Here is a 57671-nt window from a genome sequence, read left to right on the forward strand (position 1 = left end):
CCCGTCCGCCGCTCGTCAGCAAAGAAAGCAAGCTTTCTTTCTGTTACCGCTCGACTTGCATGTGTTAGGCCTGCCGCCAGCGTTCAATCTGAGCCATGATCAAACTCTTCAATTAAAGTTTTGTTGTCTCTTTCGAGACGGCTCAATGAATACTGACTTCAAAACTACCTTAGTAATTTTAAAGCTATTACCATTCCAACAGAATGGTAATGAATTGACTGTGCCAAATAACCGTAGTTATTTGTATTGGTCACTCAGTTCATTGATAAATCTTTCGACTTAACTATTCAACGAGTGCCCACACAGATTGCATGGTCAAATTGTTAAAGAACAATCTTCTTCGAATTATCAAACATTTGACCGTTTAATCGTTTCGTTGAAGTGGATGGCCATTCTAGCGAAATAACATAAAGTGTCAACCACTTTTTTATTTCTTTTATCAGGTCTATCATCCAATCGATTATTGCATAACATCTTCTTTTATAAAGCTGCTCGCGTTCCGATAGAGCAGCAGTATAGAGACAACGACGTTCATCGCAAGTACTTTATGCTTTTTATCAATAAAAACGAACCGTTAGATCAAAAAGCAAACAAAGCGATCAATAATACGATTATAACGTCTTAAATTGGTGACTAAAATGTGCCACCTTTTGCCAGTCGGTATATTCCACTTCTTTTGTTGTATCAGTTTCGCCCCCTGTAAGCTTCATTATTAACTTAATCATTGTGCGATCAAAAAAGTTATAACGTGGATAGCGCAATGCTCCAGCAAATACGGCCATCATTTTAGGATGCCATGGTGACTTCAATAAGAACTTCTTAACATAAGCACTTGTTGCTGGCGTATCTTTACCTTCTTTACGAGCGGTGAGATTAACGCAGAAGAAAGCGACCTTTGCTTGTTCAAGGCTAGCTATATTTTGCTCTATAAATTGATATAGCTTTTTATTTAAATGGCCATAGCGTACGGAAGCACCAACAAGAATGCGATCATAACCATTGAAATCAATTTTTGGCTCTGAATGTATATCAATATAGTCACATTGATACGGTTCGCCTAAGTCCTGCTCTATATGGTTAAGGATTTTAATCGTTTGTCCTTCACAACTAGAATGCAGTAATAATACCTTTTCCATGATAGCTCCTTTAATTACGCCAAAATGTCGGCGTAAATAAAACTAATAATGTAAACACTTCTAAACGGCCAAATAGCATAGCAATAATGAGGATCCATTTCGCTGAATCATTTATTTGACCAAAATGAACCGCAACTTCGCCTAAACCTGGACCTAAATTATTAAGTGTCGCGGCCACCGCTGAAAATGCTGTTAATTCATCGATACCTGTCGCAATAAGAGCCAACATACATACCACAAAAACCAATGCATAAGCCGAGAAAAACCCCCACACAGCATCAACAACTCGTTGTGGTAACGCTTTATGCCCAAGTTTAATGGTGTACACCGCGCGAGGATGTACTAAACGTTTTAACTCTCGAACGCCTTGTAATGACAATAACAACATTCGAATTACTTTCATGCCGCCCCCAGTCGAGCCAGCACAACCACCTATAAAAGAGGAAAACAGCAATAACACAGGTAGAAATAACGGCCAATCAGAAAAACCAGTGGTAGTAAAACCTGCCGTTGTAGAAATAGAGACCGTTTGAAACAGCGCTTGATCAAAAGCATCAAAAGAGTTGTTGTAAGAATGATGTTTTAATAACACCCCAAAACAAATCGTAAATAAAATACCTTGTACGACCAAAAAGGCTCGAAACTCGGGATCTCGCCAATATGTTTTAAGGTTAATATTACCATTACCAAATACAGCAAAGTGAAGGGAAAAGTTACAGGCTGAAATTAAAAGAAAAACAACGGTGATCATATTAATAGTAGGACAATTAAAATAACCAATACTGGCATCGTGAGTTGAGAACCCACCGATTGCGACAGTTGAAAAGCTATGTGATATCGCATCAAAGCCACTCATACCAGCAAGCCAAAACGCGAATGCACATGCAATCGTTAATACTAAGTAAATATACCATAAGGTTTTTGCTGTTTCGGCAATACGAGGGGTCATTTTACTGTCTTTTACTGGCCCCGGCGTTTCAGCACGATATAACTGCATTCCACCAATACCTAACACCGGTAATATTGCGACCGCTAACACGATAATTCCCATACCGCCAAACCATTGCAGTAACTGACGATAGAATAAAATCGCTTTAGGTAAATGGTCGAGGCCAACAATGACCGTTGCGCCCGTTGTTGTCAGTGCAGAAAATGATTCAAAAAAGGAGTCAGCAACCGACAAATCGGGATTTTTAGACAACAGAAAAGGCACCGCACCAGCACTGCCAATAACAGCCCAAAACAGTACCACGATTAAGAAGCCATCACGGGCTTTTAATTCGTGTCGATGATGGCGATTAGGAAGCCATAACGCAGATCCGCCTGCGAAGAGTAAAAAGAAAGTAACAACAAAAGGAAATCCGGCTCCGTCACGGTAAATCAACGCGACCAGAGCAGGAATAAGCATGGTGACGCTAAATAAGGCGAGCAACAGCCCGACGATACGTATAATTGAACGAAACTGCATGGCCCTAACCGGCCCTCATATGAAAATATAGAATAAAATAAATAATGGTTAACTCTCAGGAATTGATGTTGCAACAATCCGTCCACCACTACGATTAATTAGCTTGGTACTAAATTCAGTCACGATACGGCTATCAAGCGCTAGATGCATACTGACTTGTTGACCATAATCAGCCTTTAATTGTGTGCCGTTATATTCGCTTAATAACGCTTCAACTAATGATATTTGATTATAATCACAACATAGAAACAACTCACTGATGATGATCTTTTGTTGTGTGCTCAGTAGCGTTAATCCACGTTGCACGCCTCCACCATAGGCCTTAACTAACCCACCCGTTCCTAAATGAATACCGCCAAAATAACGTACAACAACTGCGGTTAGTTCACCGACACCCGATCCAGTTAATTGCGCTAATATCGGTTTTCCAGCGGTTCCTGATGGCTCGCCGTCATCACTAAAGCCCCACAACATTGAATCTGTCGGTCTGCCAGCAACAAAGCCCCAACAATGGTGATTGGCATTTGGATGAGCTAATTTTATTTCATTAATAAACTGCTTAGCCGCTTCAATCGACGCCGTATGAGCTAAATACGTTATAAAATGGCTCTTTTTGATTTCTTCTTCAAAAGTCACGGCTTGCAGTGGAATCAAGTAAGGTTCGCTGGTTGACATAAAACATACCTCGTCATCAAAAAACCACCGCAGGATATCATATTCCTATTATGACCCAAGCAATGCTCATTATTGCTTACAATGGCGTCATTCTACGAATTATTACCGTTAAGATAATGTACCAATCGACAATGTTAAATAAATGTTTAAATTAATTGTTGAATTTGTGGCCATTGCAGTTCAGACTAAATATTAACCACTACAGGTCAAACCAGTTAAATCACACCTGATCCGTCATAGAATGGAATATATGGAGATAGAACATGATTTACCACGGTGAAACACTCTCTGTACGCTACCTCGAAGAAGGGATCGCTGAACTCATTTTTGATGCACCAGCTTCCATCAATAAATTTGATCTCGCCACTCTTGAAAGTTTTAGTCTTGCTCTTGATGCACTCTACCAACAACCCAACCTCAAAGGCTTAATCCTACGTTCAACCAAAGCGGCATTTATCGTTGGCGCCGATATTACCGAGTTTCTAGGATTATTTGCTCTGCCAGCAGATCAACTTTCAAAGTGGCTTCATCATGCCAATACTATTTTTAATAAGTTAGAAGATTTACCAGTTCCTACTCTATCAGCCATTAATGGTTATGCCCTTGGTGGTGGTTGCGAATGCGTACTCGCCACCGATTTTAGAATTGCAGATCATCAAGCACGTATTGGATTACCTGAAACTAAACTCGGTATCATGCCCGGCTTTGGAGGAACAGTTCGCCTACCACGATTAATTGGCGCAGACAGTGCAATGGAAATAATTACCTCAGGTAAAGATAAAGCAGCAGATGCAGCCTTAAAACTAGGTATTATTGATGCGGTAGTTGCCACAGATATATTACCAACAGCAGCATTACGTATTATTAAACAAGCTATTGCGGGTGATTTAGATTGGCAACGACGCCGATCTCAAAAAAAAATGCCATTAAAGCTAACAACTACTGAAGCATTAATGAGTTTTACCACGGCTAAAGCTATGGTCGCTAAGATCGCAGGTAAACATTACCCTGCACCAATGGCGGCAGTAACCGCAATCGAAACCGCTGCAACCTGTGAGCGCACACAAGCTCTGGTTATTGAAAACTCTCACTTTGTCACCCTTGCTAAAACTGATATTGCTCAAGCTTTAGTAGGTATTTTTATAAATGACCAATATTTAAAAAGCAAAGCTAAACAAGCCATTAAAACAGCCCACCCAACACAACAAGCAATGGTATTAGGTGCTGGCATTATGGGTGGTGGCATTGCTTATCAATCAGTAACAAACCATATCCCTGTTGTCATGAAAGATATCACCAGTGAGGCCTTAACTCTTGGCATGCAACAAGCCGCAAAATTACTCAATAAAAAACTCACTCGAGGACGGATCGACGGCTTACAAATGGCAGCAACATTAGCCACCATCACGCCAACCCTGAATTATTCCGATTCCAACCACGTTGATATTGTTATAGAAGCAGTAATTGAGAACCCCACTATAAAAGCAGCGGTGCTCGCAGACGTCGAGCAACAGGTTGCCGATACTACGGTGATCACCTCAAATACCTCAACAATCCCAATTAATTTACTCGCAGCATCATTACAACGACCTCAAAATTTTTGTGGAATGCACTTTTTTAATCCGGTCCATAAAATGCCATTGGTTGAGATCATTCGCGGCCAACACACTTCAAATGAAACTATCGCTCAAGTGGTGGCTTATGCGGCTAAAATGCGCAAAAAACCTATTGTAGTAAATGATTGTCCGGGATTTTTTGTTAATCGGGTTTTATTTCCTTATCTAGCGGCATTTAGTTTGCTGCTGCGTGATGGCGGTGATTATCGTCAGATTGATAATGTTATGGAGCAGGATTTCGGATGGCCAATGGGGCCGGCTTATCTGCTCGATGTGGTGGGTATTGATACCGCTCATCACGCTCAAAAAGTGATGGCAGAGGGATACCCACAACGCATGGCTAAACATGATACCGATGCCATTGATGTCTTATACGAACAACAACGCTTTGGCCAAAAAACAGGAGCGGGATTTTTTAACTACCATCTTGATAAGAAAGGTAAGCCTAAAAAAACAGTGGATCCTCAAACTGCTGATTTACTTGCGCCCATCACAGCAACATCGACCTCATTTGCAAACACCACCATTATCGATCGTATGATGATTCCAATGATTAATGAAGTCGTACGCTGCTTAGAAGAAAATATTATTGCGACGCCTGCAGAAGCAGATATGGCATTGGTTTACGGCTTAGGTTTTCCGCCATTTAAAGGTGGCGTATTCCGTTATTTAGATAACCTAGGCTTAGCCAATTACGTCGCATTAGCCGATAGTTATCAATCACTCGGTCCTTTATATCAAGTACCTGACGGTCTGCGCGCCAAAGCAGCGGCGGATGAGTATTATTACCCCACTGTTGCTGCTGCATCACTAAGGAGTTAATTATGAATAACGTGGTGATTGTTGACTGTATTCGTACCCCAATGGGACGCTCAAAAGGCGGTGCATTCCGCCATGTACGTGCTGAAGATTTATCAGCGCATTTAATGACAGGATTGTTAACCCGTAACCCTCAATTAGATGCGAATAATATAGAAGATATTTATTGGGGATGTGTGCAACAAACCTTAGAACAAGGATTTAATATTGGTCGTAATGCAGCACTACTTGCAGGGATCCCAACCTCTGTCGGTGCAACAACCGTTAACCGTTTATGTGGTTCATCCATGCAAGCACTGCATGACGCCACTCGCGCTATTATGGTGGGCGATGCACAAAGCTGTTTAATTGGCGGGGTTGAGCATATGGGTCACGTACCAATGACTCATGGGGTTGATTTCCACCCAGGCCTATCGAAAACCGTCGCTAAAGCCGCAGGGATGATGGGATTAACCGCAGAAATGTTAGCCCGAAAATATGATATTAGTCGGGAGCTACAAGATCAATTTGGTGCCCGTTCACACCAGCGCGCCCATGCCGCGACGGTTGAAGGTCGATTTACCCATGAAATTTTCGCAACAGAAGGCCATGATAGCAATGGCATTTTAACTAAATATGCTACCGATGAAGTCATTCGTCCCGAAACAACCGTGGCAGCATTAAGTCAATTACGCCCTATTTTCGATCCCATCCATGGTACAGTAACAGCCGGTACATCATCAGCGCTATCGGATGGTGCGGCAGCAATATTACTCATGGATGAACACCAAGCGCGCACATTAGGTTTACCTATTCGAGCCCGAATCAAAGCCATGGCAATTGCTGGGTGTGAACCATCACTCATGGGATTTGGACCTGTTCCTGCCACTCAAAAGGCATTACAACGCGCAGGCTTAAGTTTAGATGATATTGATATCATTGAGCTCAATGAAGCCTTTGCGGCACAAACATTACCGTGCATTAAAGCACTCGGGTTAATGGATCATCTTGATGAAAAAATTAACCTTAACGGTGGTGCGATTGCCCTTGGTCACCCATTAGGGTGTTCAGGTGCTCGTATCTCAACCACTCTCATCAATATTATGGAACAAAAGCAAGCTCACTTTGGTTTAGCCACCATGTGTATCGGCTTAGGACAAGGTATTGCGACTATCTTTGAACGAATAGAATAACCTCCAAAAATATCGCAAGTGTTGATCTTCAACCATATAATGGTACAGACGACATGCAACTTACACATAGATACCATGAGTAAGTTTCATTTTCTTCATCAAGATAAGCCGTCTACACTCAATCCTATATTGATTGCTAACCATGATTTTTCCGGAGTATTGCAATGTTTAAAGCACTAGTACTAGAACAAGAAGATAAAAAAACACTCGCAACTATTCGTCAAATGGCAACATCTGAATTACCTGCTGGTGATGTGTTAATTGATGTTGATTACTCTTCATTAAACTATAAAGATGGCTTAGCAATTACCGGTAAAGGTCGTATCGTACGTCAATTCCCAATGGTACCAGGTGTCGATTTAGCGGGCACAGTGGCTGAGTCAAGTGATGATCGCTACCACGTCGGTGACAAAGTAGTACTGACGGGCTGGGGTGTGGGTGAAGGTCACTGGGGTGGCATGGCTGAAAAAGCCCGCCTAAATGCAGATTGGTTAGTACCATTACCCGCAAACCTTGATGGCAAACAAGCGATGATGGTCGGTACTGCAGGCTTAACGGCAATGCTGTGTGTACAAGCTATTGTTGATGCAAATGTAAAACCTGAAGATGGCGAGATTTTAGTCACGGGTGCCAGCGGTGGTGTTGGCTCAGTTGCGATTACTTTACTGGCACAACTCGGCTATAAAGTTGCCGCAGTAACGGGGCGTGCTGAAGCTAATGGCCCATTACTAAAACAACTTGGCGCAACGACAATTATTGATCGTAGTGTGTTTGAAGAACCTGCTCGCCCATTAGATAAGCAATTGTGGGCTGGCGCAATTGATACTGTTGGTAGCAAAGTACTGGCTAAAGTATTAAGCCAAATTAACTACAACGGTGCAGTTGCTATTTGTGGCCTTGCTGGCGGCTTTGATTTACCGACAACAGTTATGCCTTTTATTCTACGTAATGTACGTTTACAAGGTATCGATTCAGTAATGTGCCCATTTGAAAAACGTCAACAAGCATGGCAACGTCTAACTGAGTTACTACCCGCTAGCTACTTTGAACAAGCCTGCCGTGAAGTCGCACTTGAACAAGTAACAGAATGTGCAGAAGCGATCACCAACGGTCAAATCACCGGCCGCGTAGTCATTAAACTGTAATGATCAAATAATGCAGTATTAATGCCACTGAATGATGGTCGTTAATCAATGAGGTCAGCCATGTGCTGGCCTTTTTATTGATCTCAATATTTCACTACAACAACCCGATATCATGAATACGGGAGTTGATCAGTCGCCCACACTCTTCTTTAATAATAGTACGCAGCCATATTTGCGATGCCGAATGCTCACAACGCGCATGCCATAATAATGAATAATCAAATGGCTTAAACTCAAATGGCAATGGCTTGACGATTAACTGATAACGTTCTGCGACTAAATACGCCAAATCTGCAGGCACCGTCATGATCAATGGTATTTGATCGATGATCGCTAAAGCCGCTTCTAAATGATAAGCCCGTAATACCATTTTAGGTTGAGGATGACCACGCAACTGTTCATCAATTAACGCTTTAACGCCATCGCTTACCGCTATCATTGCATGGGGATAGGTTAAGTAATCTTGCAAGGTAAGTGGCTTATTTGCTAATGGATGATTCTGGCTCACAAGACAAAACACACTCACTAAGCCTAATAACTGCTGACACAGTGGCCCCATATCAGCACTAGGACGACAAATTGCCATATCACAGCCCCCCGTAGTCAACTGTGACAATACGTTATTATGCTGTAACGGGCTAAATTCTAATGACAGATGGGGTGCTTCTTGATAAATACGCGGCAATGCAAATGGCAGAATGGTTTGCATTGCATAATCCGTCGTCGCAATTTTAAAAGTTTGATCACAAATAGCGGGATCAAAATCATTCGGCGTCAGTAATAATCGTAATGATTCTAACGGTTCATTTAATTGTTCATTTAATTCCAATGCCCGTTGTGTCGGTAGTAATGACTGCCCTTGACGGGTAAACAACGGATCACCGACTAAGTCGCGTAATCGGCCAAGCACTCGGCTCATTGCTGATTGGCTCAAGTTAAGTCTAATAGCTGCACGACTAACACTGCCTTCATCCAATAACACCTTTAACGCAACCAGTAAATTTAAGTCACGCCGATAAACTTCTTCGAGCTCCATAGTTTTACTTCTCTAACGCTATGAATTAATCAAATATGGCAACAGTATGGCGGGATAGATAAAAAAAATCCCGCCTTTTTAAGACGGGAATATTCACGAGCAAGCATCATTCAACGCCGTTAGCGTTATTTTTTTTGTTGTTCTAGCTTATTTTTACTGGCGAACTCAACCCATAATCCAAGGATTGTGGCCAGCAAACCACCAACAGCAAAGAGCCCGGTAGCATGGTGACTAATAAGCATTATAGTGCTAAATGAAATAATGCACAGTACCGCATAAATCATGACACGATCGATTGAAGTTAACATAATATCCCCCTAATCCATTAGAAGAAAAGTTAATGTGATGTTAATAAGGTTACACATTTTATCTAGATTTACCAAGCCTTATTGATTAATTCTTATCCCGCAGTATGATCATAATGTCTACAATAATACGTGTAAATTATGACTGCTAATTTTGAAAATCCGACCCATAGCCTTGATGCTCTCGGCTTACGTTGTCCTGAACCCGTAATGATGGTGCGCAAAACAGTCCGAAAAATGGCAACTGATGAAACCTTGTTAGTTATTGCCGATGACCCATCAACGACGCGCGACATTCCCAGCTTTTGTCGCTTCATGGATCACACGCTTATCGCCGCAGAAACAGAAACGCTACCCTATCGTTTTCTGATCAAAAAAGGCGCTGGCAATTAAATCAAATTAAAAAGGCAGCGTTAATAAACGCTGCCTTTTTAGTTGTTATTGATTGTGTTGTTGCTGACGTAAGTTTTCGAGTTCATGTTGCACCTGACGTAACTCTTTTTTAAGTGGTAATACATAGCGTAATCGAACCCACGCATCGACAGACAAATAGGTTGTAACAACCGTTCCGACGACCATAGGAAACCACATATCAGTTAACATCATTCCCGCTACATTCAGTGCTAATGCAATATGAAATAACCAACATTGACTTTGCGGTGAGATCGCTGAGAAGCGCGCCATAGAAACCCCCTACATCACCCAACAGAATTTAAGTTAACGATTAATTAACATTAACTCTAGCATGGTAAATCACGATAATCTTTTGCAGCTATCACAGTTACACACTTAAATTAATTCACATTTAATGACGATTTAACCCGCTTAACTTCACATCCAAGTTTCACATGAAACTAACTACACTCAATATAAAATAAAACAAAAAAAACCATGAGCCTGAGCCCATGGTTTCAATATGATGTTAGTTACACACCACTATAATCAATCAATATCAATTAAGCCAATGGAGATAGAATGATCTCAACACGACGGTTTTGAGCACGACCTTGTGATGTTCCATTGGTCGCAATCGGGCTATTCTCGCCACGGCCTTGAGAAACAACACGATCAACATTTACGCCTTGACGGATAAGGTAGTTACCGACTTCACCGGCACGTACTTGTGATAAACGCTGATTATAAGCCGCAGCGCCAGAGCTATCCGTAAAGCCTAAAACGTTTAACTGGGTCTTAGGGTATTCTTTAGCAACTATCGCTACATTATGTAACGCTTCCATCGCACGGCTATTTAATGCAGATTGGTCAACACCAAAGGTAATTTCATTTGGCATATTTAAAATGATGTTATTGCCATTACGGGTAACACTGATGCCTGAAGATGCTAATTGCTGACGCAGTTTAGCTTCTTGTACATCCATGTAATAACCAATACCGCCACCCAAAGCTGCGCCAGATGCTGCACCAATCAATGCACCTTTACCGCGATCATGTTTGCTTGAAGACGCGATACCGATTGCAGCACCCGCTAATGCACCAATGATAGAACCGCCAGTACCTTTTGCAGTTTGGCTCTCACCAGTATAAGGGTTAACTGTTGAACAACCCGCAAGCGTAACAGCAGCAGCAACAGAAATTACCGCAGCACGCACCCAAGTTTTTGATGCCATCACTTGATTTTTTGCCATTTAATTTAAAGACCCATGTTCTTGATACGCACATCGCATACCGAATAAAACTACGTTAATAATCAGACCAACGAGCTATTTGTTAGCGCTATTGTAATCAACCGATACATTTACGCCATCAAAATAATGTCAAATATTCATGAAAACCCAGTGTCCACAAGGGACAATCTGAGGAATTATCTCAAAACAAGCGCCAGATGGATAAAAAACACTCACGGCCCCTACTCGCCTCTGGGTTGGCAATGTATACTTGATAATTAATTATTTCATCCACTAATCTCGCGAAGCTGACAATGCAGAAATACGATATTAAAACCTTTCAGGGCATGATCCTCGCGCTGCAGGATTACTGGGGCCAACAAGGCTGTACAATTGTGCAACCTCTTGACATGGAAGTGGGTGCAGGTACCTCTCACCCGATGACATGTCTACGAGCTCTAGGTCCAGAACCAATTGCAGCAGCGTATGTACAACCATCTCGCCGTCCAACCGACGGTCGTTACGGTGAAAACCCTAACCGTCTTCAGCACTACTATCAGTTCCAGGTAATGCTTAAGCCGTCTCCAGATAACATTCAGGAACTGTACTTAGGCTCACTAGAAGTCCTAGGTGTTGACACTAAAGTACATGACATCCGTTTTGTAGAAGACAACTGGGAAAACCCAACCTTGGGTGCTTGGGGTCTTGGCTGGGAAGTTTGGCTGAACGGCATGGAAGTAACACAGTTTACTTACTTCCAGCAAGTTGGCGGCCTTGAGTGTAAGCCTGTTACTGGCGAAATCACTTACGGTATTGAACGTCTAGCGATGTACATTCAAAACGTTGATTCAGTCTATGACTTAGTTTGGACAGATGGCCCATTAGGTAAAGTAACCTACGGTGATATCTTCCATCAAAACGAAGTTGAGCAATCAACTTACAACTTTGAACACGCTGATGTTGATTTCCTATTTACTTTCTTTGACCAGTGCGAGAAAGAATCACTGAAGCTGTTAGCACTTGAGCAGCCACTGCCATTGCCAGCTTACGAGCGTATTTTGAAAGCAGCACATGCTTTCAACCTTCTTGATGCTCGTAAAGCAATTTCAGTAACTGAACGTCAACGTTACATTCTACGTATTCGTAATGTAACCAAACAAGTCGCTGAAGCTTACTATGCATCACGTGAAGCACTTGGCTTCCCAATGTGTAAAAAAGATAAGTAAGGGATAGCCATGACAGATAAGAATTTCTTAATTGAGCTAGGTACTGAAGAGTTGCCACCCAAGGCACTTCGCACTCTAGCTGAAGCGTTTGCAACCAACTTTGAAGCAGAGCTAAAAGCCGCTAACTTACCTCACCAAGGTATTAAGTGGTATGCAGCACCGCGTCGCCTAGCACTTAAAGTAACAGCGCTTGCTGAAAATCAACCTGACAGAATTGTAGAAAAGCGCGGCCCAGCGATTGCGGCAGCATTTGATGCAGAAGGTAATGCGACTAAAGCGGCTCAAGGTTGGGCGCGTGGTAACGGCATTACGGTTGATCAAGCTGAACGCATGATTACCGATAAAGGCGAATGGCTACTGTTCAAGCAAGAAGTAAAAGGCCAACCAGCCCAAACATTATTGCCTGAACTTGTTGCAGCAGCATTAGCTAAACTACCTATCCCTCGCCCAATGCGTTGGGGTGATAAAGACACCCAATTTATTCGTCCAGTAAAAACACTGACGATGCTATTAGGTGAAGAGCTCATTGAAGGCACTATTTTAGGTGTTGCTTCTGCGCGTACTATTCGTGGCCACCGCTTTATGGGTGAAGCTGAATTTACTATCGATAATGCTGACCAATACCCTGCGATTCTAGAAGAACGTGGCAAGGTAATGGCAGACTACGATGCACGTAAAGCAATCATTCTAGCTGATGCGAAACTAGCCGCTGAAGCGGTTGGTGGTATTGCAGATCTTGATGATGAGCTAGTTGAAGAAGTTACCTCTCTTGTTGAATGGCCAGTCGTGCTGACCGCTTCATTTGAAGAAGAGTTTCTAAAGGTACCTTCTGAAGCGTTAGTTTACACCATGAAAGGTGACCAGAAGTACTTCCCTGTTTATGATGCGGAAGGCAAACTAGTCCCTAAGTTCATCTTCGTCTCTAACATCATCTCAAATGATCCAAGCCAAGTTATCTCAGGTAATGAGAAAGTAGTCCGTCCACGTTTAGCGGATGCTGAGTTCTTCTTTAATACTGACCTTAAGAGCAAGTTAGTTGATCGCCTACCTCAACTTGAGACAGCCATCTTCCAACAACAGCTTGGTACCATTAAAGATAAAACCGATCGTATCACTGAGCTTGCGGGCTACATTGCAGAGAAAATCGGCGCTGATGTCACTAACGCTAAGCGTGCTGGCCTACTGGCTAAGTGTGACTTAATGACCTCTATGGTATTTGAGTTCACTGAAACCCAGGGTGTTATGGGTATGCACTATGCACGTCATGATGGCGAAGTAGAAGATGTTGCACTAGCACTAAACGAGCAATACATGCCACGTTTTGCTGGCGACCAACTACCAAGCACTGGTGTTTCTTCTGCAGTGGCGATGGCTGACAAACTAGATACTATCGTAGGTATCTTTGGTATTGGCCAAGCACCAAAAGGTAGCGACCCATTTGCATTGCGTCGTGCTTCTTTAGGTGTACTACGTATTATCGTTGAAAACGGTTACGACTTAGATCTTGTTGATTTAGTCGCTAAAGCACACTCGTTATTTGGTGACAAACTAACGAATGCTAATGTTGATTCAGATGTAATTGAATTCATGCTCGGTCGTTTCCGCGCATGGTACCAAGATGCAGGCTTTAGCATTGATGTTATTCAAGCTGTACTTGCAATGCACCCTACTCAACCGTCTGATTTTGATAAGCGTGTTAAAGCAGTAAGTCATTTCCGTGACTTAGATGCAGCAGAATCACTTGCCGCAGCCAACAAGCGTGTAGGTAACATTCTCGCGAAATTTGATGGCGAGCTACCAGCGACCATTAACAACAGCTTGTTAGTAGAAACGGCAGAGAAAGAACTAGCACAAAAAGTAGAGACGGTTGTTGCAACACTTGCACCTGTCTTTGCTGCGGGTGATTACCAACAAGCACTAACAGAGCTTGCATCACTTCGTGAACCTGTTGATGCGTTCTTTGATAATGTAATGGTAATGGCTGATGACGAACAACTTAAAGTTAACCGTCTAGCACTGCTTAATCTATTACGTAACCAGTTCTTACAAGTAGCTGATATTTCATTACTACAAAAGTAAGTTTAATCATCACTGGTTCATAATATAAACCACGCTTTGGCGTGGTTTTTTTATATCTGCATTTGATAATTTCACATTGTTCCACGTGAAACACATCGACACAGCCGACCACTACCCTTAGAGCAAACAAAGGGTTTCGCTTCTGATTGCAATCAGGTATTTTGATCTATCGCCCATCATAAATAACGGGCATCGCAAGCACGTAACCCTGCACTGATATAGAGGTCAATAGCACCATGGAATTTTCTGGCTTTGGCGATAAGTTCGCTGGCGATTCAGGCATTACTCAATTAATGCACGATTTAAATGATGGCTTAACCAACCCTGATGCGATCATGCTCGGTGGTGGTAATCCAGCTCAGATTCCAACAATGGTTGATTATTTTAATCAGCTATTAATAGAAATGGCCACCTCTGGTGAGTTGACCGCATCGATCACCAACTACGATGGCCCTCAAGGAAAAGACCGTTTTATTAACGCCCTAGCGACGTTGCTTAAACACCATTATGGTTGGGACATCAGCAGTAAAAACATTACTCTCACCAACGGTAGTCAAAGTGCCTTCTTTAATTTATTTAACTTATTAGCAGGCAAATGCCGTAATGGTGCCAGTAAGAAAATTCTCTTACCGCTATCTCCTGAATATATTGGCTATGCTGATGCGGGTTTGGAACAAAATATGTTTGTCTCTTACCAACCCACGATTAGCTTATTGGATAATGGCTTATTTAAATACCATATTGATTTTAGTAAGTTGGTTATTGATGACAGCATTGGTGCAATTTGTGCTTCTCGCCCAACCAACCCGACAGGTAACGTGCTGACTGATGATGAAGTCAAGCAACTCGATGCGCTCGCTCAAGCACATAATATTCCACTGATTATCGACAATGCTTATGGCATGCCTTTCCCTGATATTATCTTTGCTGATGTCACCCCTTTTTGGAACAGCAATACCATTTTATGTATGAGCTTATCTAAACTGGGTTTACCCGGTATTCGCTGCGGAATAGTGATTGCCAATGAAGAGATTATTACTGCGCTCACTAATATCAACGGTATTATCAATTTAGCACCCGGCAGTTTAGGCCCGGCAATTGCTGATAAGCTAATCGCCCGAAATGATTTATTACGGCTAAGCCATGACGTTATTCGCCCTTTTTATCAGCGCAAAGCACAATATGCCGTGAGTCGATTACAGCACTATATTACTGATCCACGGTTTCGAATTCATAAGCCAGAAGGCGCGATATTTTTATGGTTATGGTGTGATGAATTACCAATCACCACTAAAGAACTCTATCAACGTCTGAAAGTTCGCGGAGTATTAATTGTTCCAGGTGAATATTTCTTTATTGGTTTACAACAACCATGGCAACACAGTCAGCAATGTATACGCATGAACTACGTTCAAAGTGACGAACAAATGGAGCGCGGAATTAAAATTATTGCAGAAGAAATTACACGAGCTTATACCATGGGTTAACCAACCCTATTCTGCCCTCCCCTTTAGTAACAACAATAAAATTACCCTATAAAAAAACGCCGCTATGATTAGCGGCGTTTTTATAACTATTAACCTAATGACAAACTACACGTCAAGGTTAGCTACTTTTAATGCGTTCTCTTCAATGAAGTTACGACGCGGTTCAACTTGATCACCCATCAAACAAGTAAACAGCTCATCGGCCGCAACAGCATCATTGATGGTAACTTGTAGCATACGGCGTACTTCAGGATCCATGGTTGTTTCCCACAACTGGTTCGGGTTCATTTCACCCAGACCTTTATAGCGTTGTAAAGATAAGCCACGACGTGATTCTTTGTTTAGCCACTCAAGCACTTCTTTAAAGCTTGAAACTGGTTGTTTACGCTCACCACGTTGAACAAAAGCAGTATCATCCAATAAGCCATCTAGTGCTTCAGAAAGATCCGCTAATTTAGCATATTCTTTTGAGTTCAATAGATCGAAGCTTAATGGGTACTCATGATCAACACCGTGAGTACGCACCACAACCTTAGGTACGAAGACGTTGTTCTCTTCATCACGTAAGATTTCAAACGTAAACTGACTTTCACCTGATTGCTTGGTATTTAGTGCTGCAACAAGGTGAGTTAACCATGCTTCAACTTGCGCGCTATCCGCTAGCATTTCAGTGCTTAAACGAGGTTGGTAAACCAATTCATTCAGCATTAACGCTGGGTAACGACGGCTCATGCGTTCGATCAGTTTCATCGCGCCATTATATTGAGTCACCAATGCTTCAAGTGCTGTACCTGTCATTGCAGGTGCACCATCATTTGCAAACAGAGATGCATTATCTAATGCTAATGCTGTTTGGTATTGGTTCATCTCTTCGTCATCTTTAATGTATTGCTCTTGCTTACCTTTCTTCACTTTGTAAAGTGGTGGCTGAGCAATATAGATGTGGCCACGCTCAATAAGCTCTGGCATTTGACGGTAGAAGAAGGTCAATAGCAACGTACGAATGTGCGAACCATCGACATCGGCATCGGTCATGATGATGATGTTGTGGTAACGCAGTTTATCTGGGTTGTATTCGTCGCGACCAATACCACAGCCCATTGCAGTGATCAGTGTTGCCACTTCTTGTGAAGATAGCATCTTATCGAAACGGGCTTTTTCAACGTTAAGGATTTTACCTTTTAGCGGTAGAATCGCTTGGTTTTTACGGTTACGTCCCTGCTTGGCTGAACCGCCAGCAGAGTCCCCTTCCACAATATATAGTTCAGAAAGAGCAGGATCTTTTTCCTGACAATCTGCAAGTTTACCTGGAAGGCCCGCTAAATCTAATGCACCTTTACGACGTGTCATTTCACGCGCTTTACGCGCTGCTTCACGCGCACGAGAGGCATCAATAATTTTAGTACAAATGATTTTAGCGTCAGCTGGGCTTTCTAATAAGAACTCAGCAAACTTCTCGTTCATTGCTGATTCAACCGCAGTTTTCACTTCACTTGAAACCAGTTTATCTTTAGTCTGGCTTGAGAACTTAGGATCAGGCACTTTAACAGAAACTACCGCGACTAAGCCTTCACGCGCATCATCACCTGACGTTGCTGCTTTGGCTTTCTTTGAGTAGCCTTCTTTATCCATAAATGAATTAAGAGTACGGGTCAAAGCACCACGGAAACCCGCTAAGTGGGTACCACCATCACGTTGTGGAATGTTGTTAGTAAAGCAGTAAACACCTTCTTGGAAACCATCGTTCCACTGCATTGCAACTTCAACGGTAATGCCATCTTCACGCTCACTATCAAAGTGAAAAACTTTCTGATGGATTGGCGTTTTATTACGGTTTAGGTGCTCGACAAACGCGCGAATACCACCTTCATACATAAAGTGATCTTGCTTACCGTCTTCACGCTCATCAATTAACTTGATAGACACGCCAGAGTTCAAGAATGATAATTCACGTAGACGTTTAGCTAAAATTTCGTAATGAAATTCAATATTGTTGGTAAAGGTTTCTTCGCTTGGCCAGAAACGTAAACGAGTACCGGTTTTGTCAGTATCACCCACTTCAGCCAATGGTGCATCAGGCACACCATGATGGTAAGTTTGCTGATGGATATGGCCTTTACGGTTAATGGTTAGCTCAACTTTTTCAGACAAGGCGTTTACAACAGAAACACCTACGCCATGGAGGCCGCCAGACACTTTGTAAGAATTATCATCGAACTTACCACCAGCGTGGAGTACAGTCATGATAACTTCAGCGGCTGACACCCCTTCTTCTTCGTGAAGTTCAGTCGGAATACCACGACCGTCATCGCTTACAGAAACCGAACCATCTTCGTGGATCGTAACAATGATATCTTCACAGTGACCAGCAAGAGCTTCATCGATAGAGTTATCGACTACCTCAAAAACCATGTGGTGCAAGCCAGTACCATCATCAGTATCACCGATGTACATTCCTGGGCGCTTACGTACCGCATCGAGGCCTTTAAGCACCTTAATGCTTGATGAATCGTAATTGTTGGACATTGAGTTACTCTCGCTTTAATTATCCTGTGTTATCTTGCCGTGTTCGACCATGAACAACTTACCGTTTTCATCAAGCATATCAACCACTTGCTCGCGACTAATAGCACTAATGAACACTTGGGCGTTAGTTTCCTTTAATCGTTGCGCTAACAACGCTCGCCTATGGCTATCCAATTCGGAAGCAAAATCATCAATTAGGTAAATACACTGTTTGCCGGTGGCCTCTGTCAGATGTAAACCTTGCGCTAAACGCAATGCACACACCATTAACTTTAGCTGACCGCGGGACAAAACGTCCTCAACCGGTGTTCCAGCAACTTTAATCCGTAAATCAGCCTTATGGGGCCCACTTACGGTATAGCCAAGCTGACAGTCACGTTCAAAATTACGTTGCAGCAGCTCAGCATACGGTGTCTCTTTTTCCCAGCCACGATAGAAACCGAGCTGGATTTCAAATTCAGGTAAGAACACCTGACATATTTCAGCCGCTTTGATTTTTACGGCAGTAATGTACTCTTGACGCCACACACTGATTTGTTCAGCAAGTAATGCTAGCTCTTGATCCCAATAACTGAGTTCACGGTAACTTCGTGCTTGCTTTAATAATGCATTACGTTGTTTCGTCAGTCGTTTTAAGCGGCTCCATGCATTATAGAACTTTGGTTCAACATGAAACACACCCCAGTCAATAAAAGACCGTCGAAACTTAGGTCCGCCGATCAATAAATCAAATCCTTCTGGGGTAATTAACTGTAATGGTAAAATTTGGGCTAACTGCGCCAACTTTTGATTACCTTCACCACCAATTTTAACTTCGGTAGTACCATCACGTTGCTTGCTGATCCCTAACGGTAAAGTGAGATCATTGTTATCAGTGACTCGACCATGAATAAACAATTGTTGTTGTTCATGGCGAATAACGCGACTGATTAAATGACTGCGGAATGAACGCCCATGTCCTAAATAATGAATCGCTTCAAGAACACTGGTTTTACCGCTGCCATTAGCGCCAACCAAAAAATTAAACCCGCTGGCTAACGTAATATCACACAGAGCAATATTACGAAAATCCTGCACTAATAACCGAGTAAGCGCCATAATTACAGTCTAATTGGCATTACTACATACATGGCTTCATCATTGGTTGCATCTTCAATTAATGACGGCGCATTCGCATCCGATAATGACAACCGCACTTGATCACACTTTAGGGTGTTTAATACATCAAGCACATAGCTAACATTAAAACCAATCTCTAAGCTATCGCCCTCATAATCAACATCAAGAAACTCTTCCGCTTCTTCTTGTTCAGGGTTATTAGCAGTAATACGCATTTCACCGTTAGATAAACCGACTCTTACGCCACGAAACTTTTCGTTGGATAAAATCGCCGCTCGTGCAAACGCTTTACGCATTTCATCACAACTTGCTTCAACAAATTTAGTGCTATTTTGTGGCATTACACGACGGTAATCAGGGAAGCGACCATCAACTAACTTAGAGGTAAACACAAAATTACCCACCGTCGCGCGTAAATTTGAATGACCAATTTGAATATTGACTAAGGCTTCAGGGTTATCAAACAACCGCACCAATTCAAGTACCCCTTTACGCGGTACAATAATTTGCTTGGTTGGTAAATCATGACCTGTATCAATCGCACACACAGCCATTCGGTGACCGTCGGTTGCGACTGAACGTAAATGTTGACCATCAGTTTCAAACAACATGCCGTTTAAGTAGTAACGCACATCTTGGTTAGCCATTGAAAATTGGGTGCTATCAATTAACTGACGCATACGACCTTGTTCAATCGTAAACTCAACTTCGCTTTGCCAATCTTCAATATTTGGAAAATCTGTAGCGGGTAATGTCGTTAGTGTATAGCGACTACGACCAGAGCGAATTAACACTCGATCACCTTCATAGATAACCGCGATGGTGGCACTATCAGGTAAACCACGACAAATATCTAAAAATTTACGTGACGGTACTGTCACAGCACCCGCTTCAAAATCGCCTTCTAACGCAATTTTAGCAATGAGCTCCACTTCAAGATCGGTACCCGTCATTGACAAGCATCCATTCTCAACTTGCAGCAAAATATTGCCTAAAATAGGTAATGATGGACGACCACCTAATGCACCAGTCACCTGTTGCAAAGGTTTTAATAAATGTTCACGTTCAACAGTAAATTTCATATTAAGACGACAACGTTCTAATTAGGTTTGAATAATCTTCTTTAATATCGTGGCTTTCTTCACGTAACTGCTCAATCTTACGACAAGCATGGAGCACGGTAGTATGATCGCGGCCACCAAAGGCATCGCCAATCTCAGGAAGACTGTGGTTTGTCAGTTCTTTTGCTAAAGCCATCGCCATTTGGCGAGGACGAGCAACACTACGAGAACGACGTTTAGACAGCATATCAGCCATCTTTATTTTATAATATTCTGCAACAGTCTTCTGAATATTATCAATCGTCACTAACTTTTCTTGTAGCGCTAATAAATCACGCAGTGCTTCACGAACAAAATCAATCGTGATCGCGCGACCAGTAAAGTTAGCATTGGCAATCACACGATTCAACGCACCCTCTAATTCACGCACATTGGAGCGTAACCGCTTTGCAATAAAGAACGCCACTTCGTCAGCCAGACGAATATTATGATCTTCGGCTTTCTTCATTAAAATAGCAACGCGGGTTTCCAGCTCTGGCGGTTCAATAGCAACAGTCAGTCCCCAACCAAAGCGTGATTTTAAACGGTCTTCAACCCCATTAATTTCACGAGGATAACGATCTGATGTCAAAATAATTTGTTGGTTACCTTCTAATAACGCATTGAAGGTATGAAAAAATTCTTCTTGAGAACGTTCTTTATTGGCAAAAAATTGAATGTCATCAATCAAGAGAGCGTCAACACTACGGTAATAACGCTTAAATTCTTCAATGGCATTGTTTTGTAGCGCTTTCACCATATCTTGCACAAAACGCTCAGAGTGCATATAAACCACTTTGGCATTAGGTTTACGATTAGCAATCGCATTACCCACCGCATGCAACAAGTGAGTTTTACCTAACCCCGTACCACCGTATAAAAATAACGGATTGTAAGCCGCACCTGGGTTATCAGACACTTGACGACAAGCAGCAAGGCCTAATTGGTTTGATTTACCTTCCACAAAATTATTGAAATTATGTTTAGGGTTTACATTTGAACGATAGCCACCAGGTGATTCCGTTTGTACAGGAGACGGTGCCGGTTCGTAATGCATTGGCTCAGGTTCAGTGCGAGGTCTTGATTGCGGCAAGGTAAAAACCGGCGGCGCAACAGGTTGAGGTGGCGCAACAACAGGTTTGCTACCAACCTCAAAACGCAGGCTCGGAACATCAGCACCACAAAATTCATTAAGCAGTCGATTGATATTATTAAGATATTTATCACGCACCCAATCTAAAACAAACCGATTGGGAGCAAATAATGTCAATGTATGATCATTTAATTCAGCCTGAAGCGGACGCAGCCACATACTGAATTCTGTCGCAGGGAGTTCTTCCTGAAGGCGTTGAAGGCACTGCAACCATAGCGAAGATGACAAGGTAGACTCCACACTGAATAAACAAAACACAAAAAGGAAGATAATTTTATACTCGCTGAACAAGGATCGCCAGTAAAGAGATCCCAGATCCAGTGAATAAGATCGAACTTATGCACATAGATCTCACAATAAAATGCAAGATCAGCACAATTTAACCCACCTTTACCCACAGCTATATTAACACACCTGCCACAAAGATAAGTCTTTCATTGCCCGTTTAATGCTGTTTTTACTCAATAATGACCATTATATCATCAGCCATTATCATCCACAGGGAAAACCAACTGCTGTGGGTAACCTTTTATAACAATCAGCCCCTCTTTTAGGTGCCGTAAAAAGCATAATCTCAAGCAGTAATATGTCGCTAGCCAAACAAATGGTTATTTCAAATAACTGTTAATTATTATCTTTATGATTAAATATCGAGGTAGGATGCTTTCACCAAATAAAGCCCTATCAAGGTAAGGAAAATACCGAATGAAAAACTGGATAAAAACATTAGTGATCGCAAGTACTTTATTTGCTACTACAACCACCAGTGTTATGGCTGCAACCACAGTAAAAGTGGGCATGTCAGGTCGTTATTTCCCTTTTACTTTTGTTAGTCAAGATAAGCTACAAGGGTTTGAAGTTGACCTTTGGAATGCCATTGGTAAACGCAATGACTATAATGTTGAATTTGTTACCGCCAGCTTCTCTGGTTTATTTGGCCAGTTAGAAACAGGGCGTATTGATACTATTTCAAACCAAATCGCCATCACTCCCGCCCGCCAAGCCAAATTTTTATTTAGTCAACCTTATGTCATTGATGGTGCGCAATTGGTGGTAAGAAAAGGCAATGACAGCATTCACTCAACAGCGGATTTAGATGGAAAAACGGTGGGCGTCAACTTGGGCTCAAACTACGCGCAACTACTACGTGGTTTACCCAATGCCGATAATATCAACATCAAAACCTATGACAGTGGTATTGAACAAGATGTGGCTTTGGGACGTACCGATGCCTTTGTGATGGATCGTCTATCGTCAGTGGCTGTGATTAATACAAAACACTTACCGTTACAATTAGCAGGAAAGCCATTTGCAACCGTTGAAAGTGCATGGCCATTTTTAAATAACGCCAAAGGTAAATTACTTCAACAGCAAGTGAATCAAGCTTTAGTGGCAATGCGTAAAGACGGCACCCTTACTGCAATATCAAACAAGTGGTTCCATACTGACATCACTCGATAACTCATCGTTTCACCATCACAAACAAAAGTGGTGGTGACTTTATTTACCCCGCTTGCATAGCCAGTACAACGGATCACCATTATGGGTTTTGATTTTAATTATATGTTGTCGTTGATGCCTATTTTGTTGAAATATCTACCAACGACATTATCCATGGCCTCTCTTGGTGCCATTTTTGCACTTTTCCTTGGGTTAGCTATTGCGTTAATTCGTATTTATAAACTGCCGCTACTTAACCCTTTAGCTCAACTTTATATCAGTTTCTTCCGTGGCACACCGTTACTGGTACAACTATTTTTACTGTATTACGGTTTACCACAAGTATTACCAAGTTTAGTTGGATTAGACGCATTCAATGCCGCGGTTATTGGCCTTAGCCTTCACTTTGCCGCTTACATGGCAGAAAGTATTCGAGCAGCGATTATCGGTGTTGACCGCAGCCAACGCGAAGCCAGTCTTGCTATCGGCATGACGGAATCGCAAACCATGTTGCGAATTATTTTACCGCAAGCCACTCGTATCGCTTTACCTTCGCTCATGAACTATTTCATCGATATGATTAAATCGACCTCCCTTGCCTTTACACTGGGTGTACCTGAAATTATGGCAAAAGCACAAATGGAAGCATCATCAAGCTTTAAGTTCTTTGAGGCTTTTCTTGCTGTTGCAATCATATACTGGGTGTTGGTGATAGTGCTTACTCGCTTACAACAATTGGCTGAAACACGTTTAGATAGGGCTTACGTACGATGATCAATATAAACAAACTCACTAAACGTTTTGGCGAACAAACTATTTTTAGCGATCTTGATCTCACTATCAAAAAAGGTGAAATCGTGGCTATCATTGGTCCATCAGGCACCGGAAAATCAACCTTTTTACGTTGCCTTAATTACCTTGAAAGTGCCAATAGTGGCACTATCACCATTAACGATGTGACCGTCGATGGCCAACAGCCTAAAAAAAGTGACATTTTAGCCCTGCGACGCCAAACCGGATTTGTATTTCAAAACTATGCTTTGTTTAATCACCTGACAGCACAGCAAAATATCAGTGAAGGTTTACGCGTCGTTAAAGGCCTTAGTAAACAACAAGCACAGCAACGCGCACTTGATATTTTAACGGACATTGGTTTAGCCGATAAAGCCGATATCTACCCTGCCGCCCTCTCTGGTGGCCAACAGCAACGAGTGGGTATTGGTCGTGCTATGGCGTTAGAAGCCGAATTATTATTACTTGATGAACCTACGTCAGCCCTCGATCCACTGTGGGTCAATGAAGTGCTTAACTTGATCAAGCAATTGGCAAAACAACAACAAACAATGTTGATCGTCACTCATGAATTACAATTTGCGCGTGAAGTCGCCGATAGAGTGATCTTTATGGCCGACGGTCAATTTGTAGAGCAAGGGCCACCAGAGCAGATCTTTAATCACCCTAACGATCCGCGACTAAAGGCTTTTTTGACTCAAATAGGGATCCAATAAGGATCCTTGAACTTCGCGCTATAAAACGTATAATGCAGCGCCCGTCATTAGATGTGGGTATAATTATTGACTCTTTGTTGGTCAGTGATTACAATTCCGCCTCTTTGTTCGTGGTAATTGTCCAATTATGGCCAATTACATCTAACAAACTTAAAAACTGATCAGTTAATTTAAGGTAAAACCATGAAACGCACATTCCAACCTTCTGTTCTTAAGCGTAAGCGTAGTCACGGCTTCCGTGCTCGTATGGCAACTAAGAACGGTCGTGCAACAATCAATGCACGTCGCGCTAAAGGCCGTAAGCGTCTTTCTAAGTAATCATCGACGATTATTTTGAATAAGTTCGCTTTTTCTCGGGAGTTACGTTTGTTAACTCCCGAACATTATAAAACTGTCTTCCAGCAAGCTCATCGTGCTGGCTCTCCCCACTTGACTATTCTTGCCCGTTCTAACGAACTCGACCACCCCCGTCTCGGTCTGGCTGTTCCAAAAAAACAGATTAAAACTGCTGTCGACAGAAACCGCTTCAAACGCGTTGTTCGCGAAAGTTTCCGTTTAAAACAACATCAGCTTCCAGCTTGCGACTTCGTAGTCATTGCCAAGAAATCAGCCAATGGGTTGAGTAACGAAGAACTATTTACGTTGTTAGATAAGTTATGGCATCGCCTGTCTCGCCCGTCGCGTGGCTAGTCGTAAGACTAGTCCGCTTTTACCAACTGGCAATCAGTCCTCTCCTTGGACCACGCTGTCGGTTCACCCCTACATGTTCTCAATATGCGATCGAAGCTGTAAAAACGCATGGAGCGCGAAAAGGTTGTTGGTTAGCGGCGAAACGTCTATTAAAATGTCACCCTTTAAATGACGGTGGTTACGACCCCGTTCCGCCAACCAAGCATAACGACAGAGAACATTAACCATGGGTTCCCAACGTAATATTCTGTTAATTGCCCTACTGTTTGTCTCATTCTTGCTATTTCAACAATGGCATGGCGACAAAAACCCGCAACCAACGAAGCCGGGTGTAGAGCAACAAGTCAATAACAATAGTGGTATTCCATCACATTCAAGTGATAATCAACCACTGGCTGACCAGAAAACTTCAACTAACTTAATTACCATTAAAACGGATGTACTGGAATTAACAGTCGACACGCTTGGTGGTGATGTTATCAATGCAAAACTACTAAAATACGACAACACCCTAGATTCTAAAGACCCATTTGTTCTGTTAAGTGATACTGACGGCCGCGATTACATTGCGCAATCAGGCTTAATCGGCACTAATGGTTCTGACTCACAAACACATGGTCGCGCACAATACGCGGTGACGGCGAAAAGCTTCGTCATGGCACCAGACCAAAACGAACTACGTGTACCAATGACATTCACTCGTGATGGCATTAGTTACATCAAAACGTTCGTTTTCAAGCGTAACGATTATGCGGTTAATGTTGACTACACTGTCGACAACAAAACTGACAAGCCTGCAACAGTACAAATGTACGCACAGCTTCGTCACCGCCTAGAAAGCAAAACTGGCGGCGGTATTCAAGGCATGGCAATGCACACCTACAATGGTGCGGCATACTCAGCTAATGATACTAAATACAAAAAATACAGTTTTGATGACATCAAAGAGAAGAACCTTAACCAGTCAGCAAATGACGGCTGGGTTGCGATTATGGAGAACTACTTCGTATCAGCATGGATCCCTCGTGATGGCAAAGACCAAACGTCTCAAGTCTACAGCAGCGATAACAACGGTGTAGGTTACATCGGCGTACGTATGCCGTTAGAGACTGTTGCTCCTGGTCAAACAAAAGAAATTAAAGCAACACTATGGCTTGGTCCTAAGTTGCAAAAAGAAATGGCAGCAACAGCCGCTAACCTAAACCTAACGGTTGATTACGGTTGGTTATGGTTCATTGCTAGTCCATTGCATAAATTGCTTTCTTTCATTCACGGTATTGTAGGTAACTGGGGTGTTGCAATCATCATCCTAACGCTAATTGTTCGTGGTGCTATGTACCCACTAACAAAAGCGCAGTACACCTCAATGGCGAAAATGCGCATGCTACAGCCAAAAATTCAGGCAATGCGTGAGCGTTTAGGTGATGACCGTCAACGTCAAAGCCAAGAAATGATGGAACTGTACAAAAAAGAGAAAGTAAACCCACTTGGTGGTTGTTTACCTATCATGCTACAGATGCCAATTTTCATCGCACTGTACTGGGCACTAATGGGATCAGTTGAATTGCGTCATGCGCCATTCTTCGGTTGGATTACGGATCTATCAGCACAAGACCCGTACTACATCCTACCTGTTCTTATGGGTGTATCAATGTTCCTTATTCAAAAGAACAGCCCATCAACAGTAACGGATCCAATGCAGCAGAAGATCATGACCTTTATGCCGGTTATGTTTACTTTCTTCTTCCTATGGTTCCCTTCTGGTCTAGTGCTTTACTGGCTAGTATCAAACGTTGTGACCCTGATTCAACAAACCATTATTTTCCGCGCGTTGGAGAAAAAAGGTTTACACAGCAAAGCTAAATAAGCTGTCCCTGTGAATGAAAGGCGACCTTAGGGTCGCCTTTTTTTATGGGTCAGATTAGGCGTAAGCCCTCACAGTGGTTTACAATCATCAAGTCATTTTCAAGCAAAGCCAAGGTTATGAATCAACATATCGATACTATCGTTGCACAAGCAACACCACCGGGCCGTGGCGGCGTCGGCATCATTCGCGTTTCAGGTCCTAAAGCGAAAGAAGTAGCCCTTGCCGTTGCTGGCCGTGAGTTAAAAACCCGTTACGCTGAATACCTGCCATTTAAAAATGAAGATGGGACCGCGCTTGATCAAGGGATCGCGCTATTTTTTAAAGGCCCTAACTCGTTCACGGGTGAAGATGTATTAGAACTGCAAGGCCACGGTGGCCCAGTATTGATGGACATGATGATCCGTCGCATTCTTAACATTGAAGGCATTCGTCCTGCACGCCCTGGAGAGTTCTCAGAACGTGCTTTTATGAACGATAAGCTTGATTTAGCCCAAGCAGAAGCCATTGCTGATTTAATTGATGCCAGCTCAGAAGAAGCAGCAAAAAGTGCCTTTAAATCACTGCAAGGCGTATTCTCAAACAAGGTAAATGAATTAGTCGAAGCTTTAATTCATTTACGTATTTTCGTCGAAGCGGCGATTGATTTTCCTGAAGAAGAAATAGATTTTCTGTCTGACGGCAAAGTCAGTGGTGATCTCAATAACATCATGGATCGCTTGGCTGATGTGCGTAAACAAGCCAACCAAGGTGCAATCATGCGTGAAGGCATGAAGGTAGTGATTGCAGGTCGCCCTAATGCTGGTAAATCAAGCCTATTAAATGCCTTATCAGGTAAAGACAGCGCGATTGTGACCGATATCGCAGGTACAACCCGTGATGTATTACGTGAACATATTCACATTGACGGTATGCCATTACACATTATTGATACCGCAGGTTTACGTGAAGCAACCGATGAAGTAGAACGGATTGGTATTGAACGCGCATGGGCGGAAATTGAACATGCCGATCGGGTGTTATTCATGGTTGATAGCACTACCACCGATGCTACCGATCCTAAAGATATCTGGCCTGATTTTATTGAACGCTTACCGGCCAACATGGGCTTAACGGTAATTCGCAATAAAGCCGAACTTACCGGTGAAGTAACGGGCATTACAGAAGTTAATGACTCAACCTTAATTCGCCTCTCAGCGCGCACAGGCGATGGTGTCGACGACTTACGCGAACATCTAAAGCAATGTATGGGATTTGCAGGCACGACGGAAGGCGGCTTTATGGCACGTCGTCGTCACTTAGATGCCCTTGAACGTGCAGCTGAACATTTAGTGATCGGTAAAGAGCAACTAGAAGGCTTTATGGCAGGTGAGATTCTGGCTGAAGAATTACGGTTAGCTCAACAGCACTTAAGTGAGATCACAGGTGAGTTTACATCGGATGATTTACTTGGACGTATCTTTACTTCTTTCTGTATTGGTAAGTAAATACTAACCCAATATATAAGTAACAAAAAAACGCCATATATAATTGATATGTGGCGTTTTTTATTATTATTTAGCTTCGGGCGAAGGATAATTTATGCTGATATATTCAGGCTCTTCAATCCCAGCCTGCTGATTAAGCACTCGCGTTAATGCAAAAAAGTAATTCACCAACAAATTACTGAATCGAGGTAATGTTTCAGGCACCTTTTTACCCACCGCATCAACGTTAACTAATTGACGCACCACCTTCTTCGATAAACTCCGACATTGATGTAATTGCACCACCGCGCCTATCCCTCGTGGTAATACAAAGCGCTTATTGTTATCGGTTACTTGGGCGCGAAAATAATGATAATCCGCTTTCAACTTAATAATATCCGCTTCAAAAATACCGCACTTACCTCGAATAGATCCATTGAGGTTAAAAATACGTGGTTGTAACCATGATAAAGATTGTCGCACTTCATCATCTTGCAGTTGTGAAATAGCTAATCCCACATACGTACATAATTCATCGGTGAGAATTTCAAAATCACATAACGGGGAATCTTCAAAAATAAAGGGATAAGCAAGTTCATCAATATCACCCGAAAATTTTAATACCATAACTGTGTTATTCCTTGCCAAATATACGTAATTCTAACAGAAGACGACCATTGACAGCGCTCAAAAAATCACTAACTATGTCCGCAAAATTTGCTTACCAAGGATGAGGTAAGCTCACTATTAGCAGCATATGGAAAATTATGTATTCACGACTTAAAAATTTATTTTTTATAGGCTGCCTATGCACTAGCACAGCCTGTTTAAGTGCACAAACCTCATACCCAATCACCGTCACAGATGCCAGTCAGCACCCACTGACATTAACCACGATGCCGACACAAGTTGACTCTAAAAGCATGTTTAGTGATCAAGTATTAATGGCACTATTGCCCTTAAAAAACATCACCAGTTTAAGTCGTTTAAGTAAGGACCCGACTTATTCAATTATTGCCGATAAAATTCCAGAGACATTACCGCTACGTGATCTAAACGTGGAACGTATCATTGCCGAACGTCCAGATTTAGTGCTGGTGGCCAGTTGGAGTGATGGACCTAAAATTGCTCAATTACGTGCAGCAGGTATCAATGTTTTTGTTATTAAAACCGTTTATAGCCTCAAAAATATTGAACAAAACATTTTATTAGTTGGCAAGCTCGTCAATAAAAATGCAGCGGCGATGGCTGTGGTTGACAAGATGAACACCAAACTTAAACAACAGGTTATTATTCCACAGCACAAGCTAACTGCTATTGAATACACCCCCTGGGGCGCATCCAGCAATCATAACTCCACTATCAATACCATTATTAGTCACGCCCAGCTTAACAACGTGATTGCCAATACCAATGGCGATAAATTTGGCCAAGTTCCAATAGCGAAAGAACAACTGTTAGCCCTAAACCCTGATGTAATTATTATTCCAGGTGAAAATAACAATGGCTTTAAACAACAGCTATTACACGATCCAGCCTTGCAAACATTAACGGCCATTCGTGATCGCCGCGTTATCAGCTTGCCACATTCATTACGTTCAACCGATAGCCAATATATTGCCGATGCTATCATCTACCTTAATCATAAGGTTTATCAGTCTCATGTTCACCCATCCATACATTAAACCCGTTCAAGGTCTATTAGCCGTTACCGCATTACTGGTGCTACTCATGCTTTATTTGAGCCTCGGATCAGTTGCCATTCCCATGCATGATATTGTTGCCATGCTTGCCAGTTATATTCAGGGAGGGGAAACCTTAGCTCAGCAACAACATCCCCTCGCCTCAGCCATCATATTACAGATCCGTTTGCCCCGCGCTTGTGCCACTATATTAGCAGGAAGTGCGTTAGCGTTAGCTGGAGCATGCAGCCAAGGTTTGTTTAGAAATCCCCTCGCTAGTCCCGATATCTTAGGTATCAGTGCAGGCAGTAGCTTTGCAGCAGTGGTGGCGATTGTCAGTGGCTTAACGGTCGTCAATCCTGCGTTATTACCCCTTGTTACAGCCATCGGCGCATTAATAACGGCAACAATCGTTTATTTAATTGCTCGTCAAACTCAACAACATGGTTTATTCATCATTTTAGCCGGGCTCGCCGTGTCGAGTTTATTAGGTGGATTAACCATGGGCGTATTGTTAACCGCTCAACAATATGAAGTGAGTGAGTTTGTCTTTTGGACCATGGGAGGATTAGACGCGCGTACATGGCAACAATTATTATGGCCAACCCCCATTATTATCATTACAGGATGGCTATTATTACGCCACGGTCAGACCTTAAATTTACTGGCTTTAGGTGAGCAAAATGCCCACGGCATGGGAATAAATGTTAACCACAGCCGCCGATTATTATTACTACTGACCACCTTACTCACCGCAATGGCCATTGCTGTAGCGGGCCCAATTGGTTTTATTGGCTTAATAGTGCCGCATTTAGCACGGTTACTAATAGGACCGAATAATCGTATTTTATTACCATTTTCAGCATTATTTGGCGCAATGTTTTTATTAGCGTGTGATCTTATTGCCCGTACCGTTATTGCTCCCAATGAATTAAAGACGGGGATTATCACCGCGGTTATAGGCGGGATCTATTTTATTGCTCTACTCATACGCAGCCAATATAAAGGATTACCATCATGATCCCATCACTGAAAATAACCCAATTAAGTTATTACCAAGGATCACAACCATTATTGCAGAATATCAATTTTGCGATTAATCCCGGTGAGTTAGTCGGAATTATCGGCCCTAATGGCGCAGGGAAAAGTACCTTATTAAAATGCCTGAGCGGTTTTGTTGCACCTAAAAGTGGCAATATTTCTCTATTTGAACGCCCTCTCAGCAGCTACAACCATCAACAACGGGCACAATATTTAAGTTATTTACCTCAGCACACCGAACCCGCATTTGGCTTTGTGGTTCAAGATATTATTCATTATGGCCATCACCAATCCTCGTCGATATCAGAACAAAAAATAACAAGCATTATTAATCAGTTAGAGATAAAACCATTATTAAAACGCCCAATCAACCAACTCTCTGGTGGTGAACAACAACGGGTACATTTTGCACGGTTACTGATTCAAAATGCCGCCATTATGCTACTTGATGAGCCCACAGCCAGCCTTGATATTGGCCATGAGTCGCTCTTACTTAATATTTTGAGCCACCATTGCCAACAAGGCAAAAGCGCACTAATTGCCATTCATAACCTTAATACGGCCATCACATTTTGCGATCGTTTATTATTGCTTGAACAAGGCCAACAAATTGCCTTTGATACACCTCAAAACGTATTAACATCCGCCCAAATTAATGCACTTTATCACCACCATGTCAGCGTTATCCCTCATCCAACCACCCAAAAACTGGTTATTTTACCTCGAAAAAACAAGATCATTTAATTATTGCGATCAGTATGATGATCGCAATAATTAAAGATCATAAGCTTGTGCAAACAATAAGGGGATCATGTGGGTAAGATCTTTTATTAAGACCAAATCCCTTTTATCTTCCATCGCCGTAATGATCATCTTAATTGCTATAAAACTTCATTTTTTTGTATAAATACCCACATTTTTTCCCTGTTTCATCCCCACTTGATGCTGGTGGATAAAAAAAATACCCTGTCAGTGAATAAAAATGGTCACTTATGCCATAAAGGCTATCTTTATAGGGTTTGATCTCAGTACAATCTCAAGCTGGTATTCATCATTTCATATCGATGATCCCATCTAACGCCAATTTGAGGACAATTATGTCAACTATTACGCTGATCACTGGCAGCACGCTTGGTGGTGCTGAATATGTCGCCGATCATGTAGCCGATTTACTTACCGCACAAGGTCATCAAACCGATATCACAAACCAACCTCAATTTGATCAATTAAACCAAGACACCATTTGGCTTATTATTTGTTCAACCCATGGGGCCGGTGATTATCCAGATAACTTTATCGCCTTTGCAAATGCTCTTGCTGATCAGAATCCCACTCTTGATCAGCTAAAATTTGCCGTTATTGGGCTTGGAGACAGTAATTACGATACTTTCTGTGCTGCAGGTAAAAATATTCAAGCACGCTTACTCTCATTAGGTGCAACACAGCTTGGTGAACGACTTGATATTGATGTTTCAATGACACCAGTACCTGAAGATGCCGCAGAAATATGGCTTGAAGAATGGCAAAATGTATTAAATGATTAAAAAGTGGTCAATAGTTACTCAATTTGTAATCCTATTTAATGCTTTTATCTGTGGATAACTATAGATCTAAACGGTGATCAACCCATAGTTATCCATTTAATAACTTATAGACCCCGCTGCCCCTGTGTATAAGTAGCCATTTTGATCCCAGCCTATCCTCTGGAAGATCCAAGCTACTCCACAACAAATGATCGTCTATAAATACATGATCATAAGGATCATTTAGCGGTTATCCACACGATCAGTGGATCCTAATAGTAGATCTAATAGAAGATCTCTTTAAAAAGATCTTATATATATTTAAGAGACGTAAATGGGCGATCAAATGATCTTGATGAAAGATTCTCTCTTGCCAAGAAACAGGATAGAATGTCCGCCCTTTGCTCTAGTTAACTCACTGGCTATTTAAATACCTGAGGAAGTTTCATGTTTTACCAGGAAAAATTTGATGTCATCGTTGTGGGTGGTGGTCATGCCGGTACCGAAGCGGCACTGGCAGCTGCCCGAATGGGACAAAAAACCTTACTATTGACCCATAATATCGATACGTTGGGCCAAATGTCGTGCAACCCAGCTATCGGCGGGATCGGGAAAGGACACCTGGTTAAAGAAGTTGACGCCCTTGGTGGCTTGATGGCACATGCTATCGATAAAGGCGGAATTCAATTCCGTACACTCAACTCTTCCAAAGGCCCTGCAGTTCGGGCAACACGTGCACAAGCAGACCGTGCACTTTACAAAGCAGCAGTACGTAACGTATTGGAAAATCAGCCTAATTTAATGATTTTCCAACAAGCTGTAACAGATTTAATTGTTGAAAACCATCGCACTACCGGTGTAGTGACTGAAATGGGTTTAAAATTCCACGCAAAAGCTGTGGTATTAACCGTCGGTACATTCCTTGGCGGTAAAATTCATATTGGTCTAGAAAACTACAGTGGCGGTCGTACTGGTGATCCTGCATCAAATGCACTTGCGGATCGTCTCCGTGAATTACCGTTACGGGTTGATCGCTTAAAAACAGGTACTCCACCACGTATTGATGCACGCACTGTTGATTTAAGTATTCTTGAAACCCAACATGGTGATAATCCAACCCCAACATTTTCTTTCATGGGGAAACAATCGGATCATCCTCGTCAAATTCCATGTTTTATTACTTACACCAACGAGCGTACGCATGAGGTTATTCGTAATAACCTTGATCGTAGCCCAATGTATGCTGGTGTGATTGAAGGTATTGGCCCTCGCTACTGCCCTTCAATTGAAGATAAAGTGATGCGTTTTGCGGATAAAAATAGTCACCAAATCTTCATTGAGCCTGAAGGCTTAACCACCAATGAACTGTATCCAAATGGTATTTCTACAAGCTTACCGTTTGATGTTCAGATGCAAATTGTGCGCTCAATGAAAGGATTTGAGAACGCAACCATTATGCGTCCTGGTTATGCGATTGAGTATGATTTCTTTGACCCGCGCGATCTTAAACAAACCTTTGAAAATAAATACATTGATGGATTGTTCTTTGCGGGACAAATTAACGGTACGACCGGTTACGAAGAAGCGGCTGCTCAAGGCCTAATGGCAGGCATGAACGCTGCCCTTCAAACCCAAGACAAAGAAGGTTGGAGTCCACGTCGTGATCAAGCGTACATGGGCGTATTGATCGATGATTTATCAACGATTGGTACTAAAGAACCGTACCGTATGTTTACGTCACGTGCGGAATATCGCTTGTTGTTACGTGAAGATAATGCTGATTTACGTCTAACACCAATGGGACGTGAATTAGGTCTAGTTGATGATGAGCGCTGGGCGCGTTTCAATCAAAAATTAGAAAATATGGAACAAGAGCGTCAACGTTTGAAAGAGATTTGGGTTAATCCAAACTCGAATCATATTGAGAGTTTAAATAAGATCCTTAAGTCACCGATCGTTCGTGAAGCGAATGGTGAGGATCTTCTTCGTCGCCCTGAAGTTACTTACGAACAATTAACGACAATTGAAACGTTCGCGCCAGCACACGAAGACATTGAAGCGCGTGAGCAAGTTGAAATTCAGATTAAATACCAAGGTTATATTGATCGCCAACGTGATGAAGTTGAAAAATCATTACGCCATGAGACCACTAAACTACCTTTTGATCTTGATTACAGCTTAGTGAAAGGTTTATCAAACGAAGTCGTAATTAAGCTTAATGATGCGAAGCCTGAATCTGTAGGCATGGCATCACGTATTTCAGGTATTACACCAGCCGCTATTTCATTACTATTGGTTTATTTGAAAAAACACGGCTTGCTTAAAAAAGGCGAATAAGGGCTCGATAATGAAACAACGTTTAATACAACTTATCGCTCAAACTGACCTGCAGGTCACAGAACAACAACTCGATCAATTGATTGGTTATGTGCAACTGCTGCATAAGTGGAATAAAGCGTATAATTTGACTTCTGTGCGTGATCCTAATGAAATGTTAGTTAAACACATTATGGATAGCATTGTTGTTAGCCAATATTTAGATGGTGAGCGTTACATTGATGTGGGTACGGGGCCGGGTTTACCTGGAATTCCATTAGCAATTATGTGCCCGCATAAATCATTTACGCTGCTTGATAGCTTAGGTAAACGAATTCGATTTATTCGCCAAGTGATCCATGAGCTAAAAATTACCAATGTGACTGCAGTTCAAAGTCGAGTTGAAGAGTTTGATCCCGGTGAAGGTTTTGATGCGGTATTAAGTCGTGCCTTTGCTTCAATGTCAGACATGGTTAATTGGTGTCACCATTTGCCTAAGTCAGGCGGCCAGTTTTTCGCTCTTAAAGGTCAGTACCATCAGGATGAAGTCTCCGATTTACCTGAATGGTGTACTGTTGTTGAAGTTAAATCTTTGCAAGTACCTGAACTTGATGGTGAACGTCATTTAGTTGTTTTAACGGCAAAAGATTAATTGTTGAGGTTTTTTTTGTGGGAAGAATCATAGCTGTTGCAAATCAGAAAGGTGGTGTTGGTAAAACAACATCGTGTGTCAATCTGGCTGCTTCATTGGCTGCTACGCAGCGTAAAGTATTAGTGATCGATCTCGATCCTCAAGGTAACGCTACCATGGCTAGTGGGGTCGACAAATATCAAGTCGAATCTACCGCTTATGATCTTCTTGTTGAAGAAACCCCATTTAATCAGGTTGTTATTAACGAAACCACGGGTGGCTATCATTTGATAGCCGCTAATGGCGATGTAACTGCAGCTGAAATTAAATTGATGGAAGTGTTTTCCCGTGAGACGCGATTACGTAATGCACTGGCGCCTGTTCGTGACAATTACGATTATATTTTTATCGATTGTCCGCCATCTCTAAACTTATTAACAATCAATGCGATGACGGCAGCTGACTCAGTGTTAGTGCCGATGCAGTGTGAATATTTTGCCCTTGAAGGTTTAACCGCATTGATGGACACCATCAGTAAATTAACCGCGGTTGTTAATAGTGATCTCAAAATTGAAGGGTTATTGCGGACCATGTTTGATCCCCGTAACCGACTTTCAAATGAAGTGTCACAACAGCTTAAAAAACACTTTGGTGATAAAGTATATCGCACTGTTATTCCTCGCAATGTTCGTCTTGCTGAAGCGCCAAGTCACGGTCGCCCTGCAATGTATTATGACAAATATTCTAGTGGTGCTAAGGCGTATTTAGCGTTAGCCGGTGAAATGATTCGCCGTGATGAATTAGCACTGCAAGCCCCCCAGGTTGAAGCGTAAGGTTTTCCATGAATTTCAATAAACGAGGCTTGGGCAAAGGCCTTGATGCCCTATTAGCCACCAGCAATGTTGCTCAAGCTAAAAAACAGCAAAGTGATGACAACGCATCACAACAGGCTGCCGTTGATGGTGAATTACGCCAGATTGCAGTTACCGCACTTAAATCAGGTCAATATCAGCCTCGTAAAGCAATGGCGGCTGATGCGTTAACTGAATTAGCGGAATCGATTCGTGCTCAAGGTGTTATTCAACCGATTGTTGTACGCCGTATTGATAGCCAAAGTTATGAAATCATTGCCGGTGAGCGTCGCTGGCAAGCAGCCCGTCAAGCGGGTCTACAGGTTGTACCTTGTATTATTAAAAATGTTGATGATCGTGCTACGGTGGCGATTGCGCTGATTGAAAATATTCAACGTGAAGATCTTAATGCAATCGAAGAAGCGCGTGCGCTAGAACGTTTACAACAAGAGTTTTCATTAACGCATCAACAAGTTGCCGATGCGGTAGGTAAATCACGTGCCGCGGTTTCTAATTTATTGCGATTGAACCAATTATCTGACGCCGTCAAACAATTGGTTGAGCAAAAACAGTTAGAAATGGGTCATGCAAGGGCTTTATTGGCCTTAGACGAGCAACAACAGTTAGCTGCTGCACAAATTATCATCAATAAGTTGTTAACTGTGCGTGAGGCTGAAAAGCTAGTAAAAACGTTATTAAATCCAACTGAAACGCCGGCGAAGTTAGCACCTCAACCTCAAACGGTGGCATTGCAATTAAGTTTGAGCGAGCGTTTTGGTACTAAAGTTGCCGTAAACCAAAATAAAAATGGTAAAGGCAAAATTGTTATTAATTTTGATCAACAAGATAAACTAACGCAAATTCTTGCAATGCTTGGTCACGATTTGTGATCTAGTCGCGAGAATTATTAATTCAAGCGTTATGTGAAAGTTGATGGGTTATTTTGTTGTAAAATATAAATGTTTTTTTGCTGCAATAAGATTGCATTCAATCTATTCAGCCGTATAATTTTCGCTGTATTTCCCTGCACTCATGTGTCGTGGAATGGACTCGAGGAACGAATACATGGTATCGGCGCTAGTGAAACCGGGACGCCAATTGGCAAAGCGGTTGCTGTTACTACAATCTGGCGTCGTAGTAGTTACGGCATTAACGGCAGTCTTCGCTGTCAATGTTGACTGGGGAATCTCTGCACTTATCGGTGGTGGTATTTTTGTAATTGCCAATGCCGTATTTGCTATGTGTGCGTTTATGTACAGTGGTGCCAGGAAGGCACGATTAGTCATGGCGTCATTTTATGGCGGAGAAGTGCTCAAAATCCTCATTACAGTCATCCTTTTTGCCGCAGCTTACCTGTATAAAGGGGTGGAACTTGTTCCCCTCCAACTAACCTATTTGCTGGTCCTTGGTATTAATATTTTTGGACCGGTTTTATTCATTAACAACAACAAATAGGATGAGTTATGGCTGCGCCAGGTGAAGCGCTAACGCCGTCAAGCTACATAACCCACCACTTAACTAACTTATCGACTGATAAGCTAGGTTTAGCGAGTGAAGGTAGTTTCTGGACGGTAAATATCGACAGCCTTATTTTTTCTGTCTTAACCGGATTATTCTTTTTATGGGTATTTCGTAAGGTAGCAAAACAGGCGTCATCAGGAGTTCCAAGCAAGTTACAATGTTTTGTGGAAATGATTGTTGAATTCGTTGATACCAACGTTAAAGATACTTTCCATGGCCGCAATCCACTTGTTGCTCCGTTAGCACTAACCATTTTCTGTTGGATTTTACTGATGAACATCATGGACCTTGTGCCAATTGATTTTCTTCCGTATGCCGCACAAAGTGTTGGAATTCCTTATTTGAAGGTGGTTCCAAGTGCTGACGTTAACATCACTATGGCAATGGCGTTAGGTGTATTCGCATTGATGATTTACTACAGCATCAAAGTGAAAGGTCTACTCGGCTTTGCAAAAGAACTGGCTCTTCACCCGTTCAATCACCCAGTAATGATTCCATTTAACTTACTACTTGAAGTGGTATCGCTGATTGCGAAGCCAATTTCTTTAGGTATGCGTTTATTCGGTAACATGTTTGCTGGTGAAGTGGTGTTTATTCTTATCGCGGCGTTGATGCCGTGGTGGGCTCAATGGCTAGGCTCGGTACCGTGGGCTATTTTCCACATCCTGGTCATTACAATTCAAGCATTCGTATTCATGATGTTAACTATTGTGTACCTGTCTCAGGCGCATGAAGACAATCATTAACGATTATTTGTAAATTTTAGATTTTTTATTGGCACTTTAGCCGACAACTATAAACTGGAGATAGTGATGGAAACTTTACTAAGCTTTTCTGCAATTGCCGTGGGCATTATTGTAGGTCTTGCTTCCCTTGGTACAGCGATCGGCTTCGCAATTCTTGGTGGTAAATTCCTTGAAGGCGCTGCACGTCAACCTGAAATGGCGCCAATGCTACAAGTTAAGATGTTCATCATCGCAGGTCTATTGGACGCCGTTCCAATGATCGGTATCGTAATCGCGTTGCTATTCACATTCGCAAACCCATTTGTTGGCCAACTAGCTGGCTAATAAACCGCTGTGATCAGCCTTTCTCAAGAAGGCTGACTCCAGAGTAAATGGACCCTAGCAACCCTTTTTAAGGAGATGCGTTGTGAATATGAATGCAACTTTGCTGGGTCAGGCTATCGCTTTCTTCTTCTTTGTCGTGTTCTGCATGAAATATGTATGGCCGCCAATTATGGAAGCGATTGAAGAACGTCAGAAAAAAATTGCTGACGGTTTGGCAGCAGCAGATCGCGCTGCCAAAGACCTGAACCTTGCACAAGCTAATGCTTCTGATCAATTGAAAGAAGCGAAACGCGCCGCGAGTGAGCTGATTGAACAGGCAAATAAGCGTAAAGCTCAAATTGTCGATGATGCGAAAATTGAAGCCCAAGCTGAGCGTGAAAAGATTCTTGCTCAAGGTCTGGCTGAAATTGAAGCTGAACGTAATCGTGCTCGTGATGAGTTAAGAAAACAAGTTGCAACTCTAGCTGTGATTGGCGCTGAGAAGATCATTGGTCGCTCCATCGATATGGAAGCGCAAACTGATATTCTTAACGAACTCACTGCAGAACTGTAATTAAAGGGGCAAGCACATGTCGGATATGACTACTATCGCACGCCCCTACGCTAAAGCAGCATTTGACTTTGCGGTCGAGAAAGGCGAACTAGCACAGTGGGCAGAAATGCTAACTTTTGCTGGCGCTGTGGCAACTAATGACACTATGCAAGATATTCTTGATAGTGGCTATGCCGCTGACAAGCTCGCTGAAATTTTTGTTTCAGTGTGCGGTGAGCAACTCGATGAATTCGGCCTTAACTTAATTAAAGTGATGGCTGTAAATGGACGCCTCAATGCGCTACCTGATGTCTGTGGTGAATTTATGCTGATGAAACATGAGCATGAAAAAACTATCGAAGCTATGGTGATCTCTGCCATCGTTCTTGATGAAAGCCAGTTAGATGCGATCAGCGCCAAACTTGAGCAGCGTTTAGCACGTAAAGTGATGTTGACCTGCAGTGTAGACGAGACCCTGATTGCTGGGGTCGTAATTAGAGCTGGAGACCTTGTTATCGATAACTCTGTACGGGGAAAATTGAACCGTCTGAGCGATACTTTGCTGTCTTGATTTGGGGAATTGGAGCATGCAACTTAATTCCACGGAAATTAGCGCACTGATCAAACAACGTATTGAAAACTTCAACGTTGTAAGTGAAGCGCGTAACGAAGGTACTATCGTTTCTGTAAGCGATGGTATTATTCGAATCCATGGCCTTGCTGACGTAATGCAAGGTGAAATGATTGAACTACCTGGCGGCCTGTTCGCTTTAGCACTTAACCTTGAGCGTGACTCTGTTGGTGCGGTAGTTATGGGCCCTTATGCTTCGCTACAAGAAGGCATGAAGGTAACCGGTACTGGTCGTATTCTTGAAGTACCTGTTGGCCCAGCACTACTTGGGCGTGTTGTTAACACCCTAGGTCAGCCTATTGATGGTAAAGGTTCAATTGAAACAGAGACATTCTCTCCTGTTGAAGTAATTGCACCGGGTGTAATCGATCGTAAATCTGTTGATCAACCAGTACAAACTGGTTACAAAGCAGTGGATGCGATGATTCCTATCGGTCGTGGTCAGCGTGAGTTGATTATCGGTGACCGTCAAACGGGTAAAACTGCGATGGCTATCGATGCCATCATTAACCAGAAAAATTCTGGTATCTACTCTGTGTATGTGGCTATTGGCCAGAAAGCTTCAACGATTGCGAACGTGGTTCGTAAACTTGAAGAGCACGGCGCATTGGAAAACACTATTGTTGTGGTTGCATCTGCTTCTGAAGCGGCAGCACTACAATACCTTGCACCTTACTCAGGTTGTGCAATGGGTGAATATTTCCGTGACCGTGGCGAAGATGCACTGATCGTATACGATGACTTGTCTAAACAAGCCGTTGCTTATCGTCAAATCTCACTATTGCTGAAGCGTCCACCAGGCCGTGAAGCATTCCCTGGTGATGTTTTCTACCTTCACTCTCGTCTTCTTGAGCGTGCATCACGAGTTAGTGCGCACTACGTTGAGAAATTTACGAATGGTGAAGTGACAGGTAAAACCGGTTCTTTAACTGCGCTACCTATCATTGAAACGCAAGCTGGTGACGTATCGGCGTTCGTACCGACCAACGTTATCTCTATCACTGATGGACAAATCTTCCTACAAACAGAACTGTTCAATGCGGGTATTCGTCCTGCGGTTGATCCAGGTATTTCTGTATCGCGTGTAGGTGGTGCTGCCCAAACTAAAGTTATCAAGAAGCTTTCTGGTGGTATTCGTACTGCCCTAGCACAGTACCGTGAACTAGCAGCGTTTGCTCAGTTCTCGTCAGACCTTGATGATGCAACCAAGAAGCAACTTGATCACGGCCAAAAAGTGACTGAGTTGATGAAGCAAAAGCAATACTCGCCAATGTCTGTATTTGAGCAAGCTATTGTTATTTTTGCTGCTGAAAAAGGTTTCCTAGGCGATATTGAAATTGCCAAGTTAGCTGATTTCGAAGCTGCGTTGCTTTCATTTGCCAAAGGTCAATTTGCTGAGTTAGTAGCTCAAATTGATAAAACGGGTGCTTACAACGATGAGATTGAAGCGCAGTTCTCGAAACTGCTGCAAGATTTCAAAGCGACCCAAACTTGGTAATTGGTGGGTGATCGCTTAGCGATCACCTTCTAACGGAGAGTGACGATGGCCAGCGCAAAAGAGATTCGTAACAAGATCGGCAGTGTTCAAAATACACAGAAGATCACCAAAGCGATGGAAATGGTGGCCGCTTCTAAAATGCGTAAAACGCAAGAAGCGATGGAGTCATCACGTCCATATGCACAAACTATGCGCAAAGTGATCGGTCACCTCGCCCTTGGTAGCCTTGAGTATAAACATCCTTATCTCGAAGAGCGTGAAGCCAAGCGCGTCGGTTACATCATTGTTTCTACTGATCGTGGTCTGTGTGGTGGTTTGAATATTAACTTGTTCAAACAAGCCATTAATAATGTTCAGACTTGGACTGAAAAAGGTGCGGAAGTTGATCTTGCGCTAATTGGCGCGAAAGCAACGGCCTTTTTTAACAACTACGGCGGTAACGTAACGGCTCAGGTTTCAGGCCTTGGTGATTCACCAACGGTTGACGAGCTGATCGGTACAGTTGGCGTAATGCTAAAGAAATATGATGAAGGTCAATTAGATCGTTTGTATCTGGTATACAACAAGTTTGTAAATACCATGGTGCAAGAACCGGTGATTGATCAATTGTTGCCTTTGCCTAAGTCAGAAGACGAAGAGATGCAGCGCAATCATTCTTGGGATTATATTTATGAGCCCGAGCCTAAACCTTTACTTGATGCTTTATTGGTTCGCTATGTTGAATCACAAGTGTATCAAGGCGTGGTTGAAAACCTTGCCAGTGAGCAAGCGGCACGAATGGTAGCAATGAAAGCTGCAACAGATAACGCAGGTGATCTTATCGATGACTTGCAACTTGTGTACAACAAAGCCCGTCAGGCGGCGATCACACAAGAATTATCAGAAATCGTTTCTGGTGCATCTGCTGTTTAAGGCAAAGAATTAATAAGTTTAGAGGATTAACGATGGCTACAGGTAAGATCGTCCAGATCATTGGTGCAGTAGTCGACGTAGAGTTTCCACAGGACTCTGTACCCAAAGTATATGATGCCCTACATGTTGATGCGAAAGAGAAAGGTACGTTAGTACTGGAAGTTCAGCAGCAACTTGGTGGCGGTGTTGTGCGTGGTATCGCAATGGGTACTTCTGATGGCTTACGTCGTGGTTTGTCTGTAGAAAATACAGGCCGCCCTATTGAAGTACCAGTGGGTACGGCAACACTAGGACGTATCATGAACGTTCTAGGTCAACCCATTGATGAGTGTGGTGAAATCGGTGAACAAGAGCGTTACGCTATTCACCGTCCAGCGCCAAGCTATGAAGAACAATCAAATGCAACCGAGCTACTAGAAACTGGCGTTAAGGTTATCGACCTTATCTGTCCGTTTGCTAAAGGTGGTAAAATCGGTCTGTTTGGTGGTGCGGGTGTTGGTAAGACCGTTAACATGATGGAGCTTATCAATAACATCGCCCTACAACACTCAGGTTTATCAGTGTTTGCTGGTGTGGGTGAGCGTACTCGTGAAGGTAACGATTTCTACTTTGAAATGCAGGAAGCTGGGGTTGTTAACCTTGAGAAGCCTGAAGAATCTAAAGTAGCAATGGTTTACGGTCAGATGAACGAGCCTCCAGGTAACCGTCTACGTGTTGCTTTGACTGGTTTAACCATGGCTGAGCGTTTCCGTGATGAAGGTCGTGACGTACTGTTATTTATCGATAACATCTACCGTTACACCCTTGCGGGAACAGAGGTGTCAGCACTATTGGGTCGTATGCCTTCTGCGGTAGGTTACCAGCCAACACTTGCTGAAGAGATGGGTGTGTTACAAGAACGTATCACATCAACTAAGTCAGGCTCTATCACATCAGTGCAGGCGGTATACGTTCCTGCCGATGACTTGACTGACCCATCACCAGCAACAACGTTTGCTCACCTTGATGCGACAGTTGTTCTATCACGTCAAATCGCATCGCTAGGTCTATACCCTGCGATCGACCCATTGGATTCAACATCTCGTATGCTTGATCCATTGGTAGTAGGTCAAGAGCATTACGACGTTGCGCGTGGTGTTCAAAGTTTACTACAGCGTTATAAAGAGCTGAAAGATATCATCGCAATCCTAGGTATGGATGAGCTATCTGAAGAAGATAAGCAAGCTGTATCGCGTGCGCGTAAGATCGAACGTTTCCTAACGCAGCCTTACCACGTAGCAGAAGTATTTACCGGTTCACCTGGTATTTACGTATCACTAAAAGATACGTTACGTAGCTTTAAAGGTATTTTAGCTGGTGAATATGACGATATCCCTGAGCAGGCATTTATGTACTGTGGTGCGATTGAAGACGTATTAGAAAACGCCAAAAAACTGTAAGCTAATTAGGAGGCGATATGGCAGCGATAACCTTTCACCTGGATGTCGTCAGCGCTGAGAAACGTTTGTTTTCTGGTCGTGCTGAAAATATTCAAGTAACAGGTAGCGAAGGTGAGCTCGGTATTCATGCCGGCCACACGCCGTTGTTGAGTGCGATTACTCCAGGTATGGTACGTATTATTAAGCAAGGCGGTAAAGAAGAGGTTATTTATCTTTCTGGCGGCATGCTTGAAGTGCAACCTGGTATCGTAACTGTACTTGCTGACACTGCTATTCGTGGTATTGATTTAGATACTGCGAAAGCTGAAGAAGCAAAGCGCCAAGCTGAAGAGAGAATTCATAATCAGCATGGTGATATCGATTTTGCCCAAGCAGCCAGTGATCTAGCAAAAGCAATTGCTCAGCTACGCGTTATTGAATTGACGAAACGTTCACGTTAATCATTGAATAACTGCACCATAGAAAGCGACCTTAGGGTCGCTTTTTTTATCGTTGTTCTCTATGTGGTTAACTAATTAATAACGTGCATATATGGTTGTCATTGTTATGGCTTATTTTTAAACATGTATAAATAAAAGTTATTTATAACGAGTTTTTTTGTTGGTTATTTTTTAGTTAAAATATGCAAATCATTCTTAAACCTATGTGCATCTACAGGTACAATAGGGATATATAAACTTTATATGCATTCAGAGGAATACTCGTCATGAGCTTTAGTGCTGTGATTCTTGCCGCGGGAAAAGGCACCCGTATGTACTCTAACTTACCCAAGGTACTTCATACCCTTGCAGGTAAGCCAATGGTTAAGCATGTTATCGATACATGTAATGATATTGGTGCAAATAGCATCAACCTAGTTTATGGCCATGGTGGCGATACCATGCAGCAAGTACTAGCCAAAGAAAATGTTAATTGGGTATTACAAGCAGAGCAACTAGGTACCGGACACGCGGTTAATCAGGCAGTACCAAATCTTGCTGATGATGAGAAAGCATTGATTTTGTACGGTGATGTACCATTAATCAGTGCACAAACATTAGAAAACTTGCTTGATGCTCAACCAAGTGGTGGTATTGCATTACTGACTGTTGTACTCGATGATCCTTCAGGTTATGGCCGTATTGTGCGTCGTAATGGCCCGGTTGTGGCAATCGTTGAAGAAAAAGACGCAACAGAAGAGCAAAAGCTAATTAAAGAAGTTAACACTGGTGTGTTGGTTGCCAATGGTGGTGATCTTAAGCGTTGGTTAGCTTCACTTAAGAACGAGAACGCTCAAGGTGAATATTACTTAACTGATATTATCGAAATCGCACATAACGAAGGCCGTGCTGTTGAAGCGGTACACCCTGCGTTAGCGATTGAAGTTGAAGGGGTGAATAACCGAGTTCAACTGGCGCGTCTTGAGCGTGCATTTCAGAGTATGCAAGCTGAGCGCCTATTAGAACAGGGTGTTATGCTGCGCGATCCAGCACGCTTTGATTTACGCGGTGCACTACAATGTGGTACTGATGTTGAAATCGATGTGAACGTTATTATTGAAGGTAGCGTAAGCATTGGTGATAACGTGGTTATCGGTGCTGGTTGCGTGCTAAAGAATTGTGAAATTGATGATAACAGTATCATTAGCCCTTACAGCGTAATTGAAGGTGCGACTGTTGGTGAAATGTGTACTGTAGGCCCATTTGCACGTCTACGTCCAGGCACTGAATTACTGACTGGTGCGCATGTGGGTAATTTCGTTGAAATGAAGCAAGCACGTTTAGGCCTTGGTTCTAAAGCGGGTCATCTTAGCTATTTAGGTGATGCTGATATTGGCGCAAATGTAAATATCGGTGCGGGTACTATTACCTGTAACTATGATGGTGCTAATAAATTTAAAACAGAAATTGGTGACGATGTATTTGTTGGTTCAGATACTCAGTTGATCGCGCCTGTTAAAGTTGCTGCTGGCGCAACCATTGGCGCTGGCTCAACCATTAACCGTAATATCGGTGAAGATGAGCTAGTGATCACGCGTACGCCTGCACGTACGATCAAAGGTTGGAAACGCCCAACTAAAAAATAGGCTTATTCCATAGCTGAAAAAATGTCAGTTTAAAGTCTTAAAAACAATCAAGCAGAGCCTAAGCTCTGCTTTTTTTTTGGCTTTTTTTTGACCATGTTTGGTGTTTTGATGGACATATTATTATCCTTTTAGTGCATTTTTTCGTGTCGAAAATTATTTAAAGGGTATTGCAGAATCCTTTTTATTGACGTTATACTAGTTTCAAATCGAAACTTATTGTGTTGTTTAACATTCATGTCGAAACGTAATACTCAGCAGCGTCGTCATGCTATTGCCGTTATGGTCAGTGAGCAAGGCGAAGTTAGCGTTGATGTTTTAGCGCATCATTTTTCTACTTCAGAAGTTACTATTCGTAAAGATCTCGCGGTATTAGAGGTTACTGGCTCACTGCTACGTCGTTATGGTGGTGCTATTGCTATGCCTACTGAAATGGTTTCTACCGAACAAGCTGAACAAGTTTCAGTTTGTAAGTTAGCTATTGCTCAAGCAGCAGCAGAGCAAATTCGCGATCACCATAGAATTATCATTGATAGCGGCAGTACCACAGCAGCATTGATTTCATTACTTGGTAGCAAACAAGGCTTAATCGTAATGACTAATGCATTACATGTTGCTAATGCCCTTAACGCGCTTGAAAACGAGCCGACGTTATTAATGACTGGTGGTACATGGGATCCCCATTCTGAATCATTTCAAGGGCAAGTCGCAGAATCTGTATTACGTTCATATGATTTTGATCAGCTCTTTATTGGCGCTGATGGTATTGATGTCGCGCGCGGTACGACCACATTTAATGAATTAATGGGGTTAAGTCGAGTGATGGCTGAAGTATCGCGTGATGTAGTGGTGATGGTCGAATCCAATAAGGTTGGCCGTAAGATCCCCAATCTTGAACTTGCGTGGCAAGGAATTAGCACCTTGATCACCGATGATGGTTTAAGTGACGCAGATAAACAAAGTATTGAACAACATGGCGTGCGCGTTATTCGCGCGCCCGTAAACGTATAACATCAAAATAACCAAAGCAGTGGTAAAGGAATTATTATGTGTGGGATAGTGGGTGCAGTTGCACAACGTGATGTAGCTGAAATTTTAATTGAAGGTTTACGTCGTTTGGAATATCGCGGTTATGACTCCGCAGGTGTTGCAATTGTGAATACAGACAATGAGCTTCAGCGTGTGCGCCGATTAGGTAAAGTACAAGAATTGGCTGATGCGGTTGATAATATGCCTTTAAGTGGCGGCACGGGTATTGCACATACGCGTTGGGCAACCCATGGTGAACCTTCTGAAGCTAATGCCCACCCCCATATTTCTGGTCAACATATTGCTTTAGTTCATAACGGTATTATTGAAAACCATCAGTCATTACGTGAATTATTGCTTGAGCGTGGCTATGTATTTAGTTCGCAAACTGATACTGAAGTGATCGCACATTTAGTCGATTGGGAATTACGTTCTGCAGCGAGTTTGCTTGAAGCCGTTCAAAAAACGGTATTACAGCTTCAAGGTGCATACGGTACGGTAGTGATGGACAGTCGTGATCCTGAACGAGTGGTCGTTGCTCGTTCTGGCAGTCCGCTCGTGATCGGTCTTGGTGTTGGTGAAAACTTTATTGCCTCGGATCAATTGGCGTTATTAAATGTTACTCGCCGCTTCATGTTCTTAGAAGAAGGTGATGTTGCTGAAGTAACACGACGTAAAATCTCAGTATTTGATAGCAATGGCCAAGCGGTTGAACGCGTGGTGAGTGAATCAAATATTGAGCATGATGCGGCGGATAAGGGTCAATATCGTCATTACATGCAAAAAGAGATCTTTGAGCAGCCAAGTGCATTGATCAACACCATGGAAGGCCGTATTAGTAATGATCATGTGATCGTGGAAAGTATTGGCAGTGATGCGACGGCGATCTTTGATAAAGTAGAACACATTCAGATCATCGCTTGTGGTACTTCTTATAATGCCGGCATGGTTGCACGCTACTGGTTTGAATCAATTGCGGGCGTTAGCTGCGATGTTGAAATTGCTTCAGAGTTTCGTTACCGAAAATTTGTTACTCAGCCCAATAGTTTACTGATCACTCTGTCTCAATCAGGTGAAACGGCTGATACATTGGCAGCATTGCGTTTAGCAAAGCAAAAAGGCTATATGGCGGCAATGACCATTTGTAATGTGGCTGGATCATCGTTAGTTCGTGAATCTGACTTAGCCTTTATGACGCGTGCAGGGGCTGAAATTGGTGTTGCCTCGACGAAAGCATTTACTACTCAGCTGGTGGCATTATTAATGTTAGTCACGGCGCTCGGTAAGCAGCAAGGTAATATTGATCGAGTTCAAGAGCAACAAATCGTGACAGCATTACATCAGTTACCGACTCAAATTGAAAAAGCGTTGGCGTTTGATAAACCCATCGAAGTATTAGCTGAAGATTTTGCTGATAAACAACACGCATTATTTTTAGGTCGTGGCGAGTTTTATCCGATTGCTGTTGAAGCATCATTGAAATTGAAAGAAATTTCTTATATTCATGCTGAAGCTTACGCGGCGGGTGAACTTAAGCATGGTCCATTAGCATTAGTTGACGCTGAAATGCCGGTTATTGTGGTGGCTCCGACCAATGATTTGCTTGAAAAGCTTAAGTCAAATATTGAAGAAGTTCGCGCTCGTGGTGGACTGTTGTATGTATTTGCAGATGATGAAGCTGGATTTGAGGAATGTGAGGGCATGAAAATTATCACCATGCCAAAAGTAGATGAGATTATCGCCCCTATTTTCTATACCATTCCGATGCAATTATTATCCTATCACGTTGCTTTAATTAAAGGGACGGATGTCGATCAGCCACGTAACCTTGCTAAAGCGGTAACGGTTGAATAAAACGGTTATTGGTCTTTAAGGCGTAAGATTAACACGTTAAAAAAGGCACCGTGAAGGTGCCTTTTTTTATGTTTGATAGTGATAGCTTGTAAAGCCTAATTATATTGGCACTAATAACGCTTTTTTTGCGAAATAGAAATAACGCCCTTCCAAATTTCGAACTGCAATTCAAAATACAAAAAACCGATGCCATTAATGACTAATTGTCTGATTTTTGCTCACTCTTACCCCAAAAAACTTGGCGTGCCATCTGCAAGGAGAGTCACTACTACTAATGCTGATAATTGATGGGTGGAGTAAATAATGGCTGAACGTAAACAAGAAATGGCGCTACGTATCAAAGAAGCGCGAGAATGGAAAGGTTTAACCCAAGTCTATATGGCACAGCAGTTAAAAGTGGCTCGCCAAACCTATTTAGATTTAGAAACGGGTAAAACTGAGCCTAAAGTTCGCTTATTGGTGGAAATATCAGAGCTTACAGAAAGACCATTAACGTGGTTTATTTATGGTGATTTAGGGCTTGATATTATTGAGAACGAATACAAAGAAGAAATTGATCAATTGGTGCAGTGTTTTGGTTGTCTACCTCATTCAGCAAGGAAAATGATTTTGCAGCAGAGTATTCAGTTAGCGCAGTTTATGACGGAGTATACGCGTACGATCCCGCGTCGATGATAATATTGCAGAGAAAAAAAGCAGCACTAAGGCTGCTTAATGGTGTCGCTATTGGGCGAGAAAAAACTTATATGCGGGGTTGTCAGTTTCATCATGCCAGTGGTAACCCAGCTTACGTAAATGGCAGGTAAATGATAGCAAGTCATGATCGGCTAATTCAAAGCCACATAAGACTCGGCCATAATCTGCACCATGGTTACGGTAATTAAATAAGCTAATATTCCATTGCCCACCTAAGGTCGATAAGAATTTAGCTAAAGCGCCGGGATATTCAGGAAACTCAAAACTATACAAGCGTTCTTGCAATGGTTTTGATGGTCGGCCACCGATCATATACCGCACATGAACCTTGGCCATTTCATCATCGGATAAATCCATAACGGGATATCCTCCCTGATGTAGATCGGCAATAATTTGATCTAATTCAGGTTGTCCTTGAAGTAAGCGTACTCCAACAAAGACATTGGCTAATTTGCTGTCGTTGTAACGGTAGTTAAACTCGGTGACTGCTCGCCCGCCAATGAGGTGGCAAAATTCAAGAAATGCCCCTGGACGTTCAGGAATAGTAACCGCCAATAACCCTTCACGTTTTTCACTTAACTCACACCGCTCTGAAACATAGCGTAAGCCATGAAAGTTAAGGTTAGCTCCAGATAAAATGGCCCCTAAATGACGCTGCTGCAGTTGCTGTTGTTCGGCATATTTTTTTAAACCGGCAAGTGACAATGCTCCCGAAGGTTCAGCAATGGCACGTGTGTCTTCAAAAATATCTTTTACTGCGGCACAAATTTCATCACTGCTAACTGTGATCACATCATCAAGATATTGTTCACATAAACGGAAAGTTTCATCGCCAATACGTTTTACTGCAACGCCATCGGCAAACATACCCACTTGATCCAGTGTGACGGGTTGTCCTGCATCTAAAGCTGCTTTTAAACAGGCAGAGTCTTCTGCCTCGACACCGATCACTTTAATTTCGGGTAACAATTGTTTAAGTAATACCGACACTCCCGCGGCTAAACCACCACCGCCAACAGGCACAAACACATAGTCAAGGTGACCATTTTGTTGGATCAGTTCAATCCCTATCGTGCCTTGTCCAGCAATGATAGCGGGGTGATCAAACGGTGGAATAAATGTATAACCATGTTGTTGAGCGAGCATTTCCGCATGAGTTTTTGCTTCATCAAAATTATTACCATGCAGGATCACGTTGCCGCCAAAACCACGTACGGCATCAACTTTAATATCCGGTGTGGTACGTGGCATAACAATGGTGGCACTGACCCCTAACTTTTGGCTTGATAGGGCCAACCCCTGTGCATGGTTGCCCGCAGATGCTGCAATGACGCCTGCTTGACGCTGAGGCTCCGTCAGTTGAGTCATCATGTTATAAGCGCCGCGCAGTTTAAAAGAATGCACCGGTTGGCGATCTTCACGTTTGAGCTGAACATGATTACCGATACGCTCACTGAGACGGGTCATGTTTTGTAATGGTGTGACTTGTGCCACCTCATACACGGGGGCGCGTAAGATATTACGCAGATAATCAGCTCCGCTCAGTAAATATTGGTCGCTAGCAAGTTTGACATCGATCATCAGGTTATCCTTCTAGCTTTGATTTATCACGTACGGCGCCTTTGTCAGCACTGGTTGCGAGTAGCGCATAGGCTTTAAGTGCTAATGACACCTGACGTTCGCGATCGACAGGTTTCCAGCCGCGTAATTCAGTTTCTGCACGGCGAGTGGCGAGAGTGGCATCATCAACCAATAAGTTGATACTGCGATTAGGAATATCAATCGCGATCATATCGCCACTATTAATTAAGCCAATAGTACCGCCACTAGCAGCCTCAGGTGACACATGACCAATCGATAATCCCGAGGTGCCGCCAGAGAATCGACCATCAGTGATTAGGGCGCACTCTTTACCCAGCCCCATTGATTTTAAGTAGGTGGTTGGATACAACATTTCTTGCATTCCTGGGCCACCTTTCGGGCCTTCATAGCGGATCACAACCACATCCCCTGCTTTGACTTTGCCACCTAAAATGCCTTCAACTGCAGTATCTTGGCTCTCAAATACCACCGCCGGTCCGGTAAAGGTTAGGCAACTTTCATCAACACCTGCGGTTTTAACGATACAGCCATCAAGCGCCATATTGCCAGATAACACCGCCAATCCACCTTCATCACTAAACGCAAATTCTCGACTACGAATACAGCCATGTTGACGATCATCATCAAGGGTGTCCCAGCGACAGTTTTGTGAAAACGCTTTAGTGGTACGAATGCCAGCAGGACCGGCGCGGAAGAAATCTTTTACTGCTTGAGATTGAGTTTGGACAATATCGTAATGGCGCAGACTTTCGGCAAAGGTTTCACTCAAAATATTATGGCATTGGTTATGGAATAATCCGGCGCGATCAAGTTCTCCTAAAATGGCATAAACGCCACCCGCACGGTGAACATCTTCCATATGGTATTTAGGGGTTGAAGGGGCAACTTTACACAGTTGAGGCACGCGACGTGACATTTGATCAATATCCGCCATGGTGAAATCCACTTCACCTTCTTGAGCGGCGGCCAATAAATGTAAGACGGTATTACTAGAACCACCCATTGCAATATCGAGTGCCATCGCATTTTCAAAAGCTTGTTTATTGGCAATATTACGCGGTAATGCACTGGCGTCATCTTGTTCATAATAACGTTTAGTCAGCGCCACAATGCGTTTGCCAGCATTGATAAATAACTGTTCACGATCCGCATGTGTTGCCAGCATTGAGCCATTACCCGGTTGGCTTAAGCCTAACGCTTCTGTTAAACAGTTCATCGAGTTAGCGGTAAACATTCCTGAACATGAACCACAGGTTGGGCAGGCGGATCGTTCGATCTGCTCACTTTGTTCGTCAGAAACAGAAGGATCCGCACCTTGGATCATCGCATCAACCAAGTCAAGTTTGATCACTTGCTCTGAAAGCTTCGTTTTGCCTGCTTCCATTGGACCGCCAGAAACAAAAATTACCGGAATATTTAACCGCAATGAGGCCATTAACATTCCAGGGGTGATTTTGTCACAGTTAGAGATACACACCATGGCATCGGCGCAATGAGCATTGACCATGTATTCAACTGAATCGGCAATGAGTTCGCGAGATGGCAATGAATACAGCATCCCGCCATGACCCATTGCGATACCGTCATCAACCGCGATGGTATTGAATTCTTTGGCGATGCCTCCTGCTTGCTCAATCTGTTCGGCAACTAACTGTCCCAAATCTTTTAAGTGAACATGACCGGGTACAAATTGAGTAAACGAGTTCACTACCGCAATAATCGGTTTGCCAAAATCTTGATCTTTAACTCCTGTTGCGCGCCATAATGCGCGTGCACCTGCCATATTTCGGCCATGAGTTGTGGTTGCTGAGCGGTACTTAGGCATAACAATAAAATCCTTTTTAGCTCAGCCATCGTCACGATGGCTGACGTCATTAATTAACGCAAACTGTGGCGTATTATTTGGCAGGGTATACGTAGTCTAACCAACCCCATTTATCGTCGGTTTCACCGTTAAAGAGCCCAAAATAATCAGTTTGTAGTTGGTGGGTAATCGGCCCGCGTTTACCTGCTCCAACCGTAATTTTATCCACGCTACGAACAGGAACGATTTCAGCCGCCGTGCCAGTCATGAACACTTCATCGGCTAGGTAAAGGGCTTCTCGAGCGATGTTTTCTTCTCGTACTTCATAGCCTCGTTCTTTGGCGAGTACCATGATGGTATCGCGAGTAATACCCGGTAAGATTGCACTGGTGGTTGGTGGGGTTGAAAGTACGCTATTACGCACTACAAAAATATTTTCGCCTGCGCCTTCTGAAAGATAACCATCAACACTTAAAGCTATGCCTTCGGCATACCCGTGGCGACGGGCTTCACTGCCAACAAGCAGTGATGATAAGTAGTTACCGCCAGCTTTAGCTGCGGTTGGAATGGTATTAGGCGCGGCGCGGTTCCAGCTCGAAATCATCGCATCGACGCCATTTTCTAATGCTTGTTCACCTAAATATGAACCCCATGGGAAAGCGGCAACAATCAGATCCATGATGGTATCAACCGGAGGACAGACGCCTAAACCAACATTACCCACATAACCTAATGGGCGAATATAGGCTGAATTAAGTTTGTTGACGCGAATGGTTTCACGGCAAATTTCCATCAGTTGATCACAGCTATAAGGAATCGGAAAGCGATAGATTTTGGCGGAATTAAGCAAGCGTTGCATGTGTTCAGAGTGGCGAAAAACTGCCGGTCCTTGTGGTGTGTCATAACAACGAATACCTTCAAAAACAGAGGTGCCATAATGCATTGCATGGGTAAGAACGTGAACATTGGCTTCTGCCCAAGGTACGATGTTACCGTTAAACCAAATAAAATCAGCGGTGTTTGCCATGGTGAATTCCCTTTTTAAATTTAATCCAAATTTTCGATTTGTGAGGTCGTAACGGTGGTTACATCCCAGAGTTTTTCTATTTGATTGATCAGAATGCTAATCGGGCGATCACTATCAACAATAATTTCTATCGCGGCGATATTACTATGATGATTTTGGGTCGCATCCACTTTCTTGATCACAAATCCACGATGGCGAATGACCCGTAAAATACGTTCAAGTAATACCGGTTTATCGTTCGCTTTAATGGTAATTAAATATCTATCCATGATTTATGTGTTCTCCAGCATATCCTGATTTGCCGCACCTGGTGGCACCAGTGGCCATACATTTTGTTCTTCATCAATAACCACATGTAACAAATAGGCACTACTGCTTGCTAGCATTTCAGCTAATGCGGGAGCAACTTCTTCTTTACGAGTAATGGTTTTACCTGGAATATCAAATGCACGCGCGAGCATTACAAAATCAGGATTATCATCCAAAATTGTTTCACTGTGGCGACCATCAAAAAACAGTGATTGCCATTGACGTACCATGCCTAAACGTTGGTTATTAATCAGCACCATTTTGACTGGAATTTGGCGGCGTTTAAGGGTGCCAAGTTCTTGTACGTTCATCATAAATGAACCATCACCCGAGATTAATATCGACTGAGAATCTGGGCGTGCAACACTGGCTCCCATCGCTGCAGGTAAGCCAAAACCCATAGTGCCAAGTCCAGCCGAGGTAATGTAATTTTGAGGTTCACGTGGTTGAATGTGCTGTGCTGCCCACATTTGATGTTGGCCAACATCGGTCGAAACGATGCTGTTATTTGGCATCATGTCTGATAGTTGTTTGAGCAGTAAAGGCGCATAAATTAACTCTCCTGGGTGGTCATAACGCCATTTACCGATCTGGCGTAGATGTTCACTATGAGTTAACCAGCGGCTGATATCTTGCCCAAGTTCAAGTTGCGGCAAAATAACATTAATGTCCCCGCGTAAAGATGCATTAGCATGACGCAGTTTATTAAATTCTGCGGCATCAATATCAAGGTGGATCACCTTGGCGTGAGGGGCAAAGGTATCCAATTTGCCGGTAACACGATCATCAAATCGTGCGCCAACAACGATTAATAAATCAGACTCTTGTACGATTAAATTTGCTGCTTTAGTCCCATGCATTCCCAACATACCAAGGTAATGTGGATCATGACGGGCGACTGAGCCTAAGCCTTTAAGAGTACTGACTGACGGCATAGGATTAAGGGTTAAAAATTGACGCAGTGTCGCGGTTGCTTGGGCTATTTGTACTCCACCACCGACATACAGCACGGGTCGCTGACATTGTGCCAATAATTGTTGCGCCATCTCGATAGCGGCAGTTGTCGCTATTGGTAACGGGGGCGGAATTACTGTTGGAAGTACCATTGTTGGTGCTGTTGCCAGTTGCACATCTTTGGCGATATCAACAATAACGGGCCCAGGACGGCCACTTTGGGCAACCACAAAAGCTTCCGCTAATGTGGGGGCGAGCTCGTTAATATCAGTCACTAAATAACTGTGCTTAGTACATGACAGTGACATGCCAATCACATCCATTTCTTGAAAAGCATCAGTCCCTATGTGCGAGCTTGCCACTTGACCGGTAATGGCGACTAATGGCACTGAATCCATTAAAGCGTCAGCTAATCCTGTGACTAGATTGGTTGCACCCGGCCCTGATGTTGCCATGCAGACCGCAACACTTTGGGTCGCCCGTGCCATGCCAATAGCTGCCATCGCAGCCCCTTGTTCATGGCGACATAAAATGTGCTCCACTCCACCATCATAAAGTGCATCATAGATGGGCATGATGGCGCCGCCCGGATAGCCAAAGATGGTTGTTATTCCCTGCTGTTGCAGCGCTTGTACGACTAACTCTGCCCCTGTCATCGCTGCTCCTTGCGTATGTAACTAAAATCAAATCAATGCTGATTACGATTTAAATTTGCTGATTTAAAAAAGCCCCCGAACTTTTCAGTGCGGGGGCTTTACTGTGTTTTGGTCGCATTAACGTACGCCTACACATCCCCTGCGCGGTGAAATAATCACCACGACGACGTTAATAATGAGTACGAGGGATGTTGCGATTGTATGCATAATTGTCCAACTTTTATTGTTTAGTTGTTGCTATACATAAGTGGTAACACAGATCTTCGTCACATGACAAGCAAAAAATTTGGTTTTATAAGTAATTTCGCAGCATTAATGGGGCTTTGATGTAACACCTTCGATAAATTTCATTAACCCCATGGTGTAAATTACCAGTCAGTGGAGTCATCAATGACACTTGCTATTGTTCATAGTCGCGCTTGTGTGGGCGTGGAAGCCCCACCAGTAACAGTTGAGGTCCATTTAAGTAATGGAATGCCCAGTTTCACACTGGTTGGTTTACCAGAAACTACCGTAAAAGAAGCTAAAGATCGTGTACGAAGCGCGATTATCAATGCTCAATTTGAATTTCCATCACGGCGAATTACAGTCAATTTAGCCCCTGCTGATTTACCCAAAGAAGGTGGACGGTTTGACTTACCGATTGCGCTTGGCATTTTAGCGGCATCAGGGCAAATTCCTTCTGATAAATTAGCGCAGTATGAGTTTATTGGTGAATTAGCATTATCGGGTGATTTACGGGCTGTTAAAGGTGCATTACCGGCGGCATTGGCTGCATTAAAAGCCAAGCGGTGTTTAATTGTGCCTGACCATAATGGTGATCAAGTGGCGTTAGTGGCGCAAAAACAACATAAATCAGCCCCTAGTTTGTTAGCTGTATGTGGTTTTTTGTGTGGTCAGCAACAGTTACAGTTATATCTTCAACCGCATGTGATAACGCCTGCAACTACGAATGAACAACGTGATATGCAAGATATTATTGGTCAACAACAAGGAAAACGCGCTTTAGAAATAGCTGCCGCGGGAAGTCATAATTTATTGCTACTTGGTCCACCAGGCACAGGAAAAACTATGTTGGCTTCTCGTTTACGGGATTTATTACCACCAATGACCCACGAAGAAGCCATTGAAACCGCCGCGGTAGCTTCTTTGACTCAGCAATCATTGCATCAAGGTAATTGGCTTAACCGCCCTTTTCGTACACCGCACCATTCAAGTTCAATGGCAGCCCTTGTAGGTGGGGGCTCAGTGCCTAAACCGGGTGAAATTTCACTCGCGCACAATGGGCTATTATTTTTAGATGAAATGCCTGAATTTGAGAGAAAAGTGCTAGATTCATTGCGTGAGCCGTTAGAGTCAGGACAAATTGTAATTTC

General features: G+C 42.8%; 54 protein-coding genes and 1 rRNA gene (1 of these 55 running past the window's edge). 37 read left to right on the forward strand and 18 right to left on the reverse strand.

The window, feature by feature from the left end; all coding sequences use genetic code 11:
- The 4 genes from CZ809_RS18580 to CZ809_RS18595 form a co-directional block, all read right to left on the reverse strand.
- Positions 1-115, reverse strand: a 16S ribosomal RNA gene (locus CZ809_RS18580); the annotation flags it as partial.
- A 496-nt stretch (positions 116-611) separates the two neighbouring features.
- Positions 612-1136, reverse strand: coding sequence for a menaquinone-dependent protoporphyrinogen IX dehydrogenase (gene hemG, locus CZ809_RS18585; RefSeq protein ID WP_080159025.1), 525 nt, complete (start codon positions 1134-1136; stop codon positions 612-614).
- Positions 1137-1146: 10 nt separating this feature from the next.
- Positions 1147-2604: a TrkH family potassium uptake protein gene (locus tag CZ809_RS18590; RefSeq protein WP_080159026.1), complete on the reverse strand. Its 1458-nt coding sequence runs from the start codon at positions 2602-2604 to the stop codon at positions 1147-1149.
- Between the two features lie 48 nt (positions 2605-2652).
- Entirely contained in the window at positions 2653-3279 is a 627-nt protein-coding gene (locus tag CZ809_RS18595; protein WP_080159027.1) for a YigZ family protein, read from the reverse strand.
- Positions 3280-3542: 263 nt separating this feature from the next.
- Between CZ809_RS18595 and fadB the strand changes: the two genes are divergently transcribed.
- The 3 genes from fadB to acuI all read left to right on the forward strand — a co-directional run bounded on the left by fadB (position 3543) and on the right by acuI (position 8031).
- A complete protein-coding gene (gene fadB, locus CZ809_RS18600; RefSeq protein ID WP_080159028.1) occupies positions 3543-5717 on the forward strand; it encodes a fatty acid oxidation complex subunit alpha FadB in 2175 nt (724 codons plus the stop codon).
- Between the two features lie 2 nt (positions 5718-5719).
- On the forward strand, positions 5720-6886 hold the full coding sequence (gene fadA / locus CZ809_RS18605; protein ID WP_080159029.1) for an acetyl-CoA C-acyltransferase FadA: 1167 nt from the start codon (positions 5720-5722) through the stop codon (positions 6884-6886).
- Between the two features lie 164 nt (positions 6887-7050).
- Positions 7051-8031: an acrylyl-CoA reductase (NADPH) gene (acuI, locus tag CZ809_RS18610; RefSeq protein ID WP_080159030.1), complete on the forward strand. Its 981-nt coding sequence runs from the start codon at positions 7051-7053 to the stop codon at positions 8029-8031.
- Positions 8032-8125: 94 nt separating this feature from the next.
- Here the strand turns inward: acuI and CZ809_RS18615 are convergent, their stop codons facing one another.
- Together CZ809_RS18615 and CZ809_RS18620 are read right to left on the reverse strand one after the other, a co-directional pair.
- Positions 8126-9067, reverse strand: coding sequence for a LysR family transcriptional regulator (locus tag CZ809_RS18615; protein ID WP_080159031.1), 942 nt, complete (start codon positions 9065-9067; stop codon positions 8126-8128).
- A gap of 125 nt (positions 9068-9192) precedes the next feature.
- Positions 9193-9375: a hypothetical protein gene (locus tag CZ809_RS18620; protein ID WP_080159032.1), complete on the reverse strand. Its 183-nt coding sequence runs from the start codon at positions 9373-9375 to the stop codon at positions 9193-9195.
- Between the two features lie 138 nt (positions 9376-9513).
- On the opposite strand from CZ809_RS18620, the gene tusA reads away from it, so the two are divergent.
- Complete coding sequence (gene tusA / locus CZ809_RS18625; RefSeq protein ID WP_080159033.1) at positions 9514-9765, forward strand: sulfurtransferase TusA; 252 nt, start codon at positions 9514-9516, stop codon at positions 9763-9765.
- A 45-nt stretch (positions 9766-9810) separates the two neighbouring features.
- On the opposite strand, the gene CZ809_RS18630 is transcribed toward tusA, so the two are convergent.
- Together CZ809_RS18630 and CZ809_RS18635 are read right to left on the reverse strand one after the other, a co-directional pair.
- Positions 9811-10056 carry a hypothetical protein gene (locus CZ809_RS18630; protein WP_080159034.1) on the reverse strand — a complete coding sequence of 82 codons (246 nt, stop codon included), beginning with the start codon at positions 10054-10056 and terminating at the stop codon, positions 9811-9813.
- A 272-nt stretch (positions 10057-10328) separates the two neighbouring features.
- Positions 10329-11018 (reverse strand): YiaD family glycine zipper/OmpA-like lipoprotein, encoded by a 690-nt coding sequence (locus CZ809_RS18635; RefSeq protein ID WP_080159035.1) that lies wholly within the window; start codon positions 11016-11018, stop codon positions 10329-10331.
- A 293-nt stretch (positions 11019-11311) separates the two neighbouring features.
- Between CZ809_RS18635 and glyQ the strand changes: the two genes are divergently transcribed.
- The 3 genes from glyQ to CZ809_RS18650 all read left to right on the forward strand — a co-directional run bounded on the left by glyQ (position 11312) and on the right by CZ809_RS18650 (position 15789).
- A complete protein-coding gene (gene glyQ, locus CZ809_RS18640; protein WP_036789134.1) occupies positions 11312-12223 on the forward strand; it encodes a glycine--tRNA ligase subunit alpha in 912 nt (303 codons plus the stop codon).
- A gap of 9 nt (positions 12224-12232) precedes the next feature.
- Positions 12233-14302 (forward strand): glycine--tRNA ligase subunit beta, encoded by a 2070-nt coding sequence (glyS, locus tag CZ809_RS18645; protein ID WP_080159036.1) that lies wholly within the window; start codon positions 12233-12235, stop codon positions 14300-14302.
- A gap of 236 nt (positions 14303-14538) precedes the next feature.
- Positions 14539-15789 carry a valine--pyruvate transaminase gene (locus tag CZ809_RS18650; RefSeq protein WP_080159037.1) on the forward strand — a complete coding sequence of 417 codons (1251 nt, stop codon included), beginning with the start codon at positions 14539-14541 and terminating at the stop codon, positions 15787-15789.
- Positions 15790-15894: 105 nt separating this feature from the next.
- Here the strand turns inward: CZ809_RS18650 and gyrB are convergent, their stop codons facing one another.
- The 4 genes from gyrB to dnaA are packed head-to-tail and all read right to left on the reverse strand — an operon-like array spanning position 15895 to position 21915.
- Positions 15895-18315 (reverse strand): DNA topoisomerase (ATP-hydrolyzing) subunit B, encoded by a 2421-nt coding sequence (gene gyrB / locus CZ809_RS18655; RefSeq protein ID WP_080159038.1) that lies wholly within the window; start codon positions 18313-18315, stop codon positions 15895-15897.
- Positions 18316-18330: 15 nt separating this feature from the next.
- Positions 18331-19413, reverse strand: coding sequence for a DNA replication/repair protein RecF (gene recF, locus CZ809_RS18660; protein ID WP_080159039.1), 1083 nt, complete (start codon positions 19411-19413; stop codon positions 18331-18333).
- 2 nt (positions 19414-19415) lie between these two features.
- A complete protein-coding gene (gene dnaN, locus CZ809_RS18665) occupies positions 19416-20516 on the reverse strand; it encodes a DNA polymerase III subunit beta (protein WP_080159040.1) in 1101 nt (366 codons plus the stop codon).
- Between the two features lies 1 nt (position 20517).
- Positions 20518-21915 carry a chromosomal replication initiator protein DnaA gene (gene dnaA, locus CZ809_RS18670; protein ID WP_080159041.1) on the reverse strand — a complete coding sequence of 466 codons (1398 nt, stop codon included), beginning with the start codon at positions 21913-21915 and terminating at the stop codon, positions 20518-20520.
- A gap of 477 nt (positions 21916-22392) precedes the next feature.
- On the opposite strand from dnaA, the gene CZ809_RS18675 reads away from it, so the two are divergent.
- The 8 genes from CZ809_RS18675 (at position 22393) to mnmE (ending at position 28676) form a co-directional block, all read left to right on the forward strand.
- On the forward strand, positions 22393-23148 hold the full coding sequence (locus CZ809_RS18675) for an amino acid ABC transporter substrate-binding protein (RefSeq protein ID WP_080159042.1): 756 nt from the start codon (positions 22393-22395) through the stop codon (positions 23146-23148).
- Positions 23149-23229: 81 nt separating this feature from the next.
- The gene (locus CZ809_RS18680) at positions 23230-23901 is read left to right on the forward strand and encodes an amino acid ABC transporter permease (RefSeq protein WP_080159043.1); all 672 of its coding nucleotides are present in this window, start codon (positions 23230-23232) and stop codon (positions 23899-23901) included.
- The gene (locus CZ809_RS18685; RefSeq protein WP_080159044.1) at positions 23898-24635 is read left to right on the forward strand and encodes an amino acid ABC transporter ATP-binding protein; all 738 of its coding nucleotides are present in this window, start codon (positions 23898-23900) and stop codon (positions 24633-24635) included. Before CZ809_RS18680 ends, CZ809_RS18685 begins: the two co-directional genes overlap by 4 nt.
- A 183-nt stretch (positions 24636-24818) precedes the next feature.
- A complete protein-coding gene (gene rpmH / locus CZ809_RS18690; RefSeq protein WP_006233350.1) occupies positions 24819-24953 on the forward strand; it encodes a 50S ribosomal protein L34 in 135 nt (44 codons plus the stop codon).
- A gap of 15 nt (positions 24954-24968) precedes the next feature.
- Complete coding sequence (gene rnpA, locus CZ809_RS18695) at positions 24969-25325, forward strand: ribonuclease P protein component (RefSeq protein WP_080159045.1); 357 nt, start codon at positions 24969-24971, stop codon at positions 25323-25325.
- Positions 25292-25549 (forward strand): membrane protein insertion efficiency factor YidD, encoded by a 258-nt coding sequence (gene yidD, locus CZ809_RS18700; RefSeq protein ID WP_080159046.1) that lies wholly within the window; start codon positions 25292-25294, stop codon positions 25547-25549. The genes rnpA and yidD overlap by 34 nt, the downstream gene beginning before the upstream one ends.
- A gap of 2 nt (positions 25550-25551) precedes the next feature.
- Positions 25552-27192, forward strand: coding sequence for a membrane protein insertase YidC (gene yidC / locus CZ809_RS18705; protein ID WP_080159047.1), 1641 nt, complete (start codon positions 25552-25554; stop codon positions 27190-27192).
- Between the two features lie 116 nt (positions 27193-27308).
- Positions 27309-28676 carry a tRNA uridine-5-carboxymethylaminomethyl(34) synthesis GTPase MnmE gene (mnmE, locus tag CZ809_RS18710; protein WP_080159095.1) on the forward strand — a complete coding sequence of 456 codons (1368 nt, stop codon included), beginning with the start codon at positions 27309-27311 and terminating at the stop codon, positions 28674-28676.
- A gap of 66 nt (positions 28677-28742) precedes the next feature.
- Here the strand turns inward: mnmE and CZ809_RS18715 are convergent, their stop codons facing one another.
- Entirely contained in the window at positions 28743-29282 is a 540-nt protein-coding gene (locus CZ809_RS18715; protein WP_080159048.1) for a cobalamin adenosyltransferase family protein, read from the reverse strand.
- A gap of 140 nt (positions 29283-29422) precedes the next feature.
- Here CZ809_RS18715 and CZ809_RS18720 point away from each other — a divergent pair, with 140 nt between their 5' ends.
- From CZ809_RS18720 to CZ809_RS18820, 21 genes are all read left to right on the forward strand, one after another.
- Entirely contained in the window at positions 29423-30340 is a 918-nt protein-coding gene (locus CZ809_RS18720) for an ABC transporter substrate-binding protein (protein ID WP_080159049.1), read from the forward strand.
- Entirely contained in the window at positions 30318-31358 is a 1041-nt protein-coding gene (locus CZ809_RS18725; protein ID WP_080159050.1) for a FecCD family ABC transporter permease, read from the forward strand. The genes CZ809_RS18720 and CZ809_RS18725 overlap by 23 nt, the downstream gene beginning before the upstream one ends.
- A complete protein-coding gene (locus tag CZ809_RS18730; protein ID WP_080159051.1) occupies positions 31355-32122 on the forward strand; it encodes an ABC transporter ATP-binding protein in 768 nt (255 codons plus the stop codon). Before CZ809_RS18725 ends, CZ809_RS18730 begins: the two co-directional genes overlap by 4 nt.
- Positions 32123-32475: 353 nt before the next feature.
- Complete coding sequence (gene mioC, locus CZ809_RS18735) at positions 32476-32922, forward strand: FMN-binding protein MioC (protein WP_080159052.1); 447 nt, start codon at positions 32476-32478, stop codon at positions 32920-32922.
- Positions 32923-33348: 426 nt separating this feature from the next.
- A complete protein-coding gene (gene mnmG / locus CZ809_RS18740) occupies positions 33349-35238 on the forward strand; it encodes a tRNA uridine-5-carboxymethylaminomethyl(34) synthesis enzyme MnmG (RefSeq protein WP_080159053.1) in 1890 nt (629 codons plus the stop codon).
- A gap of 10 nt (positions 35239-35248) precedes the next feature.
- On the forward strand, positions 35249-35869 hold the full coding sequence (gene rsmG, locus CZ809_RS18745) for a 16S rRNA (guanine(527)-N(7))-methyltransferase RsmG (RefSeq protein ID WP_080159054.1): 621 nt from the start codon (positions 35249-35251) through the stop codon (positions 35867-35869).
- 17 nt (positions 35870-35886) lie between these two features.
- Positions 35887-36681, forward strand: a complete 795-nt coding sequence (locus tag CZ809_RS18750; RefSeq protein ID WP_080159055.1) for a ParA family protein — start codon at positions 35887-35889, stop codon at positions 36679-36681.
- An 8-nt stretch (positions 36682-36689) separates the two neighbouring features.
- Complete coding sequence (locus CZ809_RS18755) at positions 36690-37589, forward strand: ParB/RepB/Spo0J family partition protein (protein WP_080159056.1); 900 nt, start codon at positions 36690-36692, stop codon at positions 37587-37589.
- 175 nt (positions 37590-37764) lie between these two features.
- Positions 37765-38154, forward strand: coding sequence for a F0F1 ATP synthase subunit I (locus CZ809_RS18760; protein WP_080159057.1), 390 nt, complete (start codon positions 37765-37767; stop codon positions 38152-38154).
- Positions 38155-38162: 8 nt separating this feature from the next.
- Entirely contained in the window at positions 38163-38966 is an 804-nt protein-coding gene (gene atpB, locus CZ809_RS18765; RefSeq protein WP_080159058.1) for a F0F1 ATP synthase subunit A, read from the forward strand.
- A gap of 66 nt (positions 38967-39032) precedes the next feature.
- Positions 39033-39290 (forward strand): F0F1 ATP synthase subunit C, encoded by a 258-nt coding sequence (gene atpE, locus CZ809_RS18770; protein ID WP_012551447.1) that lies wholly within the window; start codon positions 39033-39035, stop codon positions 39288-39290.
- Between the two features lie 82 nt (positions 39291-39372).
- Complete coding sequence (gene atpF, locus CZ809_RS18775) at positions 39373-39843, forward strand: F0F1 ATP synthase subunit B (protein WP_080159059.1); 471 nt, start codon at positions 39373-39375, stop codon at positions 39841-39843.
- Between the two features lie 16 nt (positions 39844-39859).
- On the forward strand, positions 39860-40393 hold the full coding sequence (atpH, locus tag CZ809_RS18780; protein ID WP_080159060.1) for a F0F1 ATP synthase subunit delta: 534 nt from the start codon (positions 39860-39862) through the stop codon (positions 40391-40393).
- A 16-nt stretch (positions 40394-40409) separates the two neighbouring features.
- Positions 40410-41951 (forward strand): F0F1 ATP synthase subunit alpha, encoded by a 1542-nt coding sequence (atpA, locus tag CZ809_RS18785; RefSeq protein ID WP_080159061.1) that lies wholly within the window; start codon positions 40410-40412, stop codon positions 41949-41951.
- A gap of 45 nt (positions 41952-41996) precedes the next feature.
- Entirely contained in the window at positions 41997-42863 is an 867-nt protein-coding gene (gene atpG / locus CZ809_RS18790) for a F0F1 ATP synthase subunit gamma (RefSeq protein WP_080159062.1), read from the forward strand.
- A 32-nt stretch (positions 42864-42895) separates the two neighbouring features.
- Positions 42896-44302, forward strand: a complete 1407-nt coding sequence (atpD, locus tag CZ809_RS18795; protein ID WP_080159063.1) for a F0F1 ATP synthase subunit beta — start codon at positions 42896-42898, stop codon at positions 44300-44302.
- 17 nt (positions 44303-44319) lie between these two features.
- On the forward strand, positions 44320-44742 hold the full coding sequence (locus CZ809_RS18800; protein ID WP_080159064.1) for a F0F1 ATP synthase subunit epsilon: 423 nt from the start codon (positions 44320-44322) through the stop codon (positions 44740-44742).
- Between the two features lie 266 nt (positions 44743-45008).
- Positions 45009-46367 carry a bifunctional UDP-N-acetylglucosamine diphosphorylase/glucosamine-1-phosphate N-acetyltransferase GlmU gene (gene glmU, locus CZ809_RS18805; RefSeq protein WP_080159065.1) on the forward strand — a complete coding sequence of 453 codons (1359 nt, stop codon included), beginning with the start codon at positions 45009-45011 and terminating at the stop codon, positions 46365-46367.
- Between the two features lie 234 nt (positions 46368-46601).
- On the forward strand, positions 46602-47375 hold the full coding sequence (locus CZ809_RS18810; protein ID WP_080159066.1) for a DeoR family transcriptional regulator: 774 nt from the start codon (positions 46602-46604) through the stop codon (positions 47373-47375).
- A gap of 36 nt (positions 47376-47411) precedes the next feature.
- On the forward strand, positions 47412-49247 hold the full coding sequence (gene glmS / locus CZ809_RS18815) for a glutamine--fructose-6-phosphate transaminase (isomerizing) (RefSeq protein WP_080159067.1): 1836 nt from the start codon (positions 47412-47414) through the stop codon (positions 49245-49247).
- A gap of 303 nt (positions 49248-49550) precedes the next feature.
- Positions 49551-49922, forward strand: a complete 372-nt coding sequence (locus CZ809_RS18820) for a helix-turn-helix transcriptional regulator (protein ID WP_080159068.1) — start codon at positions 49551-49553, stop codon at positions 49920-49922.
- Positions 49923-49970: 48 nt separating this feature from the next.
- Here the strand turns inward: CZ809_RS18820 and ilvA are convergent, their stop codons facing one another.
- The 5 genes from ilvA to ilvG all read right to left on the reverse strand — a co-directional run bounded on the left by ilvA (position 49971) and on the right by ilvG (position 56295).
- A complete protein-coding gene (gene ilvA / locus CZ809_RS18825) occupies positions 49971-51524 on the reverse strand; it encodes a threonine ammonia-lyase, biosynthetic (RefSeq protein WP_080159069.1) in 1554 nt (517 codons plus the stop codon).
- Positions 51525-51528: 4 nt separating this feature from the next.
- Positions 51529-53370 carry a dihydroxy-acid dehydratase gene (gene ilvD / locus CZ809_RS18830; RefSeq protein WP_080159070.1) on the reverse strand — a complete coding sequence of 614 codons (1842 nt, stop codon included), beginning with the start codon at positions 53368-53370 and terminating at the stop codon, positions 51529-51531.
- A gap of 73 nt (positions 53371-53443) precedes the next feature.
- Positions 53444-54376, reverse strand: a complete 933-nt coding sequence (gene ilvE, locus CZ809_RS18835) for a branched-chain-amino-acid transaminase (protein WP_080159071.1) — start codon at positions 54374-54376, stop codon at positions 53444-53446.
- Positions 54377-54396: 20 nt separating this feature from the next.
- Positions 54397-54645, reverse strand: a complete 249-nt coding sequence (gene ilvM, locus CZ809_RS18840; protein ID WP_080159072.1) for an acetolactate synthase 2 small subunit — start codon at positions 54643-54645, stop codon at positions 54397-54399.
- Positions 54646-54648: 3 nt separating this feature from the next.
- Positions 54649-56295: an acetolactate synthase 2 catalytic subunit gene (gene ilvG, locus CZ809_RS18845; RefSeq protein WP_080159073.1), complete on the reverse strand. Its 1647-nt coding sequence runs from the start codon at positions 56293-56295 to the stop codon at positions 54649-54651.
- Between the two features lie 390 nt (positions 56296-56685).
- Between ilvG and CZ809_RS18850 the strand changes: the two genes are divergently transcribed.
- On the forward strand, positions 56686-57671 hold the 5' portion of the coding sequence (locus tag CZ809_RS18850) for a YifB family Mg chelatase-like AAA ATPase (RefSeq protein WP_080159074.1). Its footprint extends 544 nt past the window's final position; the window shows 986 of its 1530 coding nt (coding positions 1-986); its start codon is at positions 56686-56688; its stop codon lies off the right edge, out of view.

This window comes from Photobacterium piscicola, from assembly GCF_900166965.1.
GTDB lineage: Bacteria > Pseudomonadota > Gammaproteobacteria > Enterobacterales > Vibrionaceae > Photobacterium > Photobacterium piscicola.

Coding starts and splice junctions, on each gene's coding strand:
- ilvE (WP_080159071.1), bottom strand. CDS start 54,376: ATGGCAAACACCGCTGATTTTATTTGGTTTAACGGTAACATCGTACCT.
- CZ809_RS18630 (WP_080159034.1), bottom strand. CDS start 10,056: ATGGCGCGCTTCTCAGCGATCTCACCGCAAAGTCAATGTTGGTTATTT.
- CZ809_RS18635 (WP_080159035.1), bottom strand. CDS start 11,018: ATGGCAAAAAATCAAGTGATGGCATCAAAAACTTGGGTGCGTGCTGCG.
- CZ809_RS18730 (WP_080159051.1), top strand. CDS start 31,355: ATGATCCCATCACTGAAAATAACCCAATTAAGTTATTACCAAGGATCA.
- glmS (WP_080159067.1), top strand. CDS start 47,412: ATGTGTGGGATAGTGGGTGCAGTTGCACAACGTGATGTAGCTGAAATT.
- hemG (WP_080159025.1), bottom strand. CDS start 1,136: ATGGAAAAGGTATTATTACTGCATTCTAGTTGTGAAGGACAAACGATT.
- ilvA (WP_080159069.1), bottom strand. CDS start 51,524: ATGATCGATGTCAAACTTGCTAGCGACCAATATTTACTGAGCGGAGCT.
- ilvM (WP_080159072.1), bottom strand. CDS start 54,645: ATGGATAGATATTTAATTACCATTAAAGCGAACGATAAACCGGTATTA.
- CZ809_RS18685 (WP_080159044.1), top strand. CDS start 23,898: ATGATCAATATAAACAAACTCACTAAACGTTTTGGCGAACAAACTATT.
- yidD (WP_080159046.1), top strand. CDS start 25,292: ATGGCATCGCCTGTCTCGCCCGTCGCGTGGCTAGTCGTAAGACTAGTC.
- CZ809_RS18650 (WP_080159037.1), top strand. CDS start 14,539: ATGGAATTTTCTGGCTTTGGCGATAAGTTCGCTGGCGATTCAGGCATT.
- CZ809_RS18755 (WP_080159056.1), top strand. CDS start 36,690: ATGAATTTCAATAAACGAGGCTTGGGCAAAGGCCTTGATGCCCTATTA.
- atpD (WP_080159063.1), top strand. CDS start 42,896: ATGGCTACAGGTAAGATCGTCCAGATCATTGGTGCAGTAGTCGACGTA.
- mnmE (WP_080159095.1), top strand. CDS start 27,309: ATGAATCAACATATCGATACTATCGTTGCACAAGCAACACCACCGGGC.
- rpmH (WP_006233350.1), top strand. CDS start 24,819: ATGAAACGCACATTCCAACCTTCTGTTCTTAAGCGTAAGCGTAGTCAC.
- mnmG (WP_080159053.1), top strand. CDS start 33,349: ATGTTTTACCAGGAAAAATTTGATGTCATCGTTGTGGGTGGTGGTCAT.
- CZ809_RS18810 (WP_080159066.1), top strand. CDS start 46,602: ATGTCGAAACGTAATACTCAGCAGCGTCGTCATGCTATTGCCGTTATG.
- CZ809_RS18725 (WP_080159050.1), top strand. CDS start 30,318: ATGTTCACCCATCCATACATTAAACCCGTTCAAGGTCTATTAGCCGTT.
- CZ809_RS18800 (WP_080159064.1), top strand. CDS start 44,320: ATGGCAGCGATAACCTTTCACCTGGATGTCGTCAGCGCTGAGAAACGT.
- CZ809_RS18615 (WP_080159031.1), bottom strand. CDS start 9,067: ATGGAGCTCGAAGAAGTTTATCGGCGTGACTTAAATTTACTGGTTGCG.
- yidC (WP_080159047.1), top strand. CDS start 25,552: ATGGGTTCCCAACGTAATATTCTGTTAATTGCCCTACTGTTTGTCTCA.
- CZ809_RS18680 (WP_080159043.1), top strand. CDS start 23,230: ATGGGTTTTGATTTTAATTATATGTTGTCGTTGATGCCTATTTTGTTG.
- glyS (WP_080159036.1), top strand. CDS start 12,233: ATGACAGATAAGAATTTCTTAATTGAGCTAGGTACTGAAGAGTTGCCA.
- recF (WP_080159039.1), bottom strand. CDS start 19,413: ATGGCGCTTACTCGGTTATTAGTGCAGGATTTTCGTAATATTGCTCTG.
- gyrB (WP_080159038.1), bottom strand. CDS start 18,315: ATGTCCAACAATTACGATTCATCAAGCATTAAGGTGCTTAAAGGCCTC.
- dnaN (WP_080159040.1), bottom strand. CDS start 20,516: ATGAAATTTACTGTTGAACGTGAACATTTATTAAAACCTTTGCAACAG.
- atpH (WP_080159060.1), top strand. CDS start 39,860: ATGTCGGATATGACTACTATCGCACGCCCCTACGCTAAAGCAGCATTT.
- atpA (WP_080159061.1), top strand. CDS start 40,410: ATGCAACTTAATTCCACGGAAATTAGCGCACTGATCAAACAACGTATT.
- CZ809_RS18590 (WP_080159026.1), bottom strand. CDS start 2,604: ATGCAGTTTCGTTCAATTATACGTATCGTCGGGCTGTTGCTCGCCTTA.
- fadA (WP_080159029.1), top strand. CDS start 5,720: ATGAATAACGTGGTGATTGTTGACTGTATTCGTACCCCAATGGGACGC.
- CZ809_RS18715 (WP_080159048.1), bottom strand. CDS start 29,282: ATGGTATTAAAATTTTCGGGTGATATTGATGAACTTGCTTATCCCTTT.
- rsmG (WP_080159054.1), top strand. CDS start 35,249: ATGAAACAACGTTTAATACAACTTATCGCTCAAACTGACCTGCAGGTC.
- acuI (WP_080159030.1), top strand. CDS start 7,051: ATGTTTAAAGCACTAGTACTAGAACAAGAAGATAAAAAAACACTCGCA.
- glmU (WP_080159065.1), top strand. CDS start 45,009: ATGAGCTTTAGTGCTGTGATTCTTGCCGCGGGAAAAGGCACCCGTATG.
- fadB (WP_080159028.1), top strand. CDS start 3,543: ATGATTTACCACGGTGAAACACTCTCTGTACGCTACCTCGAAGAAGGG.
- CZ809_RS18820 (WP_080159068.1), top strand. CDS start 49,551: ATGGCTGAACGTAAACAAGAAATGGCGCTACGTATCAAAGAAGCGCGA.
- CZ809_RS18720 (WP_080159049.1), top strand. CDS start 29,423: ATGTATTCACGACTTAAAAATTTATTTTTTATAGGCTGCCTATGCACT.
- CZ809_RS18675 (WP_080159042.1), top strand. CDS start 22,393: ATGAAAAACTGGATAAAAACATTAGTGATCGCAAGTACTTTATTTGCT.
- CZ809_RS18595 (WP_080159027.1), bottom strand. CDS start 3,279: ATGTCAACCAGCGAACCTTACTTGATTCCACTGCAAGCCGTGACTTTT.
- ilvG (WP_080159073.1), bottom strand. CDS start 56,295: ATGACAGGGGCAGAGTTAGTCGTACAAGCGCTGCAACAGCAGGGAATA.
- mioC (WP_080159052.1), top strand. CDS start 32,476: ATGTCAACTATTACGCTGATCACTGGCAGCACGCTTGGTGGTGCTGAA.
- atpE (WP_012551447.1), top strand. CDS start 39,033: ATGGAAACTTTACTAAGCTTTTCTGCAATTGCCGTGGGCATTATTGTA.
- tusA (WP_080159033.1), top strand. CDS start 9,514: ATGACTGCTAATTTTGAAAATCCGACCCATAGCCTTGATGCTCTCGGC.
- CZ809_RS18760 (WP_080159057.1), top strand. CDS start 37,765: ATGGTATCGGCGCTAGTGAAACCGGGACGCCAATTGGCAAAGCGGTTG.
- atpG (WP_080159062.1), top strand. CDS start 41,997: ATGGCCAGCGCAAAAGAGATTCGTAACAAGATCGGCAGTGTTCAAAAT.
- atpB (WP_080159058.1), top strand. CDS start 38,163: ATGGCTGCGCCAGGTGAAGCGCTAACGCCGTCAAGCTACATAACCCAC.
- ilvD (WP_080159070.1), bottom strand. CDS start 53,370: ATGCCTAAGTACCGCTCAGCAACCACAACTCATGGCCGAAATATGGCA.
- glyQ (WP_036789134.1), top strand. CDS start 11,312: ATGCAGAAATACGATATTAAAACCTTTCAGGGCATGATCCTCGCGCTG.
- CZ809_RS18620 (WP_080159032.1), bottom strand. CDS start 9,375: ATGTTAACTTCAATCGATCGTGTCATGATTTATGCGGTACTGTGCATT.